Genomic DNA, 57,671 nt, shown 5'->3' on the forward strand with positions numbered 1-57,671 from the left:
CCGGGGGCCGTGGCGGGGGCCGGGGGGCGTGCGCCGGTGCTGGCGGAGGTGCGGGCCCGCGCGGGGGCCGGGGTGCTGGCCGCCGGGCTGTCGGTCGGGGCGGACGAGCTGGCGGTGCTCGTCGCCGACCGTGAGAAGCGGGTGCGGACGCGGCCCCGGGACAGCGGGGCGTGGGCGGTGCTGGGCGCGGCGTACGTGGAGCGGGCGCGGCGCACCGGCCGCGTCTCGGACCTTCCGAGGGCCGAGAAGGCCCTGCGCGCCTCGCTGCGGCTGCGCCCACACGGCAACGCCGACGCGCTCGACGGCATGACCGCGCTCGCGAACACCCGGCGCGACTTCCCGGCGGCGCTGCGCTGGGGCGAACGGGCGGTGGAGGCGTCGCCGGGCCGCTGGACGTCGCACGCGCTGCTCCTCGACGCGTACGACGGGCTCGGCCGCTACAAGGCTGTGCGCGGCACCCTGGAGCGGCTCCTCGACGCCGACTCCGGCCCGGCGGCCCAGGCGTGGGCCGCCCGCGTCTACTGGGACCAGGGCCGCCGCGAGGACGCGGCCGCCGCGCTCACCGACGCGGCGGCGGCCGCGGGGACCCCGGCCGAGGAGGCGGCGCTGTGGGTCCGGGCCGGGGAGCTGGCCTGGGAGCGGGGCGAGCCGGCCGAGGCGTCCCGCTACTTCACGGCGGCGACCCGGGCCGACCCGGGCGCGGCGGACGCGCTCGCGGGACACGGGCGGGTGCTGGCGGCGACGGGCAGGACGGCCGAGGGGGTACGGGCGTACCGGGCCGCGCTCACGCGGCGGCCGTCGGCCCGGGTGGCCCTGGAACTGGGCGAGCTGTACGAGTCGCTGGGGCGGGCCGGGGCGGCGGCGAAGCAGTACGGGGTGGTGCGGGAGCTGGTCCGGCGGTCCGCGGCCGCGGGGGTGAACGAGGCGCTGGTCCTCGGCGCGCTGGAGGCGGACCACGGCGATCCCGCTAAGGCCGTGCGGGTACTGCGCGCGGAGTGGCGCCGACAGCCGGGGCTGAAGGTCGCCGACGCGCTGGGGTGGGCGCTGCACCGGGCCGGGTCGCACGAGGAGGCACTGGAGTACGCGAGACGGGCGACGGATCCGGCGCGGGGCGGTGAGGTGCGGTCGGCGGTGTACGTGCACCACCGGGCGGAGATCGAGCGGGCGCTGGGGCTGACGGCGTCTGCGCGGCGCCACGGGGAGGAGGCGCGGCGGATCAATCCCTATCTCTAGGGGGAGGGATGTGTCCGCACAAGAGCTCGGGGGGCGCGGTTCGTCGGCGGGTGCGGGTTCGTTGTGGTTTCTCGCGCAGTTCCCCGCGCCCCTGGAAAAGCAGGGGCCTACGGCCCCGTGCTTTTCCGATGAAGGGCGGGCCGCAGGCCCGTTCCCTTCAGGGGCGCGGGGAACTGCGCGAACGGCCCCCACTCACCCGCACCCGCCGACGAACCGCGCCCCCCGAGCTATGAGGCGCCCTACAGGTTGCCCCTCTTCTCCTGCTCCCTCTCGATCGCCTCGAACAGCGCCTTGAAGTTGCCCTTCCCGAAGCCCATCGACCCGTGCCGCTCGATGATCTCGAAGAACACCGTCGGCCGGTCCTGCACCGGCTTCGTGAAGATCTGCAGCAGGTACCCGTCCTCGTCCCGGTCCGCGAGGATCTTCAGCTCGCGCAGGGTCTCGATGGGGACCCTCGTGTCGCCGACCCACTCGCCGAGCGTGTCGTAGTACGAGTCCGGCGTGTTGAGGAACTCCACCCCGGCCGCCCGCATCGTCCGTACGGTCCGCACGATGTCGTTCGTGTTGAGGGCGATGTGCTGGACGCCCGCGCCGCCGTAGAACTCCAGGTACTCGTCGATCTGGGACTTCTTCTTGGCGATGGCGGGCTCGTTGATGGGGAACTTGACCTTGAGCGTGCCGTCCGCCACCACCTTCGACATCAACGCGCTGTACTCGGTGGCGATGTCGTCGCCCACGAACTCCTTCATGTTCGTGAAGCCCATGACCCGGTTGTAGAACTCCACCCACTCGTTCATGCGGCCGAGTTCGACGTTGCCGACGCAGTGGTCGATGGCCTGGAACGTGCGCTGGGCGGGCGGCTCGACCATGGGGGCGGCGGCGACGTAGCCGGGGAGGTACGGGCCGTCGTAGCCGGTGCGCTCGACGAGGGTGTGCCGGGTCGTGCCGTACGTGGCGATCGCGGCGAGGACGACCGTGCCGTGCTCGTCCTTCACCTCGTAGGGCTCGGCGACGGAGCGGGCGCCGTGCTCGATGGCGTACTCGTAGGCGCGGCGGGCGTCGGGGACCTCGATGGCGAGGTCGATGACGCCGTCGCCGTGCTCGGCGACGTGCTCGGCGAGGAAGTGGCCCCAGGTGGTGGTCGCCTTGACGACCGAGGTGAGGACGAACCGGGCCGAGCCGTTCTCCAGGACGTAGCTGGCCGTCTCGCGGTTGCCGGTCTCGGGGCCGGAGTAGGCGACGAGCCGCATGCCGAAGGCGGTGGAGTAGTAGTGGGCGGCCTGTTTGGCGTTGCCCACGGCGAAGACGACAGCGTCCATTCCCTTGACCGGGAAGGGGTCGGCCTGCCGAGCGGTGTCAGGGACGGGGTGCGGGTGCGCAGAGGTGGCTGCCATGGCCGCAGGTTCTCCCCGCTCCCGCAAGGTGCGCAATAGTTCGCATCATGGCTGGACAATCTGCACAGTCGTGACCCCATACTCGGGCTTGTTCTGTACAGGATGCTCACCTCGGGAGAGCTCATGGCGATCGATCATCTGGACGGGCGGCTGATCGTGCTGCTGGCGCGCGAGCCGCGTATCGGGGTGCTGGAGATGTCGCGGCGGCTGGGGGTCGCGCGGGGCACGGTGCAGGCGCGGCTGGACCGCCTTCAGTCGAATGGAGTCATTCGCGGCTTCGGCCCCCAGGTGGACCCGGCGGCGCTCGGCTACCCGGTGACGGCGTTCGCGACGCTGCAGATCCGGCAGGGTCAAGGCGCGGACGTCCGGGCGCACTTGGCGACCGTGCCGGAGGTGCTGGAGCTGCACACGACGACCGGCAGCGGCGACATGCTGTGCCGGCTGGTGGCCCGTTCGAACGCGGATCTCCAGCGGGTGATCGACCGGGTCGTCGGTTTTGATGGCATCGTCCGGGCCGCCACGGCGATCGTCATGGAGAACCCCGTTCCGCTGCGGGTCATCCCGCTGGTGGAGCAGGCGGCGGCGGACCGGGAGACGACGACGTAGCCGATCTGGGGGTACGTGCGGTGGGTTTCTGGGACTACGTGGGCAGCTACCGCGAGAGGCTGCTGTTCGACGCGTACCAGCACGCCAGTGCCGTCCTGCAGTGCGTGGTCGTGGCGACGGTCGCCGGGGTGGCGATCGGCGTCCTCACCTACCGGCGGGAGTGGGCGGCCGGTCTCGCCACCGCCACGACCTCGGCCGTGCTCACCGTCCCCTCCCTCGCGATGATCGGCCTGCTGATCCCGGTGGTGGGGCTGGGTGTCGCCCCCACGGTGATCGCGCTGACGCTGTACGGGCTGCTGCCCGTCGTGCGGAACGCGATCGTGGGGCTGCGCGGGGTCGATCCGGCGCTGGTGGACGCGGCGAAGGGCATCGGGATGTCCCGGGCGCGCCGGCTGCTGCGGGTGGAGCTGCCGCTGGCCTGGCCGCCGATCCTCACCGGCGTCCGGGTCGCCACCCAGATGCTGATGGGCATCGCCGCGATCGCCGCGTACGCCTCCGGGCCGGGACTCGGCAACGAGATCTTCCGCGGTATCGCCTCGCTGGGCAGCGCCAACGCGCTCAACCAGGTGCTCGCGGGCACGCTCGGCATCGTCGTCCTCGCGCTGCTGTTCGATGCCGGGTACGTCCTGCTCGGGCGGCTGACGATCCCGAGGGGGATCCGTGGCTGACACCGGCGCCGCCATCGAGCTGGTCGACCTCACAAAGCACTATCCGGGCAACCCCCGACCCTCCGTCGACGGTGTGACCATGCGCATCCGTGCCGGCGAGACGGTCGTGTTCGTGGGGCCCTCGGGATGCGGCAAGTCGACGACACTCAAGATGATCAACAGGTTGATCGAGCCGTCCAGTGGATCCGTCCGGATCAACGGTGAGGACGTCACCGGACTTGATCCGGTCAAGCTGCGCCGCGAGATCGGCTACGCCATCCAGTCGTCCGGCCTCTTCCCGCACATGACGGTCGCCCAGAACATCGCCCTCGTGCCCCGGCTGGCCGGCTGGTCCGGGCGACGGGTCAGGGCGCGGGTGACGGAGATGCTGGAGCTGGTGGGGCTCGACCCGGGCGAGTTCCGCGACCGGTATCCGCGCAGGCTCTCCGGCGGCCAGCAGCAGCGGGTGGGTGTGGCGCGGGCGCTGGCCGCCGATCCGCCGGTGCTGCTGATGGACGAGCCGTTCGGCGCGGTGGACCCGGTCACCCGGGGCCATCTCCAGGACGAGTTGCTCCGGCTCCAGCGCGAGCTGCGCAAGACCATCGTGTTCGTCACGCATGACATCGACGAGGCGATCAAGCTCGGCGACCGGATCGCGGTCCTCGGGGAGCGGTCGAGGATCGCCCAGTTCGACACCCCGGAGGCGATCCTCGCCCACCCCGCCGACGACTTCGTCTCCGCTTTCGTCGGCACGGGCGCCGCCCTGAGGCGGCTCGACCTCACCCGCCTGCGGGACTTGGACGGCACCGGCTGCCCGACGGCACATCAAGGGGAGCCGATCCAGCAGGTCCGGGGCCGGCTGCGGGCGAGCGCCGCCGACGAGATGCTGCTGCTGGACCGGCGCGGCCGGCCCCTCCGATGGCTGCGGCGCGAGGACCTGGCGCACACCGAGGGGCCGCTCACGGAGGCCGGGACCCCGGTCGGCGGGACGGTGACCAGGGACGCCACGCTCCGGGAGGCCCTGGAGGCGGTACTGACCGACAGCGCGGGCCGGGTCGCGATCACCGGCCCGAACGGCGTGTACGCGGGCGCCGTCCACCTGGAGGGCCTCCTCGACACCGTGCGCGGGCTGCTGGCCGCCGACCGCAGACGCGCGCGGGAACACCAGGAGGAACTGGAGGCGACCCGACCCGGTCCCACGCTGCCGGAAGCGGAGGAGGTCACGGCGGGGAGGGTGGAGGGTGACACGGCGGGGAGGCCGGAGGGCCAGGCCGCCGGGCGGCCGGAGGGCGAAGCCGCCGGAAGACCGCAGGGCCAAGCCGCCGGAAGACCGGAGGGCGACGCCGCCGGAAGACCGCAGGGCGAAGCCGCGGGGCGGCCGCAGGGCGGGGCCGCCGGTCGGCCGGCTGGTGAAGCCACCGCGAGTCCGGCAGGGAGTGGGGCCACGGGAATCCCGGAGGCCGACATCGCCGAGGAACCGGAGGGGGACGCCGTGGGGAGCGCGGGGTGAGCGCGCCGCCGGGCACGGCCCCGGGGGCGGACGCCACGTCCGCTGCCCCCGGCACCCCCGTCGCGCCCGCGTCGCCCTACCCGTCCGGGTCCCCGGACGGGTCGCCCGGCGCAGCACCTGCCCCCTACGAGGCCCGCCCCCTCAGGATCACCTGGCGGAAGCTCACCCTGCTGCCGAGCCTCCTCGTCGTCGTCCTCGTCAGCACCTGGCTCTGGTTCCGGCACGCCGAGCTGGACGCGATCTCCGCGAACGCCCTGGCGAACGGGCAGGTGTGGCTGGCCCTGCGGCAGCACATCGCGCTGACCGCCGTCTCCACCTTCTTCGTACTGGTCATCGCCGTCCCGCTGGGCGTCCTGCTGACCCGGCGGAGATTCCGCGCGGCCACGCCCTTCGTCCGGGCCGTCGCCAACGCGGGGCAGGCCACCCCCGCCATCGGTCTGCTGGCGCTGCTGGTGATCTGGCTCGGCATCGGACGGACGGCGGCCCTGACCGGCATGATCGCCTACGCCGTCCTGCCGGTTCTGTCGAACACGATGGCCGGCCTCAGGGCGAACGAGCCGACGCTCCTCGAAGCCGCCCGGGGCATCGGCATGTCACCCGCGGAGGTGCTCACACGCGTCGAACTCCCGCTGGCCGTGCCGCTGATCCTCGCGGGCGTCCGCACGGCCCTCGTCCTGAACGTCGGCACGGCCACCCTCGCCGCGTTCGGCGGGGGCGGCGGCCTCGGCGTACTGATCACCACCGGCATCACCAACCAGCGCGTGCCCGTCCTCGTCCTCGGCTCGATCCTCACGGTGGCGCTGGCCCTGCTGGTGGACTGGCTGGCCTCGCTCGCGGAGGTGCTGCTGCGGCCGCGGGGCCTGGAGGAGGGCCCATGAGCCCGGTCGGGTCGGCGCAGCGTGCGGCCGTCCTGCTCTGCGGACTGCTGGCCGTCACCGGGTGCGGGCTGACCAGCGGCTCCCCCATGACGGACGACGTACGGCCGGGCTCCGTCGGACGGGGCCGGCCCCTGGAGGGCGCCGAGCTGACCGTGACGTCGAAGGACTTCACGGAGAACCTGATCCTCGGCGCGATCATGGGCATCGCCTTCCAGGCGGCCGGCGCGGAGGTGCTCGACCGGACCGGCGTCCAGGGGTCCTTCGGCGCCCGGGAGGCGGTCAGGAGCGGCGAGGCGGACGCCATGTTCGAGTACACGGGCACCGCCTGGATCACGTACCAGGGCAACAGCGCCCCCATCGCCGATGCGCGCCGGCAGTGGGAGGCGGTGCGCGACGCCGACCTGAGGAACGGGGTGACCTGGCTGCCGCCGTCGGCCCTGGACAACACGTACGCCCTCGCCCTGAACCGAGCCAACGCCGACCGGTACCGCACGAGGAACCTCTCCGAGGTGGCCGTTCTCGCGGGGCGGGACCCCGACGCCGTCACCCTGTGCGTGGAGGGCGAGTTCGCCAACCGCGCGGACGGGCTGCCGGGGTTGCAGAAGGCGTACGGCATGAGCCTGCCCGCCGGGAACATCACCCAGATGGACACCGGGATCATCTACACGCAGGCGGCGAAGGGGAGTTGTGTGTACGGGGAGGTCTTCACCACCGACGGCCGCATCGCGTCGATGCGGCTCGCGGTGATGGAGGACGACCGGCGGTTCTTCCCGCACTACAACGCGGCCCCCGAGATCAACTCCGCGACCCTGAGGAAATGGCCGGCCATCGCCGACGTCCTGGCCCCGATCACGGCGAAGCTGAACAACGACGTGGCCCGGAAGCTGAATGCAAGGGTCGATGTGGAGGGGGAGGATCCGCACCAGGTGGCGTTGGAGTGGATGGTGGCGGAGGGGTTCGTCGTCACCCCGGGCGGGGGCGAGTGAGCGGATCCCGGCCCGCCGAGGGGACGGGCCAGGAAGGAGCGGCGGTTTCCGGCCGCTCCACGTCACGCGCGGCGCGGGCAGGGCGGCTCGTGGTCGAGGTGGGGGAAGCCGGTGGTCGGGTCAGCAGCTGGGGACCGAGCCCTTGCCCGTCTCCAGGGCCACCAGGGAGCTGACCGCGTTCTTCAGCGTGGTCACCGGGATGAGCCTGAGCCCCTTCGGCAGCTCGGCCTTCGCGTCGGCGCACTCGGCCTTGGGGACCAGGAAGATCGTGGCGCCGTCACGGCGGGCGGCCTGGGTCTTCAGGGGCACCCCGCCGACGGCGCCAACCTTGCCGGAGCCGTCGATGGTCCCCGTACCGGCGATGACCCGGCCGCCGGTGAGATCGCCGCCGCTGCCGTCACCGTCGAGCTTGTCGACGATGCCGAGGGAGAACAGCAGACCGGCGCTGGGGCCGCCGACGTCGGCGAGCCGCAGGGTGACCTTGACGTCGTCGGCGTCCTCACCGAGGTACGCGAGGGCCGCCTCGGTGGCCGTGTCCTGGGACTCCTTCATCTCTGCCGCGTTGTACTCCTCGATCTCCTTCACGGACTCGCCGCTGGGGTAGACCGCGTCGCGCGGCATGACGGCCCGGTCGGTGCGGAACCAGTTGTCGAGCACGTCACCGAGGTCGACGTCGGCGTCGGGGCCCGTCGCCACGATGGTCGTCATGCGCAGTTCGCCGGTGGTCCGCCGGGTCTGCGCGCCGGAGATGGTGATCACCGGCTCGCCCTTGTTCTCGCCGAGGACGTTCGCCGTCATACCGGGCTGCGCGATGGTGAACGGCAACGGTGCGAACGCGACCGTCGCGAGCAGCCCCACGACGGGCACGGCACAGACGGCTACGGCGGCGGGACGCGATAGACGGGAGAGGCGAGAGAGCACGGAGTCAATCTAACGCGACGCGCGGTTCCGGCCAGGGGGCGGTGGGCGCAGGCCCGGCCCAGGGTGCCGGAACTCACTTCCCGTCGGTGTCCTCGAAGACCGCGAGCATCTGCGTGAGCACATGCACACAGGAGTCGATGTCCGCGCCGGTGATGTCGCCCCCGACCTGCGCCATCAGCCGGCTCTCACGGGCGATGAGGTCCTCGATGGCGGTGCGCCCCGCGTCCGTCAGCCGGATCAGGGACGACCGCTGGTGCGCCGGGTTGGGGACGGCCTCGACGAGGTCGCCGTCCGCCGCCTCGTTGACCATCCGCTGCACGAACTGCCGGCTCACCGCCAGGGCCCGCCCCATCTGCGGCACCGTCATCGGGCCCCTGGCCCGCAGCAGCTCCAGTACGGCCCGTACGCCGATGGAGAGCCCCACGATCGGCGCCTTCAGCTCCACGGCCTTGGTGACCCGGCGGTACAGGGGGCCGAGGACGGCGAACACCTCGTACAGCCGCCCGGCGAGGACCTCGGGCGGGAGTGGTCGGTCCTTGTCGGCGTCGTGGGCGGCTCGACCGGTCTCGTTGTCGCTGTCGTTCTGCGTCACCCGACCAGGATGACACCTGGGTTGCCATTCCGCTCGCAAGATGACACCTTAGTTGTCATGACTGATGCCTCTCAGGTGTTCACATTCACATCCGACGACGGCCCGCTCGCCTACGGCGACACCGGCACGGGCCTCCCGCTGGTCCTGCTGCACGGCGGCTTCACCGATCGCCGTATGTGGCGCGATCTCGTTCCGCCGCTCTCGGCACACCACCGGGTGATCACACCGGACGCGCGCGGCCACGGCGCCTCGGCCAACGCGAGCAAGCCGTTCCGGTTCACCGACGACCTCGCCGCGCTCCTGCGGCACCTCGACACCGGCCCGGCCGTGCTGATCGGCATGTCGATGGGCGGAGGCATCGCGGTCGACACCGCGCTGGAGCACCCGGATCTCGTACGGGGCCTCGTCGTCAGCAACGTCGGCACCAGCGAGCCCGAGTTCACGGACCCGTGGACCAAGGACTCGGTCGCCCGCTACTACGGCGCGCTGATGGCCGGGGACATCGAGACCTGGCTCGACGTCGCCGCCGAGGCGGTCGTCGGCCCGTACCGCGGCGCGGACGACGTGGACGCCGAGCTCGTGCGCCGCGTGCGGGAGATGAACCGCGACACCGTCTCCAAGCACTCCCTCGGCGAGACGGACTGGCACGTCCCGGTGACGGACACCTGGGCGCGCGCCGCCTCCCTCACCGTCCCGGTCCTCGCGGTCAACGGCGCCCTCGACGCCCCCGACCTCATCGCCATGGCCGAACGCCTCACCACCACGGTCGCCGGCCCCGGTCGCGCCACGTCCATCGAGGGCACGGCCCACTACGCCAACATGGAACAGCCGGAGACCTTCGCGAAGCTGGTCCTGGAGTGGCTGGAGACGCTGGACACCCTGGAGACGCCGCAGGGCGCGCACCGGCCGTAGGACGAGCCCCGGCCGTAGAAGGGCGGCGCCAGGACAGGCGGGCGGATTCCAGGTCGCAGGAGACCGGGGTCACAGACGGCCGGGGTCACAGGGAGCCGAGGTCACGGGGGTGCCTCGGCTCGGCCCGCCGCGCGTGTCAGCGGAGCGCGTCCGCCACCTCTCGGGCCGCGTCCATCACGCGCGGCCCCACCCGCTCCGGCACCGCGTCCGCCAGCATGACGACGCCGACGCTGCCCTCGACCCCGTTCACACCGAGCAGCGGCGCCGCGGCACCGCTCGCCCCGGCCTCCAGCTCACCGTGCGTGAGCGCGTACCCGGGCCAGTCCCCCGGCTGCTGACGGGCCGACAGGATCGCGCGTCCGGCGGCCCCCCGGTCCAGCGCATGACGGAATCCGGCCCGGTAGGCGACGTGATAATCCGTCCACGTCGGCTCGACGACAGCCACGGCCAACGCTTCGGTGCCGTCGACGAGGGTGAGGTGCGCGGTGGCACCTATGTCCTCGGCCAACGACCGCAGCGCCGGCAGCGCGGCCTCCCGCACCAGCGGATGCACCTGGCGGCCCAGGCGGAGCACACCGAGCCCGACCCGGGCACGTCCGCCCAGGTCACGTCGTACGAGCGAGTGCTGCTCCAGTGTGGCGAGCAGACGGTACACAACGGTCCGGTTGACCCCGAGCTTGTTGGACAGCTCGGTGACGGTCAGCCCGTGGTCGGTATCGGCGAGAAGTTTGAGGACACGCAGTCCCCTGTCCAGCGTCTGAGAGGTCTCCGCGGTCACGACGCCCACTCCTTCGTGGTGAGGGCGGCGGCCCCCTTCGCGAGGGATGCGTCACCGGTCCCGTCGGCGACGCGCTACAGAGGCCGCCGATCGGCTGGACCCGGTTGGCATCCGGGCGGAGTCGCTTCACGGCTGCGCTCCGCGGCGGCGCTGCCACGGGGCGTTTGCGTAGCGGGACAGTAGACGAGCCGGTTCGCTGAGCGGAAGACTCCGTCCAGAATCCGGTCAAGGTGCGGTACGGACTACTTCGATTTGTCGCGAAATGTAGGGGCGCGGCTCACAGGGCACCCACAGCGCTCCGCACGGCGCGCGGGCCTCCCCGCGCGCCGTGCGAACAGCCGTCATCCGCCCGTGCGACCGACGCCCCGCCAGGCGCCGCTGTCACTTCATGCGGGTGGCCCACTCCTGCACCTTGGCGATGCGCTGCCGCAGTTGGCCCGCGGTGGCCTCGGCGCTCGGCGGTCCGCCGCACACACGCCGTACCTCGGTGTGGATGACGCCGTGCGGCTTGCCGCTCTGGTGGGAGTAGGCGCCGACCATGCTGTTGAGCTGCTTGCGCAGTTCGAGGAGTTCCTTGTGGGTGACGACGGGCCGGCGGTCGGCGGGCAGCTCGACGAGGTCGGCCTCCGCGTCCGGTTTCCGGCGGCTGTGCGCGATCTGCCGGGCCTGCCGCTTCTGGAGCAGCAGCTGCACCTGGTCGGGTTCGAGGAGCCCCGGGATCCCGAGGTAGTCCTGCTCCTCCTCGCTTCCCGGGTGGGCCTGCATACCGAACTCGGCGCCGTTGTACATGACCCGGTCGAAGACCGCGTCGGACTCCAGCGCCTCGAACGGCAGCATGTCCTGCTCGCCGGTGTCCTCGTCCTGCTGCCGCTCCGCCTCGGCGAGGAGCTTCTCCTCCTCGGCGTACGGGTCCTCCTCGCCCCCCTTCTTGGGCTTGTCGAGGACGTGGTCGCGTTCGCGCTCCATCTCGTTGGCGAAGCCGAGGAGGTCGGGCACGGTCGGCAGGAACACGGACGCGGTCTCGCCGCGCCGTCGGGACCGCACGAAACGCCCGACGGCCTGCGCGAAGAAGAGAGGGGTGGAGATGGTGGTGGCGTACACGCCGACCGCGAGCCGCGGCACGTCGACGCCCTCGGACACCATACGGACGGCGACCATCCACCGGTCGGTGTTGTGGCTGAACTCGTCGATGCGGTCCGAGGCGCCGGAGTCGTCGGACAGGACGAGGGTCGCCCCGTGGCCGGTGATCTCCCGGATGAGCTTGGCGTAGGCGCGCGCCGACTCCTGGTCGGAGGCGATGACGAGGGCGCCCGCGTCCGGGATGGCCTTCCTGACCTCGGTGAGCCGCTGGTCGGCGGCGCGCAGCACGCTCGGCATCCACTCGCCGCGCGGATCGAGCGCGGTGCGCCAGGCCTGGCTGATGGCGTCCTTGGTCATGGGCTCGCCGAGCCGCGCGGCGATCTCGTCGCCGGCCTTGGTGCGCCAGCGCATGTTGCCGCTGTAGGAGAGGAAGATGACGGGCCGCACGACGTTGTCGGCGAGCGCGTTGCCGTAGCCGTAGGTGTAGTCGGCGGAGGACCGCCGGATGCCGTCCTGCCCCTCCTCGTACGTCACGAACGGGATGGGGTTGGTGTCGGACCGGAAGGGCGTACCGGTGAGGGCGAGCCGCCGGGTGGCCGGTTCGAACGCCTCCAGGCAGGCCTCGCCCCAGGACTTGCTGTCGCCGGCGTGGTGGATCTCGTCGAGGATGACGAGGGTCTTGCGCTGTTCGCTGCGGTTGCGGTGCAGCATGGGGCGCACGCCGACACCGGCGTAGGTGACGGCGACCCCGTCGTACTCCCGGCCGAGCGGCCCCGCGCTGTACTCGGGGTCCAGCTTGATCCCTATCCGCGCCGCGGCCTCCGCCCACTGCTTCTTCAGGTGCTCGGTCGGCGCCACGACGGTCACCTGCTGCACGACGTGGTGGTGCAGCAGCCAGGACGCGAGCGTCAGCGCGAAGGTGGTCTTCCCGGCGCCGGGCGTCGCGACCGCGAGGAAGTCCCGCGGCTGCTCCTGGATGTACTTCTCCATCGCCCCTTGCTGCCAGGCACGCAGCTTGCTGGCGGTACCCCAGGGGGCGCGGCCGGGGAAGGCGGGTGAGAGGTGGTGGTTCGAGGAAGCGGTCATGGGCGCGGGCCCGGAGGGCCCTCCGTTGAGGGTGGCGGTGGGCGACGGGCGGGAGGTAGTCACGGTCTCCGGTCTGTGATCTGTGGTCGGGCGGCTCGGTGGGGTAGCGGCGAGCGGCCCTGCCACAGCGGCTCGGCCGGCTCGGCTACGTATGACAACCGGGCCACCCTACCGGCGGCGGGACCGGGTCAACGCGCGTACGACACCCGCTCCCCCGGCGATGGGATCCACCTCACAGCGACCTCAGCCGCCCCGCGATCACCCCGACATCACCCTCGTCCCCGGAGGCGACATCGATGACCAGGTCGTACGCCCGGTCCTGGTCCACGTCCGCGAGGTCGACGCCGTTGACGGCGAGGAACGTGGCCGCCGCGAGCCAGGCCGTGCGCTTGTTCCCGTCGACGAGGCGGTGGTTCGTGGCGATGGCGTGCAGCAGCGCGGCCGCCCGGTCGTGGAGGTCGGTGTAGGCGGCGGTGCCGAACATACGGGCGCGCGGCCGGTGCACGGCCGACTCCAGCAGTCCGGGCTCACGCTGCTCGGGCGCCCGCCCGCCGAAGGCGACCTCGGCGAGGGCGGTGACCTCGGCGACGGTCAGATGACGGCTCACTCCCCCAACCTCCGCAACAACTCGGCATGCGCCGAGGCGAGCCGATCGGCATGCCCGCGCACGAGCGCCCCTTGCGCCCGCACGTACGCCTCCACGGCCTCCCCCACGACCTCGTCCGGTCCCCGCCCCTGCGCGTCGGCGAGGTCGGCGAGGGCCCGATGGAGCGCGGGGTCGAGGCGGTGGGTGATCTCGGTCATGGGGCGAGGTTAGAGGGGAGGCGGGCGGAGGCCCCACCGGTTTACGGACAACGGTCCGCCCCTCACCCTCCTCACCCCCTCCTCCCTCACCGCTCCCGCAGCCGTGTCGTCACCCAGGCCCCCAGGAGCGCCACGGCCGCCATCGGCAGGAACACGGCGATGAACGCGGCCGGGTGGGAGCCGCTGCCGGAGGCCGTCGTGGCCGTGTGGCCGGCCGCGCCGCCGCCGAGCGCGGCGAAGGCGGCGCCGCCGGCCGCGAGCAGCAGCGCGTTGGAGAGGCCGTCGGAGATCTGGAGCGCGGCGGAGTTGGTGCCTGCCTCCTCCGGGGCGGAGAGCTTGAGCAGCAGGACACTGGTGGAGGAGATGACAAGGCCCATCCCGAAGCACCCGAAGGCCCACGCGACAGCCACGGTCCACACCGGCACCGTCTCGATCAGCACGCTCGGCACGGTGACGATCGCCGCCGCGACCACCACCATCCCGGTCGTCATCAGCCGCTCCCGGTACGGCTCCACGCGCGCCCGCGCCTGCACCCACGACCCCAGCGCCCACGCCCCGCCGCCCGCCGCGAGCGAGAACCCGGCGAGCGTCGGCGACAGCCCCCGCTGGGTGACCAGCATCAGCGGCACGAACGACTCGGCCGCGATGAACGACCCCGCCGCCACCCCGCGCAGCAGCACCACGGAGGGCAGCCCCCGCACCGCCCGGTACGTCCCCCTCGGCAACAGCCCCAGCACGGCCGGCACCAGCAGCGCCACCCCGACCGCGGCCGGCACGACCGACAGCCACCGCAGATCCTGGGCCGCGTACTGCAGGAGCCCGGCCCCCACCGAGATACCGAGGGCGAGCCGGATACGGCGGCGGTCGAAGGAGGGGGACGGAGAGGGGGAGGCCGAAGCCGAGGAAGGGGCGGAGACCCCGGCAGGCGCAGATGCGGCGCCAGGGGCAGGGGCAGATGCAGGTGATGGGGGCGACGCGGCGGGGTGCGCGCCGGAAGAAGCGCCGTCCGTGGACGGGGACGCCGTGGACGGGGACGACACGGAGGGGGCGCCGGCCTGGATGTCGACCGGGGTACCGGCCGGGATATCCGCCGGGGCGCCGGGGCCGGGCGCCGGGCCGCCGACCGGTCCTGACGCCCGGCGCCGTATCTGGGGCAGTGCCAGCCCCAGCGGCAGCACGACCAGGACCGGGATGCCCACGAAGACCCAGCGCCAGCCCAGCTGTTCGGTGACGGCGCCCGCGGCGAGGGGGCCGACGACGGAGGGGATGATCCAGCTCGCGGCGAACCCCGCCATGATGGACGGCCGCAGCCGCTCCGGGTATGCCCGCCCCACCACCACGTACAGCGCGACGATGACCAGGCCGCCACCAAGTCCCTGGACGGCCCGGCCGACGATGAACAGCCACATCGCGCCCGCGGTGCCGGACAGCAGCAGTCCGGCGGCGAACGCGGCGATGCCCGTGGTCAGCGGCCCGAGCGGCCCCCGCAGGTCCGACCACTGCCCGGACAGCACCATGCCGAACAGGCTGGTGGTGAAGTACGCCGAGAACACGAAGCCGTACGCCGAGACCCCGTCCAACTCCCGTGCGGCGACCGGCATGGCCGTCCCGACCGCCATCGCCTCGAACGCGATCAGCAGCACGACGGAGACGATGCCGACGCTGAGCGCCCGGTAGGAGCGCCCCAACACTCCCTCCGCACGCTCGCCGACAACCACCCGACCAACATCCTGCGCAACGCCCGTGCCACGCGGCCTCAGAGCACCCATGCCCGCCAGCGTAAGGGGCATGCCCGACATTGACCCCTGTCCGGAGTCCCGCACCCCGTGCGACCTTGGTCGTACGCCCCCGTCCCTACTCCCCCACGAACCCCGGGCACCCCACGCCACGCCCTTTCATGAACGGCGTATGGCAGTCCCGTTGCGACCCCCACGCACCCCTTGAGCCCCGCCCACTCCCCCGCCTACGGTCTGTACATCGAGTTCGGAGCAATCACCCGAAGTTCCACGAAGCACCATGATTGCCCCAACCCGGCCGTGTGCCCGAGTGGTTTAGGGACTCGCCTGCAAAGCGAGTTACGTGGGTTCGATTCCCGCCACGGCCTCCAGCGCGCCTCGGTCAGGCGACCAGGCACAACGCGAGGGCGGCACCCCGGAAGGGTGCCGCCCTGTTGTGCGTCCGTCGCAGTTCCCTCGCAACTCGTCGGACGCCCTCCAGCCACGTCGGACGGCCGGCCGCTGTGAAGCGGTCGGCCGTTGTGAAGCGGTCGGCCGTTGTCGTGGTCGCCCGCAGCGGGGCGACCCGTCGGCTCAGCCGCCCGCGCAGGCCTCGTTGCGGAGGGTTTCCACCCAGCAGCCCGTCGCCGTCCTCTCGCGCTTCTCCCGCTGGAGGAGCCAGAGGGTGAACGCGAAGGTGGAGATGTCGGCGTTGAGGGGGCAGAGCGTGGACTCGGGCTCGCTCCAGTTGAGCGCGGCGCCCGTCGTGCCGTCGAGGACAACGCTGTTGCCCTCGACGAAGTGGCCGAGACGGATCAGTCGGGTCGCCTCGGCGGGAAGTCGGTCGGCGGGGAACCCGGGGCGTTCGTACGCGTAGTACTCGGCGAGGGTCGGCAGCGGGATGTCCGTGTCGAGCTGGAAGAGGGCGTGCTCCTCGGGCAGGCCCATGTCGCGCAGGAAGCGGCGGGTCGGCTCGTGCGTGAGCGTCGCCGGGAAGTCGAAGTCCTCGAAGCGCCACACCTTGCTCTGGCCGAACTCCTCGTCCAGCAGCAGGGCGGGCAGGTCCAGCGCCAGTCCCGACAGTGTCGCCGGTCCGGCGGTCACGGTCAGGTCCGTCAAGTCGTTCAGGTCCGTCAGGCCCATGGTCCCCATCGTCATCGTGCTCTCGGCTCCCCCAGCACATGGTGCGCGGCGTGCTACCCCCCGGCAGGGGACAACACCGCACCGCCCAGCGGCCGTTGCCGTCCCACTCCCAGAACCTTACGCCGCCCCACTGACAACGCCCGCCGCACACGCGAACACCAGCCAACGGGCTCACGCCGGGACCGGTCGGGATGGCTCAGGAGCGGCAGGGCACGCGTCAGGAACGCCCAGCAGCCGTCGGTATCTACGGGCCACGCGCCCGTCAGGGACGGTCGGCACCCATCCGGACCGACCGGCCACACACCCCTCTGGAAGAGCCGACACCCAGCAACACCGACCGGCCACGCACCCTCAGGAACGGCCGGCACCCATCAGCACCGACCGGCCACGTACGCGTCAGGCCCGGTCAGGCCCCCGTCACCACCGCCGCCTGCGGCCGGATCGGCAGGCGGTTCACGGGGCGGCCCGTCGCGGCCCGTACCGCGGAGGCGATGGCCGCCGGGGAGGTGACCACCGGCACCGCGCTGGCCGCCTTCGCGCCGAAGGGGGCCACCACGTCCCGTTCCTCCACCAATTTGACGATCTGGATGTCGGGGGCGTCGAGCGCGGTCGGCAGGGAGTAGCCGGTCAGGTCGGGGTGGCGGATCAGACCGCGCGGGGTGCGCAGGTTCTCCGTCAGCGCGATGCCGACGCCCTGGGTGACACCCGCCTCGATCCGGGCGGCGAGCTGCGCGGGGTTGAGGATCCGGCCCACGTCCTGGGCGACCGCCAGCTCCACGACCCGTACGGAGCCGAGTTCGATGTCGACGTCCACGACCGCGCGGATCGCGCAGAAGGCCATGCCCACGAACGCGTCGCCCTGGCCCGCGCCGTCCAGCGGCTCGGTGGGGTGCGGTCGGCACTGTGCGGTGGCCCACAGCTCCTTGCCGTCGAGTGCCTCCGCGACCGTCGTCGACAGGACACCGTCGTACGACGTGATCTTGCCGTCGGTGATCTGGAGCAGCTCCGTGGACATGCCGAACTTGTGGGCCAGGGGCTGGAGCAGCTGCGTGCGGACCATCTTCGCCGCGCGTTCCACCGCGCCGCCCGACACCCAGGTGTGGCGACCCCGGCAGCCGGCGCCCGCGGGGGGCTGGTCGGTGTCGACCTGGGCGATGTGGACCTCGTCGATGCCGAGGGTCTCCTGGACGATCTGCCGGGCGAGGGTGGAGAAGCCCTGGCCGGTGTCGACGGCCGCGCACAGCACGGTCGCGATGCCGTCGTGGACCTTCACGGTGGCCGTGGAGACCTCGTCGGCGCCCTCCGCGCCGAGCATGTGGACCATGCCGAGGCCGTAGCCGACGCCGCGCCGGACCGCGCCCGGCTCGCCCGCGCCCTCGGGGCCGCCCGGCAGCAGCCACTCCTCCTCGGGGGTGTCCTTCGGCAGCGCCGGGAGCGGGAACTCCCGGACCGCTTCGAGGAGTTCGGCGACCGGGGCCGGGCAGGTCACGGACTGCCCGGTCGGCAGCACGTCACCCGTGGACATCACGTTGCGCATGCGCAGCTCGGCCGGGTCGAGGCCCAGCTTCTTGGCGAGCTTGTCCATCTGCGCCTCGTACGCGGCGCACACCTGCATGGCGCCCTCGCCACGGACATGGCCGGAGGGCGGGTTGTTGGTGCGGACCGCCCAGCCCTCGATGAAGGCGTTGGGGACGATGTACGGGCCGCAGGCGAACGACACGGCCGCCGCCAGGGCCTCGGACGAGGTGTCGGCGTACGCGCCGGCGTCGAGCAGGATCTGGGCCTCGACCTTGACGAGCCTGCCTTCGGCGTCCGCGTGGTGGCGGTAGCGCAGGAGGGTCGGGTGCCGGTGCGCGTGGCCCAGGAAGGACTCCTCGCGCGTGGCGGTCAGCTTGACGGGGCAGCCGGTCTTCAGCGCCAGCAGCCCGAGGGGGAGCTGGAAGCCCTGGTCCTCGCGGTCGGCGGTGGCGCCGGGCACCCCGGTGACGACGATCTTCACGCGGTCGGCGGCCAGGCCGAAGACGGCGGCGGCGGTGTCGCGGTCGGTGTGCGGGTCGGTGGAACCGAGGTACAGCTCGACACCGCCGTCGGGGCGGGGCACGGCGAGGCCGGCCTCGGCGCCGATGGGGGCCGGGTCCTGGCGGCCGATGCGGTACTGCCCCTCGACGACGATCTCGCCGGAGGCGTCGGGGTCGCCGTGGCGCAGCGGGATGTGCCGGATCAGATTGCCGTCGGGGTGCAGGGGTTCGGCCTCGAAGGCCTGCTCGGGGTCGATCACCGGGTCGAGCACCTCGTACTCGACGATGACGGCGGCGGCGGCCATCCGCGCGGTGTCCGGGTGGTCGGCGGCGACGGCCGCGATGGGCTCGCCATGGTGGCGGACGACCTCGGACGCGAACACCGGCCGGTCGATCTTGCCGCGGCCGTGCAGCGGGGTGCCCGGCACGTCCTCGTGGGTGACGACGGCCCGGACGCCGGGCATCTCGCGCGCGTGGGACGTGTCGATGGACACGATGCGCGCGTGCGGGTGCGGTGAGCGCAGGACGGCCGCCCAGAGCAGGCCCTCGGCCCACAGGTCGGCCGCGTACGGGAAGGTGCCCTCGGACTTGGCGCGGGCGTCGGCCGACGGCAGGGACACGCCGAGCCCGTGCGGCGGTGCCTCCGGTGCGGGCGCGGCGTCCCCGGCGGTGCCGGCGGTGCCGGTGATCGCGGGCGTCGCGGTGGCTGCGTCGTTGGTCACGCCTGGCCTCCGTCCTGGCCGAACGACTGGTCCTGATCGCCGAAGTTCCGGCCCTGACCGCCGTAGGTGTCGTCATGACCACCGAACGACTGCCCCTGACCGCCATATGTGTCGCTCTGGCCACCGAACGACTGGTCCTGGCCCCCGAAGCTCTGGCCCTGACCGCCGTAGGTGTCGTCATGACCGCCGAACGACTGCCCCTGACCGCCGTAGGAGTCGTCGTGCCCCCCGAACGACCGGTCCTGGCCTCCGTACGACTGGTCCTGGCCTCCGTACGACTGGTCCTGACCTCCGAAGCTCTGGTCCTGACCTCCGAAGCTCTGGCCCTGTCCGCCGTAGGTGTCGCCGTGACCGCCGAACGACTGCCCCTGACCGCCGTACGTGTCGTCCTGGCCGCCGAAGGACAGCCCTTGGCCGCCGTACGACTGGCCGGGGTCGTGCGGGGCCTGGGGCGGGGCCTCCTGGGCCTCGTACGCCGCCGCGTTGACGCCGCCCGCGCCGGGGCCCGCCTGGTGCGGGATGCGTGCCTCGTCGGTGTCGGCCCCGGTGTCGCTGTCGGCGGCCGCGTGCGCCGCACGTTCGGCGACGACGTCGCGGACGGCCGCCAGCACGCCGCGGTAGCCGGAGCAGCGGCAGAGGTTGCCGCACAGCGCCTGGCGGGCCTCCAGTTCGGTGGGCGCCGGGTTGCCCTCCAGGAGGTCGTGCACGGTCATCGCCATGCCCGGCACGCAGAAGCCGCACTGGACGGCGCCGCACCGGGCGAGCGCCCGCTGCACGTCGGACGGCTGTCCGTCGACGGCGAGACCCTCGACGGTGCGCACCTCGCTGCTCGCCGCGGTGACGGCGGGCACCAGGCAGGAGGCCACGAGGCGGCCGTCGACCTGGACGTTGCAGGCGCCGCACTCGCCCTGGGAGCAGCCGTCCTTGGCGCCCGCGAGGCCGAGCCGCTCGCGCAGCACATACAGCAGCGACTCGCCGATCCAGGCGTCGGTGACGGGCCGGTCGGCGCCGTTGACGCTCAGGACGTACGAGGCGAGGGGGTGGTCGTCGTGCGGGGGCGGGGTGGGCTCGGCGGCCGGGTCCGCGGCGTCCGCGTCCTCGGTGCCGGAGGTCTCGGCGTCGGACGCCTCGGCGGGCGTCTTCGCCTCCTGCGGGCCCGTGGGGTCGCTGTCGGCCTCGGCGGACCGGTCGGCGGTCCCGGCGGGCTCCTGGGCGCCCTCGGGGGCCTCCTCGGCGGTGTTGTCGGGGGCCGGTGCCTCGACGGCAGTGCCGGAGGGCACTCCCGTGGCCTCGGCGGGCGCGTCAACCGGGGGTTCCTCGGCGGCGCTCTCCTCGGCACGTGCCGGGGGCGGCGGCGCGGTCCACGCGGTGCCGATCTGCTCGGTCGCCCAGGGCGCGGGGGCGCCGCCGGGCAGGGTGGCGGGCGGGGTGCCGCCCCACTGCTCGACCAGGGCCGACGTACTGAACTCGCCCGATTCGTCCGGAAGGTCACCTCCGGCGACCGGAATCGACCACTCGCCGGTCACGTCGTGACCGGGTGCGGTGCCTTCCTGCGCGGCGGGTTCCTCGAACGTCCACTGCCCGGTCGAGCCGGGGTTGTACGTGAACCCGTCCTGCGCCGGGGGCTGCTGCTGCCCGGCGTTCGGGTCGTGCCACTGGGTGCCCTCGGCCGGCATGGCCCAGGAGCCCGTGCCGGACGGGTCGGTCCCGGCGGCGGGCGGGTTGGCCGCTATGGGCGGCGGCACATAGCCGTGGCCGGGCGCGGCGAGGGGACTGTCGGCGGCGAGCAGCGCGTCGATGCCCCCCTCGGGGAGCTGAACGAAGGTGGTGGCGCCGTCGTCGTAGTCGCCCTGCGGCAGTCGCTCCCAGCCGCTCTGGCCCCCCTGCTGCGGGGTGCCCTCTCCGTGCTGGTCGTCGGTCACGACAGCGCCCTCCCCAGTGCTCGTCGGGCCAGCGCGGCGACGGTGCGCCGCAGGTGCAGTACGGCAGGCGGAAGCGGTGGCACGGAGCCGTCGACCTCGGGGGCCGGGTCCGGGATACAGGCGGCGGCGACGTACTCGCCGAAGGCCTGCAACGCCTCGGGGACCAGGGTGCGCTCGCCGTCCCAGTCGATCAGTCCGGCGACCCACGCCTCGGCGTCCAGCGGGCGCAGCGGCATCGGCGCTATGGCGCCGACGGCGCACCGCACCCCGCGCCGGGCGGGGTCGAGGACGAGGGCGACCGAGGCGGCGGCGCGGCCGGGGCCGGTCCGCCCGGTGGCCTTCAGGAAGACCTGGGGGGCGTGCAGCAGCGGCACGCGCACGAACCCGATCAGTTCGCCGGGGCGCAGCATCTCCATGCCGGCGAGCAGATGGGAGACGGGCATCTCGCGGCGGGCCCCGCCCGGGCCCGCGATGACCAGGGTGGCCTCCAGGGCGGCCAGCACCGGCAGCGCGTCCCCCGTGGGGGCGGCCGTCGCGATGTTGCCGCCGAGGGTGCCCGCGTTGCGGATCTGCGGCGGTCCGGCTGCGCGCGCGGCGGCGGCGAGCGCCGGAATGAGCGCCGCGAAGTCCGGGCGCCCCATCCGGGCGTGCGTCAGTCCGGCGCCGAGCAGGGCGTGCCCGTCCTGGTACTGCCAGCCGCGGATCTCGCTGATCCTGCCCAGCCCGACCAGCGCGGCGGGCCTGAGCTGCCCGGAGTTGACCGCGGTCATGAGGTCCGTGCCGCCCGCCACCGGAACCGCCCAGGGCATGGCGGCGAGGGCCGCCACGGCCTCGTCGAGCGAGCCGGGCAGGGTCACGGCCTGCGCCGCCTGCGGTGCGTGCGTGGTCAAACCGGCTGCCCCTTCCCGCTGCCCCACCGTAGGGCCTGTCTCACGGATCACGCCTGGAGACGGAGCTCGCTGCGCGCCCCGCCCAGCGGCCATCATCCGGCACCGTTGCCCGAAGCCGACATGATCCGAACGACAGACCCTGGTCCGCCTGTGTTGCCGTACGGTACGTGCTGACAGGGCGGACGTGGCAACTCTGGCACATTCTCGCGAGGCCCGAACGCGGGGGTCCGCTAGGAGGCATTCGCCCACCTCACCCCAGGGATGGTCCGTTTTGGTACGTGATCTCCCGCAGGTTCTTTTTGCTGACTTTCGGTGATTCTTGCGCCTCTTCCTCCTGGTGGGGGCCGCGTCACGGGGCATCGCCTTTCGGACGCGCGGGTGCGCCGCCGCCTCACACGTTCGGGGGCACCCCTTCGATCGGGCGTCCGAGCACGCCGGGGCGCCGCTGCCACGGGCGGGGTCCGCCGGGCGGCCGATAACCGACCCCCAGGGCGTCAAGTCGGCGATAGTGGGAGGTCATCCGCCGTTCGAAGTCGGCGAAGTCCCGTTCGGCGGGCGCGGGCAGCCTGCTCCAGGCCACCTCGGCGAAGGCCGCGAGCCGCGGGAACGCCTGGTAGTCGACGCGCGCGGGGTCCTCCATCACCTCGGTCCACACATTGGCCTGGGTGCCCAGCACATGCCGCGCCTCCTCGGGCGTCAACTCCGGTGGAACCGGCTCGAACCGGAAGACGTCCTCCAGGGTGCGCACATAGCCGATCGGGACCGGTTCGTCGGGGCCGTCGTGCTGACGGTGGTCCAGGTACACGTGCTGCTCGGGGCACATGACCACGTCGTGGCCCGCGCGGGCCGCCGTGACGCCGCCCGCGTAGCCCCGCCAGGACGACACGGCCGCACCCGGCGCGAGGCCGCCCTGCAGGATTTCGTCCCATCCGATCAGGCGACGCCCGCGCGCCGTCAGCCAGTTGTCGAAGTGCCGGACGAACCACGACTGCAGGCCCTCCTCGTCCGTGAGTCCGAACTCCCGGATGCGCGCCTGCGCGGTCGCCGACCGCTTCCACTGGTCCTTGACGCACTCGTCGCCGCCGATGTGCACGAACGTCGAGGGAAAGAGTTCCAGGACTTCCTCCAGGACCCCTTCGTAGAAGCGCAGGGTGTGGTCCGTGGGGGCGAGGACGTTTTCGTTGATGCCCCAGGTGTCCCAGACGGTGAGGGAGGCCGTGTCGACGACATCGGTGTTGCCCAGTTCCGGATACGCGGCGATCGCGGCCTGGCTGTGTCCCGGGATGTCGATCTCGGGGACCACGGTGATATGCCGTTCGGCGGCGTAGGCGACGATCTCGCGGAGGTCGTCGCGTGTGTAGTGACCGCCGTGCGGCTTCTCCTCCCACAGCGGTGACGCCCTATGACCGAATTTCGTACGGGCCCGCCAGGAACCGACCTCCGTCAGTCTCGGGTATCGCTCGATCTCGATCCGCCAACCCTGGTCGTCCGTCAAGTGGAAGTGGAGGACGTTCAGTTTGTGCGCGGCCATCAGATCCAGATAACGCAGCACCTGGTCCTTGGGCAGGAAGTGCCGGGCGACGTCGAGCATGAGGCCGCGCCAGGCGAAGCGGGGGGCGTCCTCCACGGTGACCTCCGGGAGGTCCCGGTCCTGGCCGGGCCGCAGGGGTGCCCGCCTGTGGGCGTCGGGCCCGAGCAGTTGCCGGAAGGTCTGCGCGCCCCAGAACACGCCTGCCGCGCTACCGCCCTGGATGAGATGGTCGGCACCGCCGGTGACCACGCGATACCCCTCCGAGGGCAGGCCCGGCTCGATGCTCAGCACGAGCCGGCAGACGGACTCGCCGCCGCCGGCGGTGAGGGCGTATCCGGTCGCCGCGCCGACCGTCGCCCGCAGCCAGCGTGCGACGCCCTCGGTGCCGGGGCCGGCCACCAGCCGGGTCCCCTCGTCCAGCCGCCCGCGGCCGGAGCCGTTCCGTACGAGGCGTCGTGGCGCCGGAATCAGGTCCGTTCCGTCGGGTTCCGTCATGTCACTCCTTTCACTCCTTGACCGCTCCGCCCAGTCCGGAGACCAGCCGTCGCTGGACGAGTACGAAGAAGACCAGCACCGGAATCGTCATCACCGTGGACGCCGCCATCACACCGCCCCAGTCGGGTTCTTCCGGCTTGAAGAAGACGAGCAGCGCCATCGGCAACGTCGACCGGGAGGTGTCGCTGATGATGAAGGACTTGGCGAACAGGAAGTCGTTCCAGGTCGAGATGAAGGAGAAGACGCTGGTGGCGACCAAGCCCGGCAGGACGAGCGGGAAAAGGATCTGCCACAGGAATCGGGAACGGCTCGCCCCGTCGAGCTGGGCGGCCTCCTCCAGGGACTCCGGTACGGCCTTCACGAAGCCCCTCAGCATCCAGATCGCGAAGGGCAGGGAGAAGGCGATGTGGGGCAGGATCAGGGCCCCCAGGGTGTTGAGTTGACCGGCGTCCCGCATCAGGAAGAACAAGGGGATGGTGAGCGCCTCCACGGGCACCATCTGGGCGATCAAGAACATGATCAACAAGGTGGTCCGGAAACGGAAGCGGAATCGGGTCACCGCCGTCGCCGCGAGAAACGCGATCAGCGCGGAGGCGATCACCACGGTGCAGGCGACGACAAGGCTGTTGAGGAAGTAACGGCCGAATTCCTGCTGTCCGAGGACCCGGCGGAAGGAATCGAGTGTCGGCGCGAGGGTCCAGGGCCGGGGCTCGGCCGACTCGATCTCCCCCGCCGGTCTGACCGCGCTCAACACCATCCAGTACAGCGGGAACGCGACCACGGCCGCGATGACCAGCGCGGACGCCTCCGCGGCGAGCCGCCGGGGCCGCCTCGGCCGCCGCCGGAATCCCGTCGCGTTCACAGCTCCTCCCCCTGTCCGCGGAGCAGCCGCAAATACACCAGGGTGATCGCCAGCAGAATCACCAGCATCACCACGCCGATCGCCGAGCCGAGGCTGTACTCGGAGGCGGCGAACGCCTTTTGGTAGGCGTACACGTTCAGTACGAGGTTCTGGCCGGCGATACCGCCGCCGCCCGTCATCACATAGATCTGGGTGAAGACCTTGAAGTCCCAGATGATCGACTGAATGGTGACGACGACGAGGATCGGGCGGAGCATCGGGGCGAGCACCGACCGCCAGATCCGCCACTGCGAGGCCCCGTCGAGGGCCGCCGCCTCCAGGACCTCGGACGGGACGGCCCGGATGCCCGCGTAGACCGTCACCATCACGAACGGGAAGGAGCACCACACCACTTCCAGCAGGACGAGGAAGAAGGCGCTGTACCGCCCGTACGTCCAGGAGTGGTCGCCCAGCCCGAGCACCCGGTTGACGGGGCCGAAGTCGGGGTCGAACAGCAGCAGCCACACCGTCGAGCCGGTGACCGCCGGGGTCGCCCACGCGCCCAGCGCGGCCAGCATCAGCGCCAGCCGCGGCACGGCCCGCACCCGGGTCAGCAGCACGGCCAGGGCGCAGCCGACGGCCAGCGTGGACACCACACAGGCCGCGGCGAAGCCGACGGTGGCCAGCAGCACCTGCCAGAACTGGGCGTCCGAGAAGAGTTCGGCGTAGTTCCCGATCCCCCGGAAGGAGGTCGGCTCGCCGCCGCTGACCTGCGCCTGGGTGTACTCCAGCAGGGAGATCAGACCGAGCTGGCCGACGGGATACACGAGCAGCGCGCCGAGCACGACGAGCGCGGGGGCGAGATAGAGCCAGGGAGTCCAGGCCGCGGCGCGCCGCGGGCGGGCACGGGGGTACGGGACGGTAGGACCGCCTCGCACCCGCGAACGCACCGTGCCACCCGGGCTGGTGGGCACCGGCGTCACCCGACGGAGCTGAACGCGTCGTTCATCCGGTCCGCCGCGTCCTCGGACGCCTCGTCCACGTCCTTCTTGCCGCTGACGACCTCCTGGAACATCGTCGGCAGCACGAGCGACGCGTCGATCCGGGCCCACGCGGGCGAGACCGGCACGAACCTGGTCCCCGAGGACAGCGTCTTCACGAACGGCTCGATGAACGGCTCCTTCTTCGCCGCCTCGGCCCGGACGTCGGTGTACGTCGGCAGGAAGCCCATCGCGTCGAAGAGCGCGCCCTGGGTCCGCTTGGACGCGAGCCGCTTCATGAGGTCGACGGCGAGCGTGCGGTGCGTGGTGCTTTTGAGTACGCCGATGTTGTTGCCGCCCGCGAACGCCGGCGCCACCGAACCGGACTTCACCCCGGGGAGCGGTACGACCGCGTACTTGCCCTTGACCTTCCCGGCCTCCACGGCGGCGTGGCTGAAGTCACCCCCGATGGCCATGCCGGCCTTGCCCGCGGCGAACGCGGTGACCGTGTCGTTGCCGCCCATGCCCGCGCACTTGGCGGCGGGGCAGTTGTCGTCACCGAACAGCGAGGTGTACGCCTCGATGCCCTTGCGGGCGGCGGCGCTGTCGATGGTGGAGGCGTACGAGCCGCCCCGGCCCTCGGCTATCTCGCCACCGTTGGCCCAGACGAAGGGCATCGCGCCGTAGGTGTATGCGCCGCCGACGACGAGGCCGTACAGCTCGGGCCGGGCCGCGCGGATCCGCTGGGCGGCGGTCGTCAGCTCGTCCAGGGTCCTCGGGGGCTCCAGGCCGAGTTCGTCGAAGACGTCCGTGCGGTAGTACAGGGCGCGGACGCCCACGAAGAAGGGGGCGCCGTAGACCTTGCCGTCGACGGTGACGGAGGTCCTGGCGGTGGGGTCGGAGTCCTTGGAGTCGGCCCAGCCGTTGAACTCCGTGGTGACGTCGGCGAGTCCGCCGTCCTTGACGTAGCCGGCGGTGTCCGTGTTGCCGTACTCGATGACGTCGGGGGCGCTCTTCGGGTCGTTGAAGGCGGCCTTCATGCGTTCCGCGCGGGTCTCGACGGGGATGTACTCGACCTTGACCTTCGCGCCCTCGTGCGCCTTCTCGAAGGCGGCGACGACCTTGTCGACGACCTGTTCCTTCGGCTCGTTGCTCACCTCCCGGAAGAGCCAGAGCCGCAGGGTGCCGGTCCTGTCGTCCTTCGCGGCGGACGAGTTGTCGGACGTCCCGGGGGCGCAGGCGGTGAGCCCCGCGAGAGCGAGGGCCGCCATGGGGGCGACGAGTCGGGCGGCGAGCTTCATGGCGCGTGGTCCTCCGGAGGGGGGTGCGGAGTGTTGCATTCTCTGCAACGGGCGTTTTGCTCTACACAACACACCGGAGGCTATGGAGTACATGAACATGACCACAAGAGGTCTCGACCAGTTGTGACCAAGAGAGGGCGCCTGATGGCTCGGGGGTGCATGTTCGTCGGCGACTGCGGGTGGTTCGTGGTTTCTCGCGCAGTTCCCCGCGCCCCTGAAGGCATGGGCCTGGCGGCCCGGCCTTCATCCCACGGCGCCCTTGCGATCGGAGGAGCGCCCGTTGAAAAGCACGGGGCGCAGCCCCGGTCGCTTTTCAGGGGCGCGGGGAACTGCGCGACAAGCCACGACGCACCCGCACCCGCCAACGAACCGCGCACCCCCGAGCCATGAGGCGTCCGGCGCAGCAAAGACCGCGGTACCCGCTTCCGGGGCACCGCGGTCACATGATCCGGCCGCTACTTCTTGCCGCCGCCCTCGTCGTCCCCGCCACCCGCACCGAGCGAGTCGAAGATCTCCTTGCACATGGGGCACACGGGGTACTTCTTCGGGTCGCGCCCCGGTACCCACACCTTCCCGCACAACGCCACGACGGGCGTGCCGTCGAGCGCGCTCGCCATGATCTTGTCCTTCTGGACGTAGTGGGCGAAGCGCTCGTGGTCACCATCGCCGTGCGACACCTGCGGCGTCGGCTCGACGAGGGTCCCCGTACCAGTACCGCGCTCGGGCTCAAGAGTGCTCATGCCGCCAAGGGTACTGGGGCCCGCACGCATCAGTTGAGCGAAGGGTCGTCGGGGTACGTGGCCACCATCGCGAGTTCGCTGCGCTGGCGGCGCAGCACCTCCCGCCAGAGCCGTTCGGGCGAGGGGGACGACACGTCGCCGGGTTCCGACTCGACGACGTACCAGGCGCCCTCGACCAGTTCGTCCTCCAACTGGCCGGGGCCCCAGCCCGCGTAGCCGGCGAAGATCCGCAGCGAGCCGAGCGCCGAGGCGAGGAGCTCCGGCGGGGCCTCCAGGTCGACGAGCCCGATCGCGCCGTGGACGCGCCGCCAGCCGAGCGGGGCCCGGTCGACGGGGCCGCCGCCGGGTATCACGGCGACGCCGAGCGCCGAGTCCAGGGACACCGGGCCGCCCTGGAAGACGACCCCGGGTTCGCCGGCGAGTTCCGCCCAGCCCTCCAGGATGTCTCCGACGTCCACCGGGGTGGGGCGGTTGAGGACCACCCCGAGCGAGCCCTCCTCGTCGTGGTCGAGGAGCAGCACCACAGCGCGGTCGAAGTTCGGGTCCGCCAGGGCGGGCGTGGCCACGAGCAGCCGCCCTGTGAGCGAGGACACCTCGGTCATGCCAGACATGATCCCGCATCCTGCCCGCGCGCGGGGAGCCAATCCCGGGAGCGGAGTGAACGCAGCTCAGGGCGCACCGGTGCGGACCCCGCGCACAGCCGTTTCGGTGACCCCATGTGCCCGGCCGCGGACGGTTCGTGTTGTGGCGAACTCATGACGTGTCTGAGAAGTACGCGGGCTTACGGAAGGGGGGTGGGCGGCGTTTACGCTAGCCCTTCCGGCCCACGCCGAAACGGCTCCCGCACAACGGGAAAACCGGTCGGCCCCCCACGCCGTAACGCCCTCTGCCCTACTCCACGGAACGCGAGATTCATGACCGTCAACGGCTCTGACGACGTACTGCTTGTACACGGCGGCACCCCGCTCAGTGGCGAGATCCGTGTCCGCGGTGCGAAGAACCTCGTACCCAAGGCCATGGTCGCCGCGCTGCTCGGCAGTGGTCCGAGCCGGCTGCGCAACGTCCCCGACATCCGCGACGTGCGGGTGGTGCGCGGGCTGCTCCAGCTGCACGGCGTCACGGTCCGCCCGGGGGACGAACCGGGTGAGCTGGTGATGGACCCGACGAACGTGGAGAGCGCGAACGTCGCCGACATCGACGCCCACGCGGGCTCCTCGCGCATCCCGATCCTGTTCTGTGGTCCGCTGCTGCACCGGATCGGCCACGCCTTCATCCCCGGTCTCGGCGGCTGCGACATCGGTGGTCGGCCCATCGACTTCCACTTCGAGGTGCTGCGGCAGTTCGGCGCGAAGATCGAGAAGCGGGAGGACGGCCAGTACCTGGAGGCCCCGCGGCGGCTGCGCGGTACGAAGATCCGGCTGCCGTACCCGTCGGTCGGCGCGACCGAGCAGGTGCTGCTCACGGCCGTCCTCGCGGAGGGCGTGACGGAGCTGTCGAACGCGGCGATCGAGCCGGAGATCGAGGACCTCATCTGCGTCCTGCAGAAGATGGGCTCCATCATCGCGATGGACACCGACCGCACGATCCGCATCACCGGTGTGGACTCGCTCGGCGGCTACACCCACAAGGCCCTCCCGGACCGTCTGGAGGCCGCCTCCTGGGCGTCCGCCGCGCTGGCGACGGAGGGTGACATCTACGTCCGGGGCGCCCAGCAGCGTTCCATGATGACGTTCCTGAACACCTACCGGAAGGTGGGTGGCGCGTTCGAGATCGACGACGAGGGCATACGCTTCTGGCACCCCGGCGGCCAGCTGAAGTCGATCGCCCTGGAGACGGACGTCCACCCCGGTTTCCAGACCGACTGGCAGCAGCCGCTGGTGGTGGCTCTGACGCAGGCCACGGGCCTGTCGATCATCCACGAGACGGTCTACGAGTCCCGGCTGGGCTTCACGTCCGCGCTGAACCAGATGGGCGCGCACATCCAGCTCTACCGCGAGTGCCTCGGCGGCTCCGACTGCCGCTTCGGCCAGCGGAACTTCCTGCACTCCGCGGTCGTGTCGGGCCCGACGAAGCTCCAGGGCGCCGACCTGGTCATCCCCGACCTCCGCGGCGGCTTCTCGTACCTGATCGCGGCCCTCGCCGCCCAGGGCACGTCCCGCGTCCACGGCATCGACCTCATCAACCGCGGCTACGAGAACTTCATGGAGAAGCTCATGGAGCTCGGCGCGAAGGTGGAACTCCCGGGCAAGGCCCTCGGCTGACGCTGCGACCGAGCGGCCCCACCACCACCGCACGGCAGCACCGCTCCCTGCCGGGGGTCCGGGGGTCGGCCCCCGGACGGACACAGCATGGAGAAGCTCATGGAGCTCGGCGCCAAGGTGGAACTGCCGGGCAAGGCCCTCGGCTGACACTGCTGCCGAGCGGCTCCACCACCGCCGCACAGCAGCGCCGCTCCCTGCCGGGGGTCCGGGGGTCGTCCCCCGGACGGACACCGCATGGAGAAGCTCATGGAGCTCGGCGCGAAGGTGGAACTCCCGGGCAAGGCCCTCGGCTGACGCTGCGGCCGAGCGGCTCCACCACCGCCGCACAGCAGCGCCGCTCCCTGCCGGGGGTCCGGGGGTCGTCCCCCGGACGGACACAGCATGGAAAAGCTCATGGAGCTCGGCGCGAAGGTGGAACTCCCGGGCAAGGCCCTCGGCTGACGCGCCGCCCGTGGGGCTGACGTGCCGCTCGTCGGGCTGAGGCGTCGCCCGAAAAACGCCTGTGGGGCGGTCTCCCGGTGTCGGGAGGCCGCCCCACTGGCGTTACCGGGCCTCGTACGCCGCCGTGCGGCATACGGGCGGCGGGATCACTTGCCCTTGGCGGCTTCCTTGAGCTTGCTGCCCGCGGAGACCTTGACGCTGTAGCCGGCGGGGATCTGGATCGGGTCGCCGGTCTGCGGGTTACGCGCGGTGCGAGCGGCACGGTGGGTGCGCTCGAAGGTCAGGAAACCGGGGATGGTGACCTTCTCGTCGCCCTTGGAGACGATGTCACCGACGACGTCGGCGAACGCGGCCAGCACGGCGTCGGCGTCCTTGCGGGTCACCTCGGCGCGGTCGGCCAGCGCGGCCACCAGCTCACTGCGGTTCATGTTGTTACTCCCGTGTTCTTCTTGCCGTTGAGGCGGACCCGGGTCCGTCGTCAGACCCTCGCGCCCAGGGACGCATCCTGCACTCACCTGCGGCGGGAAAGCCAATCCGGCACCCATGGGAGTCACACGAACACCCATGGGAGTCACACGAAAAGCGCCATGTCCACGCCGGTCCCGCTCGGCCCGCCACGACGGCGGACTGGCCGCCACCCTAGGCGTACGTACGGCCCGGACCCCCGCGACGCGCCGGGATCCGGGCCTATCGTGGTGACTGTCACAGTACGGCCGGAGCCGCTGTCGGGCCACCCGTGACCGGGGTCAGGCGGTGGCGCCGGCGGCCTTCGCGGCCTCGCGGACCGCGCCGGCGACCGCTCCCGCGACCTTGTCGTTGAAGACGCTCGGGATGATGTAGTTCGCGTTCAGCTCGTCCTCGGTGACGACGTCCGCGAGGGCCTTCGCGGCGGCGATCATCATCTCCGTGTTGACGGTGCGGGACTGGGCGTCGAGGAGACCGCGGAAGACACCCGGGAAGACCAGCACGTTGTTGATCTGGTTCGGGAAGTCGGAGCGGCCGGTGGCCACGACGGCCGCCGTCTGACGGGCCACCGCGGGGTCGACCTCGGGGTCCGGGTTCGCGAGCGCGAACACGATCGCGTTGTCGGCCATGGCGGCCACGTCGTCGCCGTCGAGGACGTTCGGGGCGGAGACGCCGATGAAGACGTCCGCGTCGCGCACGGCCTCCTTCAACGTGCCGGTGAGGCCCTCGGGGTTGGTGTTGTCGGCGATCCAGCGCAGCGGGGAGTCGGCGGCGGCGTCGACCAGGTCCGCGCGGTCGCAGTGCACGACACCGTGGATGTCGGCGACGACGGCGTTCTTCACACCGGCGGCGATGAGCAGCTTCAGGATGGCCGTACCGGCCGCGCCGGCGCCCGACATGACGACGCGGATGTCGCCGATTCCCTTGCCCGCCACGCGAAGTGCGTTGGTGAGGGCGGCGAGCACGACGATCGCGGTGCCGTGCTGGTCGTCGTGGAAGACGGGGATGTCGAGGGCCTCGCGCAGCCGGGCCTCGATCTCGAAGCAGCGGGGCGCGGAGATGTCCTCCAGGTTGATGCCCGCGAAGCCGGGGGCGATCGCCTTGACGATCTCGACGATCGCGTCGGTGTCCTGGGTGTCGAGGCAGAGCGGCCAGGCGTCGATGCCGGCGAACCGCTTGAAGAGGGCCGCCTTGCCCTCCATGACGGGCAGCGCGGCCTTGGGGCCGATGTTGCCGAGGCCGAGGACGGCCGAGCCGTCCGTCACGACCGCAACGGAGTTGCGCTTGATGGTGAGGCGGCGGGCGTCCTCGGGGTTCTCGGCGATCGCCATGCAGACGCGGGCCACACCCGGCGTGTAGATCATCGAGAGGTCGTCACGGTTGCGGATGGGGTGCTTCGACGCCATCTCGATCTTGCCGCCGAGGTGCATCAGGAACGTACGGTCGGAGACCTTGCCGAGCGTCACGCCCTCGATGCCGCGGAGCTGCTCGACGATCTCGTCGGCGTGCGCGGTGGAGGTCGCCGCGATGGTGACGTCGATACGGAGCTTCTCGTGGCCGGAGGCGGTCACGTCGAGGCCGGTCACCGAGCCTCCGTGGGACTCGACGGCTCCGGTGAGCTGGGAGACCGCGGTTCCGCTCGCGGGCACCTCCAGGCGGACCGTCATCGAGTAGGAGACGCTGGGCGCCGTTGCCATGGCCGACTTCCTCTGCTTTCGCTACTGCGTTGGTGCGTTTTGCCGTCCGATCGTCGCACCTACCACCGAGTAGGCGTTAGCCCGGTGGGATTGTGAACGTTTTGTTCTCAACGGAAAGAGGCCCACGTCACAGGGACGTGGGCCTCTCGCGTACTACTGGTGTCCAAGTGGCACCGACCCGCCATGCTCGCCTCGCGGCAAGTGGTCGCTCTGAGCGACGAAGGTTGGGCCCGGGGGCTTGGATCGAGCCGGTGCCACCACCCAGGCTAACAGGCGCCCCGACGTTCTGGGAGTTGACGATGCGTCGGCGGGTGCGGGTGGTTCCAGCGTCAGTCGCGCAGCAGATCCGGTACGCCGTTCGCGTCGGGGTCGTCCCTCTCCGCCGAGACGACCGTCAGTTGCTGGGTCGCCCTCGTCAGGGCCACGTACAGGACCCGCAGGCCCGCCGGGGACTCGTCGGCGATCTCCGCCGGGGAGACGACCACCGTCGCGTCGTACTCCAGGCCCTTCGCCTCCAGGCTGCCGAGGGCGACGACGCGGTCGCCGAGGCCGGCCAGCCAGCGCGCGGCCTCCTCGCGGCGGTTCATCGCGACGACCACGCCGACCGTCCCGTCGACGAGGTCCAGCAGCCGCGCGGCCTCCGCGCGGACCGTGCGGGCCAGGGTGTCGCGCTGGGCGGTGACGAAGCGGGGCTCGACGCCGGTGGAGCGGACCGCGGACGGGGACTGGGAGCCCGGCATCGCCAGCGCCAGCACCTTCGCCGCCAGTTCGGCGATCTCGGCCGGGTTGCGGTAGTTGACGGTGAGGGTGAAGCGGCGGCGCGGGCGGGTGCCCAGCGCCTCGTCGCGGGCCTCGGCCGCCTCGTCCGGGTCGGACCAGGAGGACTGGGCGGGGTCGCCCACGACCGTCCAGGTGGCGTGCCGGCCGCGGCGGCCCACCATGCGCCACTGCATCGGGGTCAGGTCCTGCGCCTCGTCGACGATGATGTGCGCGTACTCGGTGCGTTCCTGGGCCAGCCGCTCGGCGCGCTCGCGCTGGGTCTCCTCGCGCACCGGCATCAGCTCCTCCAGGCCCGTGAGCTGGTCGAGCGGGTCGAGTTCGCGCTTCTTGCGGGGGCGGGCGGGCATGCCCAGGATCGCCTGGAGCTCGTCGAGCATGGCGACGTCGTGGACGGAGAGGCCGTCCCGCTTGAGGGACCGGGCGACCCGGCGGACCTCGCCTGGGTTGAGGATGCGCCGGGCCCAGCGGCCGAGGCGGCGCTCGTCGGCCATGGCGGTGAGGACCGCGCGGGGCGTCAGCTCGGGCCACCAGGCGTCGAGGAAGGCGATGAAGTCGTCCTCGCTCGTGATGTCCTCGTCGAAGGAGGAGCGGAGCTCGGCGGCGAGTTCGGGGTCCGTGTGCCGTCCCGCGGCGCCCGACCGGTCCCACAGGGCGTCGAGCAGGAGCTTGCGGGCGCGGGGCCGCAGCAGGTTGACGGGGGCGGTGCCGCCGAGCGCGTTGCGGCGGACGCGGTCCAGTTCCTCGGCCTCCAGCTCCAGCCGCCGGCCGAAGGCGACGACACGCAGCCGGGTGGGCGCGTCGCTCCGCTCCAGCGCGCCCCGGGCGGCCTTCCGCAGCACCTTGAGCATGCGGTACGAGCCCTTGGCGCGGGCCACGGCCGGGGAGTCGTACAGGGTGGCCTCGGCGCCGTCGACGAGGGAGCCGATGGCGCGGATGGCGACCTGGCCCTCCTCGCCGAGCGAGGGCAGGACGCCCTCGGTGTACGCCACAAGCAGCGGGGTCGGGGAGACGATGAGGATGCCGCCCGCGTACCGGCGCCGGTCCTGGTAGAGGAGGTACGCGGCGCGGTGCAGGGCGACGGCCGTCTTGCCGGTGCCGGGCCCGCCCTCCACGTAGGTCACGGAGGCGGCGGGGGCGCGGATCACCAGGTCCTGCTCGGCCTGGATGGAGGCGACGATGTCCCGCATGGTGTGGCTGCGGGCCTGGCCGAGGGCGGCCATGAGGGCTCCGTCACCGATGACGGGCAGCTCGTGGCCGTCGAGGCGCGCCGTCAGCTCGGGGCGCATCAGGTCGTCCTCCACGCCGAGCACCTTGCGGCCCTTGGAACGGATGACCCGGCGGCGGACGACCCGGCCGGGGTCGACCGGGGTCGAGCGGTAGAAGGGGGCGGCTGCGGGGGCCCGCCAGTCGATGACCAGCGGCGCGTACTCGGAGTCGAGGACGCCGATGCGGCCGATGTGCAGGGTCTCGGCGATGTCGGCGGTGTTGTCGGGGCGGACCGCGCCCTCGGCGGGCTCGACGGCGGTGTACGCGCCGTCCGGGCCCTTCTTGCCGTCCTTGCCGAGGAGGAGGTCGATACGGCCGAAGAGGAAGTCCTCGAACTCGTTGTTCAGCCGGTTCAGATGGATACCCGCGCGGAAGACCTGGGCGTCCCGTTCGGCGAGCGCGCCCGGGGTGCCGACCTGGCCGCGCTTTGCCGCGTCGTTCATCAGGAACTCCGCCTCGTGGATCTTCTCCTCGAGACGCCGGTACACCCGGTCCAGATGTTCCTGTTCCACGCCGATCTCCCGCTCACGGACGGAGTCGTGAGCGGAGTCGAGCGTTACCTGCTGAACCTGAGCGGCCACCCGGGCCCCCTTCTGACGTGCTGGGCAGCCGTCCACCGTACGCGACGGTAGCCCCCGGGGGGAACAGCCGGTGCCCCGCGCCCCCGAAAGACGAGGGGACGCGGGGCACCGGTCGGTTACGCCTCGACCTGGACCAGCTTCTTGCCGGAGAAGGTCAGGACCTCGAAGTGGTCGATCTCGTCCGGGGTGAAGGCGGCGCCGCCCTCGACGTAGAGCGGCTTCCTGGCCTGCTCCGTCTTGGCGCCCTCGATGCCGTAACCCCAGGTCGGGACGGACCAGGAAGTGACCGTCTCCCGCTCACCGTTCTTGCCGACGGCGATCAGCGAGCACTTCTCCGGGCCCTTGACGTTCTTCAGCTCCAGGACCGCCTGGGTGCCCCAGGCCTTCTCCTTCATGGCGACCGTGGCACTGACCTTGGTGGAGGCGTCCGTGCGCTGCACCTTGTCGTCGATCGCCGTGAACACGGTCTGGGCCTGGTTCTCGACGCCCGGTTTGGCCGACGGCGTGCCGCTGTCGCCGCCGGTCGTCGCGAACACCGCGGTGGGACCCGCGACGATCGCGGCGATGCCCGCCGCCAGCATGAAGAAGTTGCGCCGGCTCTTCTTGGCCCGGTGCTGGACGACCTCGCCGACCAGCCGGTCCGAGAGCTTGGTGCTCGGTTTCGCCGCCAGGGACTCGCCGATCGCCGGTGTCCCCTGGGCCGCGGGCAGATCGGCGAGGGCGGCCAGCATGGGTTCCATGCCGGCCAGCTCGTCGAGCTGCTGACCGCACCACTCGCACGTGGCGAGATGGGCCTCGAATTGTGTGGCCTCGGCGTCGTCCAGTATCCCGAGGGCGTACGCGCCGACGGTTTCGTGGATGTTGTCGCCGGAACCTTGGGCTCCTTGCACAGACCCGGGCATTCCCGGTCCATACCCCCCGTAGATGTTGCTCATGCCGTCACCCCGCGCTCCTCCAGAGCCAGCTTCATCGACCGCAGGGCGTAGAACACCCGGGAGCGGACGGTTCCACTGGGGATGCCAAGCGTCTCGGCCGCCTCATTGACCGTACGCCCTTTGAAATAGGTCTCGACCAGGACTTCCCTGTGGGCAGGGGTCAGGTCGTCCAGCGCGTCCGACAGTGTCATCAGCCACAACGCCTTGTCGATCTCGTCCTCCGCGGGGATGACCTCCAGCGGCGACGGGTCGACCTCCTGCGGCCGGGCCTGCCGGCTGCGGTGGCCGTCGATGACGATGCGGCGTGCGACCGTCACCAGCCAGGGGCGTACCGATCCGGTCGCTCGATTGAGCTGACCGGCGTTCTTCCAGGCCCTGATGAGAGTTTCCTGCACAACGTCCTCGGCGCGCTGACGGTCGCCCGCGACCAGACGCAGCACGTACGCGAGCAAGGGTCCAGCGTGCTCGCGGTACAGCGCGCGCATCAGCTCCTCGTCTGGCTCTGAGGGCTGCGACGCGCGATGTCGTGCCCTGTGCGGGCGGTCATCAGCCACAGCGGAATCCTTGCGCACGGCTACCTCCGGTGTCCGGGGGTTCCCCCAGTCGGTCGCTCACATCGGGATACGTAGGTAACCAGTTGTGTGTTCAGAGTTGAGCCACAACTTTCTCGATTAAACGTGGGGTTGGTGGGACCCCTGAGGGACAAGCGCGCCCAAACCGGCTTCAAAACGTGCGCCGGAGGGCGGGAATTGTGAAGATGTGGATCTCGCGGTGTGAAAAACAGCACTGCTGCTTCTTTACGTGAGCGGGCCGGTTGCCCAACTGCTAGGCCGCTCAAGGGAGATGCTCAATCCGTCGCCAAGCGGGGGGAAGTGGGGCGGAAGGTACGCGATCTACGCGCGTGACAGAGCCGCGCGGCGGCGATGCCGGGCCACGCGCTCACGGTTGCCGCAGATCTCGCTGGAGCACCAGCGACGCCGCCGGCCCCGGGACGTGTCGACGTACACGAGGGGGCAGTTGTCGCCGGCGCACTGGCGCAGGCTCGCGCAGGCGACGGGGTCGGTGAGCAACTCCACGGTGTCGCGGGCGACGACCGCGAGGAGGGCGGCGCGGTCAGGGGTGTGCGCGAGGGCGCGGGCGAGGACGCCGGTGTCCGTGCGGACGGCTCGGGGGGCGGGGGGCGCGGGTCTCGCCAGCTCGTTGATCCGGGCGAGGGAGGCGTCGTACGCGTCGGGGTCGGGCCGGGTGGTGGGGGACGCCGCGGGGTGGACCAACCCGGCTATGTGGCCGCGCAGTTCCCGGAAGGCTGGCAGCCAGTCGGGGGTGATGTGGTCGAGGGGGGTGTCCGCGGGGACGAGGGCGGCTGTGGTGATCCAACGGCGCAGGTGCGCGGGCGAGGTGAGTTGTTCCTCGGGGTGGGTGGTGGCGAGGAGGTCCAGGCAGAGATGGCCGCAGTCGAAGCGGGGGGTGTAGGACATGGGCCTGTCACCGCCTAGGGGTCACCGCGTCGGGGGGGCTCAGGTGTTCGTACCCGCTACGGTGCCGTGTCGCACTTGGCCGGGCGCCTGATAGCTCGGGGGTGCGCGGTTCGTTGGCGGGTGCGGGTGCGTTGTGGCTTGTCGCGCAGTTCCCCCCGCCCCTGAAAAGCGGCCGGGGCCGCGCCCCGTGCTTTTCAACGGCGCGCCGCGGGGACGAAGGCCGGGCCGCAGGCCCAAGCCTTCAGGGGCGCGGGGCGGTGACACATGCGGCTCCGCCGCGTGGGCGCGAGAAACCACACACCACCCGCACCCGCCAACGAACCGCGCACCCCCGAGCTATCAGGCGCCCGGCGCTCCATACTTCGTGTCGGCGGCCGGGTCCAGCGCCAGCCGGTACCCCCGTTTCACCACGGTCTGGATGAGCTTCGGCGCTCCCAACGCCGTGCGCAGGCGGGCCATCGCCGTCTCCACGGCGTGTTCGTCGCGGCCCGCGCCGGGGAGGGCCTTGAGGAGTTCGGAGCGGGGGACGACCCAGCCGGGGCGGCGGCACAGCGAGCGGAGCAGGGACATGCCGGCGGGCGGGACGGGGCGCAGGGCGCCGTCGACCAGGACCGCGTGGCCGCGGATCTCCACGCGGTGACCGGCGAGGGGCAGGGTGCGGGCGCGGGACGGGAGTTCCTGGCAGAGGAGTTGGACGAGGGGGCCGAGGCGGAACCGTTCGGGCTGGACGGTGTCGATGCCGTGGGCCTGGAGGGGAAGGGCCGTCACCGGGCCGACGCAGGCGGGGAGGACGTCGTGGTGGAGGGCGTTCAGCAGTTCCGGGAGGAGCCCCTTGGTCTCGGCGCGGGACAGCAGTGAGGCCGCGGCGGGCGCGCTGGTGAAGGTGAGGGCGTCGAGGCCGCGTCCGACGGTCGCTTCGAGGAGGCGGTCGACCGGGGTGAGGTCCTCCGGCGGCAGCCAGCGGTAGACGGGGACGCCGACGACCTCCGCTCCGGCGGCCCGCAGCGACTCCACGAAGCCGGGGAGGGGTTCGCCGTGGAGCTGGACGGCGATGCGGCGGCCCTCGACACCGTGCTCCAGCAGCCGGTCCAGTACCTCCGCCATCGATTCGGAGGAGGGGGACCACTCCTCGGTGAGGCCCGCGGCGCGCACCGCGCCCTTCACCTTCGGTCCGCGCGCGAGGACCTCGACGCCCCGGAGACGGTCCAGGAGGGCCTCGCCGAGGCCCCAGCCGTCGGCCGCCTCGATCCAGCCGCGGAAACCGATGGCGGTGGTCGCCACCACGATGTCGGGTGCCTGGGCGAGGAGGTCCTTGGTGGCGGCGAGCAGCTCGCTGTCGTCGGAGAGCGGCACGATGCGGAGGGCCGGCGCGTGGAGGACGGACGCTCCGCGACGCTGGAGCAGGGCCCCCAGTTCGTCGGCGCGGCGCGCGGCTGTCACGCCCACCGTGAACCCCGCCAGGGGGCCGTGGTCTGGTCGCTGCTGTTCGTCGTACATGGTTCTCGTCCCGCCCGAGTCGTAGTACCTGGCTCTGGCACCTACATGCCGAACGAGCCTGTCAACGCTGCGTGACAGGCTCGGTTCGGGTTGATGTCGCTGGTGTTACGTCGCACGTGTCACGCCATGGGTGATGTCACACCTCGGCGTAGCTGAGCTGCGGCTTCTTCTCCGTCTCGGCCGTCGCCGTGACCGTCGTGGTGGCCGGCCGGCGAAGGTATACGGCCCAGGTAACCGCGAAGCACAGCCCGTAGAAGGCGAGGAAGCTGACGAAGGCGCCGGTGCCGGAGCCGACCGTGAGGAAGGACTGACGGAAGGCCAGGTTGATCCCGAGGCCGCCGAGCGCGCCCACCGCGCCGATGATGCCCATGGTGGCGCCGGAGAGACGGCGTCCGTAGGCCGCGGCCTCCTCTCCCCGCAACCCCTTGGCGAGGGCCTTGGCCTGGAAGATGCCCGGGATCATCTTGAAGGTGGAGCCGTTGCCGATTCCGGTGAGGACGAAGAGCGCGATGAACGCCACGGTGAACAGCGGCAGCGACTTCTGCATGGAGGCGACGACGATGACACCGGTGGCGCCGGCCATGGCGACATAGTTCCACAGCGTGATCTTCGCGCCGCCGTACTTGTCGGCGAGGGCGCCGCCCACGGGGCGGATCAGCGAGCCGAGCAGGGGGCCGATGAAGGTGACGTACGCGGACTGCAGGGGCGTACGGCCGAACTGGGTCTGCAGGACGAGGCCGAAGGCGAAGCTGTAGCCGATGAAGGAGCCGAAGGTGCCGATGTAGAGGAAGGACATGATCCAGGTGTGGGCGTCCTTGACGGCTTCCTTGGCGGCGCCGGTGTCGTTCTTCAGCTCGGCGATGTTGTCCATCCTGAGCCAGGCGAGGACCGCGGCGAGGACGATGAACGGGATGTAGATCCCGAGCAGGACGCGCGGGCCGCCGCTGGCGCCGATGACGGCGAGACCGACGAGCTGCACGACCGGGACGCCGATGTTGCCGCCGCCCGCGTTGAGGCCGAGCGCCCAGCCCTTCTTCCTCAGGGGGAAGAAGGCGTTGATGTTGGTCATGGAGGAGGCGAAGTTGCCGCCGCCGATGCCGGCGAGCATCGCGCAGATCAGGAACGTGTTGAACGAGGTTCCCGGCTCCATCACCGCGAAGGCGGCGACGGTCGGGATGAGCAGCAGGCTCGCCGAGACGACCGTCCAGTTGCGTCCGCCGAAGATCGCCACCGCGAAGGTGTACGGGACGCGCACGATGGCGCCGACCAGGGTGGCCATCGACACGATGAAGAACTTGTCGGCCGGGGTGAGCCCGTACTCGGGGCCCATGAAGAGGACCATCACCGACCAGACGGTCCAGATGGAGAAGCCGATGTGCTCGGAGAGGATCGAGAAGATCAGGTTGCGGCGGGCGACCTTCTCGCCGGTCTCGTTCCAGAAGGTCTCGTCCTCCGGATCCCAGTGCTGGATCCAGCGGCCTCCCCTACTGGCAGCGGGGGCTGTGCTCGGGGCTGTCATGACGCCTCCACGGTTCTCCGGGCTCGGACTTGCTGGGGGGATGGCTTATGCGTCCGAAGGTAGGGAGGGCGCGTTTCCGTGCTGTGGCACCGGGTGACCGCAAGGGAACTTTGCTCTCACGCCGCCGTGGGCCCGCCGGTGAGGAAAGCGCTCACCCGGCCGGGCCCCGCGGCGGACCCGCTCAGTCAGCCACAACCCCCAGTGCCCCGTCCAGATAGAGCTTGCGGCAGCCCCTGCGCTGGACCTTCCCGCTGGTGGTGCGGGGCAGGGCGCCCCTGCGTATCACCACGACCTCGTCGACCCGCAGCCGCTGTCCGTCGTGCACGGCTGCCCCGACCCGTTCGCGCAGCTCGCCCGCCCCGACCTCGCGGAGGACCCTTCCGTCGGTCTCGACGACCACCACCAGCCGTTCCCGCTCCCCGTCGTCCACGGAGAACGCCGCGGCGCAGTTCGGCCGCAGCCCCGGTACCGCCGACTCCGCGGACAGCTCGATGTCCTGGGGGTAGAAGTTGCGACCGTTGCGGATGATGACGTCCTTCAGGCGTCCCGCGACGAACAGTTCCCCTTCGTGGAGGAAGCCCAGGTCGCCCGTACGGAGACAGGAGGCCGCGCCGCTCTCGCCGGCGACGCGGCCCCCGAACGCCTCCTGGGTCTCCTGCGGGCGTTCCCGGTAGCCGAGGGCGACGCACGGGCCGTTGATCCAGATCTCGCCCAGGCGGCCGGGTTCGCGGGGGGTGCGGGTGACCGGGTCGACCACGCGGACACGGGTGGTCGCCGAGGGGAAGCCGGAGCCGACCAGCGGCTGGGCGTCGGGCGCCGTCTCCCCCACGATCTCCAGGCGGCCGTCCTTGAGAGCCGTCGAGGACACCCACAGCACGGTCGGCGGCCGGTCCGCGGGGCTCGCCGTCGCCTTGAGGGTGTTCTCGGCCAGACCGTAGCCGGGGGTCATGGCCTCGGGGGCGAACCCGTACGGGGCGAACGTCTCGGTGAAGTCCCGCACCGCCCGCCAGCGCACCGGTTCGGCCCCGTTCGCCGCGACCCGCCACGAGGAGAGGTCCAGGTCGACGTCCCCGGCGTCGCGCAGGGCGCTCACGCACAGCTCGTAGGCGAAGCTCGGTGCGGCGGCGTGGGTGCCCCGGTAGGTGGAGAGGGCCTCCAGCCAACGCAGCGGGCGGCGGATGAAGGCGGCCGGCTCCATGAGGTAGGCGGGGATGCCGGAGCACAGGGGCAGCAGGACGCCGAACAGCATGCCCATGTCGTGGAAGAGGGGCAGCCAGGACACGACGACGCCGTCGCGGCCGGTGGGCCAGATGTCCTCGGTCTCGGAGACGTTGGCGAGGAAGTTGGCGTGGGAGACCATCACGCCCTTGGGGTCTCCGGTGGAGCCGGAGGTGTACTGCAGCAGGGCGATGTCGTCGGGGAGCGGGGCGGGGCCGTTCCAGTCGACGGGGGTGGCGGGCAGGGCCTCGGTGTCGACGAGGGTGAGGCCGGCCAGTTCGGGGAGGTCGGCGAACTGCCGCTCCAGGTCGGCCTTGAGGGCCGCGGTGGTGAGGACGGTGGTGGTGCCCGCGTCGTCGGCGATCCGGCGCAGTCGCTGGACGCCGCGCCGACGGGTGGGGACCTGGACGGGGGCGGCGGCGACCCGGGCGTACATGCAGCCCAGCAGCGACCGGATGAACTCCAGGCCCGAGGGATACAGGAGCAGGGCGCTGTCGCCCGCTTCGAGGCCGGCCGCCGCGAGGGCCGCGGCCCGGGTGTGGGCGTCGGTCTCGAGCTGTCGGTAGGTGAGGGAGCCGTCGGGGGTCTCGCCCTCGCGGAGGTGGATGTACGCGATCTCGTCGGGCTGTCTGACGCTGCGCAGGTGCAGGGCCTCGGTCACCGTGGTGACGAAGGTGGCGCTGGGCGGGATGAGCGTGCCGGCAAGAGCCATGGTGATGGTCCTTTTCTTCGGTCGTGATGAGGTGCGACTTCAGGAAGGGACCGCGACGGTGGGGGTCGGGAGGGGGGCCGAGGCGTTCGCGGGGAGAGGGGCCCCGCCCGGCGGCCTGGGGAGCCGCCGGACGGGGCCGTCGTTGCGGTGGGTCAGTCCACGAGGGACGGTTCGCGCCGGCGCTGGCGCGGGACCGCCCCGCGCCGGCCGGTGGCGAGCTTGGCGCCCTCGACGTCCATGTCGGGCAGGACGGCGTCCAGCCAGCGGGGCAGCCACCAGGCGGAGCGGCCGAGGAGGGCGAGGACGGCGGGCACGATGGCCATCCGGACGACGAAGGCGTCGAAGAGGACGGCGACGGCGAGACCGAAGCCGATCATCTTGACGAAGTCGTTGGCGTCGAGGATGAAGCCGGAGAAGACGCTCGCCATGATGATCGCGGCGGCGGCGACCACCCGGCCGCCGTGCCGGAAGCCGGTGACGACCGCCTCGCCGGGGTGCTCGCCGTGGACGAAGGCCTCGCGCATCCGGGTGACGAGGAAGACCTCGTAGTCCATGGCGAGACCGAAGACGACGCCGATCATGAAGATCGGCATGGTGCTCATGATCGGTCCGGGCTGGTCGATGCCGAAGACGTCCTTGAGCCAGCCCCACTGGAAGACGGCCACGACGGCGCCGAGTGCCGCGGTCACCGACAGCAGGAACCCGAGGGCCGCCTTCAGCGGGACCAGGACCGAGCGGAAGACGAGGACGAGCAGGACGAAGGCGAGTCCGACGACGAGGCCCAGGTAGGGGACCATCGCGTCGTCGAGGGTCTCGGAGAAGTCGATGAACAGGGCGGTCTGGCCGGTGACCAGGACGGTCGCGCCGATCTCCTTCTCGAATCCGCCTGCGGCGGCGCGCAGGGAGTGGACCAGCTTCTCGGTCTTCGCGTCGGTCGGGCCGGTCGTCGGGATGACGTTGACCATCGCCGTGTCGCCCGCCTTGTTGACGGTGGCGGGGCTGACGGAGGCGACACCGGGCCGGTCGGCGAGGTCCTTGCCGACGCGCTCGGCGGCGGCCTTGGCGTCCTTGGCCTCGACGGTCAGGAGCAGCGGGCCGTTGAAGCCGGCGCCGAAGGAGTCCGACAGCATGTCGTACGCCTTGCGCTGGGTGGTGTCCTCGGCCATCGTGCCCTCGCCGGGCAGCCCCAGCTCCAGGCTCGCCGCCGGAACGGCGAGGGTGCCGAGGCCGATGACGCCGAGGAGCAGGACGGCGACCGGGTGGCGCAGCACCCAGCCGGCCCAGCGGGAGCCGAGGTTGGGCCGGGCCTTGGCGGCGCGCTTGGCTGCCTTGCGCTGCTGGCGGGCGCTGAGTGGCTTGCCGGAGATCTTCTTGCGCTCGCGGCGGGGCAGCGACTTGAAGGGGGCGTAGCCGAGGAGCGCCGGGACGAAGGTGATGGCGATGAGCACGGCGACGGCGACCGTGCCGGCCGCGGCGAGACCCATCTTGGTGAGCATCGGGATGTTGACGACGGCGAGGCCGGCGAGGGCGACGATGACGGTCAGGCCCGCGAAGACGACGGCGGATCCCGCGGTACCGATGGCGCGTCCGGCGGCCTCCTCGCGGTCCCGGCCCTCCAGCATCTCGGAGCGGTAGCGGGAGATGATGAACAGGGCGTAGTCGATGCCGACGGCCAGGCCGATCATCAGGGCCAGGGTGGAGGTCGTGCTGGACAGGCCGAGGGTGGAGCCGAGAGCCGTGATGCCGCAGATGCCGACGCCGACACCGATGACGGCGGTCAGCAGGGACATGCCGGCGGCGACCATCGAGCCGAAGGTCAGCAGCAGGACGACGGCGGAGACCAGGATGCCGAGGGACTCGGCGTTGTTCTTGGCGGCCTCCACGGCGACGGCGTCACCGCCCGCCTCGACGGTCAGTCCGCTCTTGCGGGCGTCGGCCGTGGCCTCGGTGAGGGCGTCCTTCGCCTTGTCGGTCAGCTCGGTGGCGGCGACCTCGTAGAGGACGGTCGCGTAGGCGGTGGTGCCGTCCTTGCTGACGGCTCCCGCCTGGTAGGGGTCGGCGACGCCCTTGACCAGGGGCGCCTTGGCGAGGTCGGCGAGGAGCTGCTCGACCTTGGCCTTCTGGGCGGGGTCGGAGACCTTGCCCTCGGGGGCGCGGACGACCACGCGGGCGGTGGCGCCGTCCGCGCTCGCGTCCGGGAAGCGCTCCTTGAGCAGGTCGAAGGCCTTCTGTGACTCGGTGCCCGGCATCGAGAAGGTGTCGGCGGGCGGCGCGGGCGCGGCGGAGGCGGCATAGCCCACGCCGACCAGGATCAGCAGCCACAACAGTGTTGTCCGGCCTCGCCGTCGGAAGGCGAGTCGGCCCAGTTTGTAGAGGAACGTAGCCACGGCGAAGGGGACTCCCGTCGGGTTCGCTGGGTGGGGGGTCGGAAACTCCGAAACTCCGAAAACTCAGCCACCTTAACAAACCGCTTGAGCGGTTTGGTCATTTCAGAGGAGTGCGCGGATCGGACACTTGAACATCCGCCCACCTTCGGGCAGTTGGGTTCTACCGCAGATGGCCAGGCCAGAGCACTCAGGCGAGGTCCATGGCGGGAGCGGAGGGCGAACGACCACTTTTCGCCAATCTGGAAAACCGCGTGAGCGGTTTGTTAGCGTCCCGGCCAACGTCAGCTCCGCCCTACCGAACGAGAGGCCCTTCGCCGTGACCACTTCTCTGGACAGACCTCGGCCGGCACCGCCGGTCAGCGCCGTGCCCGGCGCCAAGGAGTCCCCCGTACGGGCCGAGCGGACCTTCGAGCCCGCGGTGGACGGCCTGCGAGCGATCGCGACGCTGATGGTGCTCGTCGCGCACCTCGCGCAGTGGACCGGGGCGCTCATCGACAAGACCGGCAAGCCGGGGCCCTTCGCCCCGGTGATGACGGGCTTCCTGGTGGCGATCCCGATCTTCCTGATCATCAGCGGCTATCTGCTCTACCGCCCGTGGGCCGACGCCGCGCTCGGCGGCCGCAAGCAGCCGAACACGCTGCACTACTACTGGCACCGCGTCCTGCGCATCTTCCCGGCCTACTGGCTGTTCATGGTCACCGCGCTGCTGGTGTTCAACCGGGAGCAGCTCGGCGACGGATGGCGCACGCTGCGGCTGCTGACCGTGCAGCACGTGCAGAACTGGGCGGACCTGCGCACCGATCCGGGCATGACCAACTGGGCGCAGACCTGGAGCCTCGCCACCGAGGTGCACTACTACATCGCGCTGCCCGTGGCGGCGTTCGTGCTGCACCGGGCGCTGAAGGCGACCAAGAGCCTGAAGCTGGCGGGGGCGCTGCTCACCGCGGTGATCGTCGCCGACTTCACCTGGCTCGTCGCCACCAGCCCGTCGAGCCCGCTGGGTCCGCCGTCACTGTGGTGGCTGCGCGGTTACCTCGGGTTCCTGGCGGCGGGGATGCTGCTCGCGCTGGTCGCCGCGAAGGCCCGTACCGGGCAGCGGCTGGCGTTCGTGGAGTTCGTGCGGAACAACCCGTGGGCCTTCTGGGGTGCGGCGGCCGTGGCGTTCGCCGTGTCCAACACGGAGTGGGCGGGCAGCATCGCGTCGATCGTGCTCACCAAGGAGGAGGCCGCCCTCAAGTACGTCTGCCACATGGTGGTCGCGGTGGGGCTCGCGGCGCCGTTGCTGCTGGCGCAGGGCAGCGGGCCGGAGCGGTTGCTCTCCCGGCCGACGCTCGTGTGGCTCGGGCGGAACTCCTGCGGGATGTTCCTGTGGCACCTGATCATCATGCAGGTCACCGTCTGGTACCTGCTCGACAGTGACTTCGGGCAGCTCGGGACGGGGGCGTTCTTCGCTCTGCTGCCGTTCGTACTGGCGCTGTCGGTGCTGGCCGGCTGGCTGTCGTACACGTTCGTCGAGATGCCGCTGCTGAGGCGGTTCCGCATCCGCTCGCACCGGCCGATCGCGGAGCCGGAGAAGCGAACGGCCCGCGTGTGAGCGTGCGTCACGACGTCGGGCGCCGGTCCCACAGGGGGACCGGCGCTCGCGTGTCACCACCCGGCACCCCCGGGCGGTCACGCCGTCTTGGGGGCCGCCCGCATGCCGATGTACGCGCACTTCGTGCCGTCGTCGAGGGTGGCGAAGACCACCGGCATCCAGTCCTCGGCGAAGGAGGCGCCGCCGCCCGCGCCGGCGAAGACCGTGTCGGAGAGGGGGACCAGCTCCATCTCGAGGTCCGGGGAGTAGCCCGCCATGCCGTCGACGAAGGCGTACACCAGGTGCGGCCTGCCGTCCCGCTCGGAGACGGTGATGAGGACGCCCTCGCGCTTGTAGGTGCCGGCCCAGGGCGTGATGTCGACGGCGGGCGGCTGCTCGGCGGGGGCGAACGGCGCCGGCATCGTCACGTCGGCGAGGTCGGCGAGGAGTTCGCGCAGGAGGTCGGCGTAGAGCAGACGGGAGCCGCCGCCGTTGGTGAGGAGGGCGACCGCGACACCGGCGCCCGGCACCACCCGCAGGTAGGCGTACTGGCCGATGGAGGCGCCGTCGTGGCCGAAGCCGGGCACGCCGTCCCAGTCGTAGAGGGTCCAGCCGAGGCCCCAGCCGTCGGCGCTGACCGTCCACTTGTCGGGCACGTCGGTCTCGCGCTGCTGCATCGCGGCGACCGAGTCGGGGCCGAGGACACGGGTGCCGTCGGCCGCCCTGCCGCCGTCGAGGTGCAGTTTGGCGAAGCGGACGAGGTCACCGGCGGTGGCGCAGACGCGGGCGGCGGGGCCGGCGGCGCGCGGCATCAGGTCCCAGGCCGGGGCGAGCGTCTGCTCACCGTCCGGCCCGGCGAGATGTCCCATCGCCGCGCGGAACGGCAGGACCTCCTCGGGGAGCGTCATGGTGTGGGTGAGGCCGAGCGGGGTGAGCAGCCGGTCCTTGAGCGCCTGGTCCCAGGTCGTGCCGGTCAGCACCTCGACGATGCGGCCGAGCACCACGTACCCGATGCCGCTGTACGACACGGCCGTGCCCGGCGGGCAGTCCATCGCCACGCCCTTGGCGGCCTCGACGTACTTGGCGAGGCTGTCGTCACCGCGCCCGGTGTCGAGGTGGAAGTCGCAGGTCAGGCCGCTGGTGTGGGACAGCAGCATCCGGCTGGTGATGACCTTGGTGGCCTCGGGGTCGATGGTGGCGAACTCCGGGAGCACGGAGACGACGGGCGCGTCCAGGTCGAGGTCGCCGGACTCGACGAGCTGCATGATCAGGGCGGCCGTGTAGACCTTGGCGATCGAGCCGAGCTGGAAGACGGAGTCGGTGGTGGCCTCCACGCCGGTCTGCCGGTTGAGGACGCCGCTGGCCAGCTCCTGCACCTCGTCGTCGACCACGAAGGCGAGGGTCGCGCCGGGCACGTCGTGCTCCTCGCGCAGTTCGTCGAGGCGGCGCTGCCAGTGGCCGAGATCGACGCGGCGGCCGGTGGCCAGCTCGATCACGTCGGCGACGGCGGCCGGGGCCTCGGTGGTGGTCACGGGGGCCGCCGCGGGCTCGGGCGCCGGATGCGGCCTGCCGAAGGTGTCCTGCGTGGCGTCCCAGGAGCCGGAGGCGCCCTCCATCCGCCAGGTGCCGGTCAGCCCCCAGCTGTCGCTGGCCTCCCAGCTGCCGGTCGCCCTCCAGGTGCGGAGGTCGTTCCACTTCGAGCCCTGCTGCGCCTTCTTCGACATGGCGTGTCCTTTGGAGGGTTGGGATACCGATGGCCTTGCCCCGACCACACGTTGTGCGGCGTGATGAACACTGTACGGAGTGCGCACACTGTGCGCAAGCCCGTACAGCGTTCATAACCGGCCAATGAAAAACCGCCCACGGCCGGGGTGAACGCCGTGGACGGTTCGCGGAACGCGCGGGTCGGGGACCGGTCAGCCGACCTCGGCCCCCTTCCGGGAGCCCTGGCCCAGTCGGGACCCGAGGCCGTCCAGCACCCAGTCGAGGCCGTAGCCGAAGTTGTCCACGAGGACCTCGGACGAGCGGCCGCCTTCCTGCGCGGTGTAGCGCCGGCGGAGGTGCGGATAGTCGCGGGTGGCCTGTTCTACGGCCGGCCACACCTTGCGCGTCCAGTCCTCCTGGCTCTGCCCGCTGCGGGCGAGCATCGTGAGCCAGGCGGCCTCGCTCGTGGTCATGCCGATCACGTAGGCGAAGAGGATCCGCACCACATGGTCGGCCTGCTCCAGATCGAAGCCCGCCTCCTCCAGCATGGCGAGCATGCCTTCCGTGAGCCGCATCGAGTTCGGCCCCAGGGAGACACCCACCTCGCCCAGCATCGGGGCGATCCAGGGGTGGCGCAAGATCGTCGAACGAACACTGTGGGCACAGGCCGAGGCCGCCGCCCGCCAGTCCTTCGCCGCGTCCGGGCCGGGCACCTCCATCTCGCCGTAGACATGGTCCACGACCAGCTCGATCAGCTCGTCCTTGCTCGCCATATGCGAGTACATCGAGGTCGCACCCGCGTTCAGCCGGGTGCCGAGGCGGCGCATGCTCAGCGCGGCCGCGCCCTCCTCGTCCAGCAGTCGCACCGCCTCGGCCACGATGACCTCCCGACTCAGCGCGGGCTGCTCGCGCTTCTGGCGGCGCGGGCGGGTCCACACCGACTGGATCACCTGGTTCTCGGACATGCGACCTCCTCGTCTCTCCCGGGCTTCAGGGTAACGGCATCCGGAAACACCGTACGGAGCTTGCGAACACTGTACGCCTCTCGTACGGTGTTCGGCGAGCGCACGTCGTACGGAACTGGCGACTCGGCGACCGGAAGCAGCGACTCATCACGGCGGCTCGAAGGCGTCCGACACGGGCGGCGTGAAACCGACTGGATAACAAACCGCGTTGCTGGTTTTATTGAGGTCCGGAGCAGCCCCACACTCTGTTCGAAAGGTTTCGTCATGGAAGTCGACGTCACGGAGCGTCATCCACGCCGCTGGCTGATCCTGATCGTGTTGTGCCTCAGCACGCTGGTGCTGGTCATCGACAACATGGTGCTGACGGTGGCGGTCCCACCGATCGCCGAGGACCTCAAGGCGAGCGCCCAGGACATCCAGTGGATCCTGGAGTCGTACATGCTGGTCTTCGCCGGTCTGCTGCTGACCGCGGGGAGCCTGTCCGACCGGTACGGCCGCCGCAAGGTCATGATCATCGGCCTGACGGTGTTCGGGGCCGCCTCCGTGCTGGCCACCTGGGCCGGCAGCGCGGAGATGCTGATCTTCGCCCGTGTGCTGATGGGTATCGGCGGCGCTCTGCTGATGCCGAGCACCCTGTCCATCCTCATCACGGTCTTCGACGAGGACGAGCGGCCGAAGGCGATCGGCGCGTGGAGCGCGGTGGCCATGATCGGGCTGGTCGGCGGGCCCGTTTTCGGCGGTGTGCTCATCGCCCACTTCTGGTGGGGCGCCGTCTTCCTCATCAACATCCCGATCGCGGCGCTCGCCATCGTCTCGGCACTGGTGCTGATGCCGGAGTCCAAGGGGCCCTGGCGCAAGCCGGACCCGGTCGGCACGGTGCTGTCCGTCGTCGGTATGACGGCGCTGGTCTGGGCGATCAACGAGTGGCCGAAGGACGGCATCACCCACCCCGCCACGCTGACGGCGGCCGTCGTGGCCGTGGTCGCGCTGGTCTCCTTCGGGATCTGGGAGACCCGGATCCCCGAGCCGATGATGCCCGTGGCGCTGTTCCGGAACCGGGTGTTCACCGGGTCGAGCTTCTCGCTGGTCCTGCTGACGTTCGCCAACGGCGGTCTGATGCTGGTGCTCACGCAATACCTCCAGTTCGTGCTGGGCTACTCCCCCACGAAGACCGGCCTCGCCTTCATGCCCGCGGCCGTCGCCTCGCTCGTCTTCAACGGGGTCGGCGCCGCGCTCGCCAAGAAGATCGGCAACCGGGCGCTCGCCGTCTCCGGTCTGCTGGTCATCGCCGGTGGGTTCGCCACGCTGTCGACGCTGTCCCCCGGGGACGGCTTCGGGACGCTGTCGGTGGCCATGGTGCTGATGGGCGCGGGCGCGGGTCTCGCGATGCCGGCGGCGATCGCGGCGCTCATGGGGGCGGTTCCCCAGGAGCACGCGGGGGTCGGGTCCGCCCTCAACGACACCATCCAGCAGGCGGGTGCGGCGTTCGGTGTGGCCGTGCTGGGTGCGGTGCTGTCCAGCACGTACACCTCCGAGATGCCGGAGTCCGCGCCGGCCGCCGCGCGGGAGACGATCGGCGAGGGGCTCGCCGTGGCCGCGCGGACGAACGACGCGGGGCTCGTCTCGACCGTGCACGAGGCGTTCACCGACGCGGTGTCCAGCAGTTTCACCGTGGGTGCCGCGGGAGTCGTGGGCGCGGCCGTGCTGGCCCTGTTCCTGATGAAGGGGGCGGGCAAGGGGGAGGCGCCCCCGGCGGGTGACGCGGGTGAGACGGAGCCGGAGGTGGTGGGGGTTCACTGAGGCGGTGAGATCGTGACGACGGCGGGCTCCACGGGGGTATTCCCGTGGAGCCCGCCGTCGTCTTTGGGGGGTGTTTGCGCCTTTGAGCTCGGGAGGTTCTGAGCATCGGCGACCGCGCGTAGTTCGTGGCTTGTCGCGCCCGCGCGGCGGAGCCGCACATCGGTACAGCCCCGCGCCCCTAGCTCGGCCCAGACCGCGTTTCGTCCAAGATGGACGGAAGTTGGTCTACGAAGTGGTCCGCGTCCTCCTCCGTCAGGATCAGCGGTGGGGCCAGGCGGATCACGTTCGGGGTTGCCGCGTTGACCAGGAAACCCGCCTGTTGGGCCTCCTGTTGGACTCGCGCGGCCTTCGGTTCCCGCAGGACGATGCCCAGGAGCAGGCCCGTGCCGCGGACTTCGGTCACCGAGGGGTGCGCCAGGGCCTCGACGCCCGTACGCAGCCTCTCCCCCACTCGCTTCACATGGGCCAGCAGGTTCTCGCTCTCGATGGTCTCCAGGACCGCCAGGGCCGCCGCGCAGACGATCGGGTTGCCGCTGAACGTGGAGCCGTGGGTGCCCGGGGCGAGCAGGTCGGCCGCGGGGCCGAAGGCGAGGGTCGCGCCGATCGGGAGGCCGCCGCCGAGCCCCTTGGCCAGGGTGACCACGTCCGCCTCGACGCCCTCGGCCTGGGCGGCGAACCAGTGGCCGGTGCGTCCGATACCCGTCTGCACCTCGTCGAGGACCAGGAGGGTGCCGGTGGCCTCGGTGATCTCACGGGCCGCCGTCAGATACCCGGGCGGCGGGACGATCACACCGTTCTCGCCCTGGATCGGCTCCAGGATCAGCACCGCGGTGTCCCGGGTGACCGTCGCGCGCAGGGCGTCCACATCGCCGTACGGGACATGGTCGACCGGGCCGGGGAGCGGGGCGAACGGAGTGCGTTTGGCCGGCTGGCCGGTGAGGGCGAGGGCACCCATGGTACGGCCGTGGAAGCCTCCGGCGGCGGCGACCATGTGGGGGCGGCCCGTCAGCCGGCCCATCTTGAAGGCGGCCTCGTTGGCCTCGGCTCCGGAGTTGGAGAAGTACACACGGCCCGCGCGGCCGGAGAGTTCGAGGAGGCGCTCGGCGAGGGCGACCGTCGGCTCGGCCACGAAGAAGTTCGAGATGTGGCCGAGACCGGCCGCCTGCTCGGTGAGGGCGCACAGGATCGCCGGGTGGGCGTGGCCGAGGGAGTTGACCGCGATCCCGGCCAGCAGATCCAGGTACTCACGGCCGTCCGCGTCCCAGACACGGGTGCCCTTGCCGCGCACCAGCGGCAGTCGTGGGGTGCCGAAGTTGTCCATCATCGCGCCCTGCCAGCGGCGGGTGAGGTCGCCGGGTGTGCCGGGTGCGGTGTGGGTCGTATCGCCGCTCATGCGGCCGCCTCCATTCGGGCCGTGGCTGCCGAGGACTCGCTCTCGTCGGGCACGACCATCGTGCCGATGCCCTCGTTGGTGAAGATCTCCAGCAGGATCGAGTGCTTGACCCGGCCGTCGATGACGCGGGCGGTGCGCACCCCGTTGCTGACGGCGTGCAGGCAGCCCTCCATCTTGGGGATCATGCCGCTGGCCAGGCCGGGCAGCAGATCGCGCAGTTCGCTCGCGCTGAGCCTCGGGATGACCTCCTCGCTGTGCGGCCAGTCCGCGTACAGGCCCTCGACGTCGGTGAGGATGAGCAGCATCTCGGCGCCGAGCGCGGCGGCGAGGGCGGCGGCCGCGGTGTCCGCGTTGACGTTGTAGACGCCGCCCTCGGCCGCGTCCTTGGTGTCGGAGCTGCGGGCGATGGAGGAGATGACGGGGATGCGGCCGTTGTCGATCAGGGCCTGGACGACCCCGGCGTCCACGGTGGCGACCTCGCCCACGCGGCCGATGTCGACCGGTTTGCCGTCGACGTCGGCGTAGCACTTCACGGCGGTCATCAGCCGGGCGTCCTCGCCAGTCATGCCGACGGCGTGCGGTCCGTGCTCGTTGAGGAGGCCGACGAGTTCGCGCTGTACCTGGCCGGCGAGGACCATGCGGACGACGTCCATGGTCTCGTCGGTCGTGACCCGGAGGCCGCCGGTGAAGTGGGACTTCAGGCCGAGGCGTTCGAGCTGGGCGCTGATCTGCGGGCCCCCGCCGTGCACGACGACGGGGTTCAGGCCGGCGTGCCGCAGGAACAGGATGTCCTGGGCGAAGGCCGCCTTGAGGGACTGGTCGACCATGGCGTTGCCGCCGAACTTGATGACGATGGTCTTGCCCCGGTGGCGGGCCATCCAGGGCAGTGCCTCGACCAGCGCATGGGCCTTGGGCAGCGCCTTCTGTCTGCGGTCGGCGGCCATGCCGGTGGGGGTGAGAGGGCTGTCGGGTCCGGCGTCGGCGCCGGTTCCTATGGGTGAGGTCACGACGAGTACTCGCTGTTCTCGTGGACGTACTGGGCGGTCAGGTCATTGGCCCAGATCACGGCGGACTCGGTGCCGGCGGCGAGGTCGGCGGTGATGCGGACCTCGCGGCCGCTCATGTCGACCAGCGAGCGGTCCTCGCCGACCGAGCCGCCCTTGCAGACCCAGACGTCGTTGATGGCGACGTTCAGCCGGTCCGGGTCGAAGACGGCGGAGGTCGTGCCGATCGCGGACAGCACGCGGCCCCAGTTGGGGTCCTCGCCGTGGATGGCGCACTTGAGGAGGTTGTTGCGGGCGATGGTGCGGCCCACCTCGACGGCGTCGGACTCGCTGTCGGCGCCGGTCACCTCGATGCGGATGTCCTTGCTCGCGCCCTCGGCGTCACCGATGAGCTGCCGGGCGAGGTCGGCGCAGACGGCGCGTACGGCCTCGGCGAACTCCTCCTCGGCGGGGGCGACTTCGGCGGCCCCCGAGGCGAGCAGCAGGACGGTGTCGTTGGTGGACATGCAGCCGTCGGAGTCGACGCGGTCGAAGGTGGTGCGGGTGGCGTCGCGAAGTGCCTTCCCCAGCACGGCACTTGGCAGGTCGGCGTCGGTGGTGATCACGGCCAGCATGGTGGCGAGGCCGGGGGCGAGCATGCCGGCGCCCTTGGCCATGCCGCCGACGGTCCAGCCGTCGCCCTGGTACACGGATGTCTTGTGCACGGTGTCGGTGGTCTTGATGGCGATGGCGGCCTTCTCGCCGCTGTGCTCGGACAGCTGCCCGGCGGCCGTCTCGACGCCCTTGAGCAGCTTGTCCATCGGCAGCCGTACGCCGATGAGGCCGGTCGAGGCGACCGCGATCTCCTCGACGCCGCGGCCGAGCAGCTCCGCTGCCCGCTGGGCGGTGGTGATCGTGTCCTGGTAACCCTCGGGGCCCGTGCAGGCGTTGGCGCCGCCGGAGTTGAGGACGACCGCGGACACATGGCCGTCGGCGAGGGCCTCGCGGGACCACTGGACGGGGGCGGCCTGGACGCGGTTGGAGGTGAAGACGCCGGCGGCGGCCGACCGCGGCCCGTTGTTGACCACGAGGGCGAGGTCCGGATTGCCGTTCTGTTTGATTCCGGCGGCGACGCCCGCCGCCGTGAACCCTTTCGCTGCGGTGACGCTCATGGTGCGACTCCGATCGTGGAAAGCCCCAGGTCCTCGGGGAGCCCGAGGGCGATGTTCATGCTCTGGACGGCACCCCCCGCGGTGCCCTTGGTGAGGTTGTCGATGGCGCTGATCGCGATGATCCGGCCGGCCGAGGTGTCGAGGGCGACCTGGATCTGTGCGGCGTTCGACCCGTACACGGCGGCGGTGGCGGGCCACTGCCCCTCGGGCAGCAGCCGGACGAACGGTTCGTCGTGCAGTGCCTTCTCGTACGCGGCGCGTACGTCGTCGGCGGTGGTCCCGGGCTTCGCCTTCGCGCTGCACGTGGCGAGGATGCCGCGGGGCATGGGCGCCAGGGTCGGGGTGAAGGAGACGGAGACCGGCTCCCCCGCGGCGGCGCTCAGGTTCTGCATCATTTCAGGGGTGTGCCGGTGTTCACCACCCACGCCGTACGGGCTCATCGACCCCATGACCTCGGAGCCGAGGAGGTGCGGCTTGGCCGCCTTGCCCGCGCCGGAGGTCCCGGACGCGGCGACGACGACGGCCTCGGGTTCGGCGAGACCGGCGGCGTACGCCGGGAAGAGGGCGAGGGAGACGGCGGTCGGGTAGCAGCCCGGCACCGCGATCCGGTTCGTGCTCCGCAGCAGCTCGCGCGCGCCGGGCAGTTCGGGCAGGCCGTAGGGCCAGGTGCCGGCGTGCGGGGAGCCGTAGAAGCGTTCCCAGTCGCCGGCGCCGCGCAGCCGGAAGTCGGCGCCGCAGTCCACGACCAGGACGTCGGGGCCCAGTTCGCGGGCGACGGCCGCCGACTGGCCGTGCGGCAGGGCGAGGAACACGACGTCGTGGCCCCTCAGCACCTCGGTCGTCGTCGGTTCCAGCACCCGGTCCGCCAGGGGCGGCAGATGCGGCTGGAGGCCGCCCAGCGGCTGCCCGGCGTTCGCGTTCCCCGTCAGGGCGCCGATCTCCACCTCCGGGTGCCCGATCAGCAGGCGGAGAAGCTCACCTCCCGCATATCCGCTCGCTCCGGCTACGGCTGCTCGCACTGTCATGACCCCTCCCGGATTGGCATGGGTTGCCGTTGTAACCGGGGCCGGAGCGCCCCAACAAGGCGTTCCATCATGTTCATGACAAGAATGCGGGGCTGTTCCTCCCCGGCCGCGCACAGCGAACGGGGCGGCGGCGCCGACACGGCACCACCGCCCCGCTGACCAGGCGTTCAAGGGTTCCACGAAAGACCGTGGGCTCAACTCACCAGCCGCATCGGCCCTCCGTACACCGCCTCGACATGCCCGAACCCCTCCCCCGGCAGACCGGGCGTCGCGTCGACCGTCTCCGCGTACTGGAGGCGTACGACGTCGTCGGGGACGCGGCGTTCCGGCGGGCGCCGGGCGTTGCGCTCCAGACAGGTCTCCAGCGGCGTGGTCATGATCAGCGCGGCCGCCGGGACCCGGTGCCGGCCGGCGATGTCGAGCAGCTTCGCCCGCACCACGCGGTCGGGGCCGTCGGCGTCGACGACCGTCGTCAGCCGGCGCGCCAGCCGCGCCTCCAGCACCTCGCCGAGGACGTGGACCGCCTCGTCCGTGGCGTCCTCGTCGATCGGGTCGTCGCAGATCCGCTCCCGGAACTCGTCCAGCTCCAGCACCGCGCTCGGCGGCCAGGCTCCGGCGAGCGCGCTCTTCCCACTGCCCGCCGCGCCCAGCAGCACGATCAGAACCGGGTCGGGCAGAACGGCGTCGGCCATGGCTCGTCTCCTCTCGGATCTGGTGGACGAGCCGGGTGCGTACCGCCGAGGAGCCCGTACATGACCGAACGGCCCGCTCCGGGCGGGCCGTTGATCAGGGTGTTCGAGAAGTACAGGGATCGTGTACGGGGATCTGTACGGGGATGTCCAAGGGATGTGAACCCGGCCCCCACGTCTGTCCGTCAAGGATCGACCAGGGGTGGGTGTTCAGTCCATGGCTGCCGGAGAAGAGGGCGAGGACTAACCCTTCGGGGTCAGAGGCGCACCGGGAGCGACACCAGGTGGATGCCGTCGCCCGGCATCGCCACGTACTCCAGTGCCTCGCGGTCCACGGCGAGGGTCAGGCCGTCGTTGCGGACGAACAGGGTCTCCAGGACCACCTCGGCCTGGAGGCGGGCGAGGGCGGCGCCGATGCAGAAGTGCGGGCCGTGGCCGAAGGCCATGTGGCCGACGCCGCGGCCGAGTTCACGGCCGATGTCGAGCTTGTCGGCGCCGCCGGGGAACTCGCGCGGGTCGTGGTTCACGCCGAGCAGCGCGGCTGTGACCACCTCGCCCTGCTTGACCGGCATACCGCCCAGCTCCAGGTCCTCGGTGGCGTACATGGGGGCGCCGATCGGGACGGGCGTGGTGAAACGGAGGAGTTCCGGGACCGCGCGGCCGGCGAGCAGCTCGGGCTCCTCGCGCAGCCGGGCGAGCTGGTCGGGGTGGTCGAGCAGGGCGAGGATCGCGTCGGCGATGAAGTGGGCGGGCGGCATGATGCCCGTGTTGATCAGCAGCAGGAAGATCGCGACGATCTCGGTCTCGCCGAAGTCGCCCTCCTCCTGGCTCACCCGGATCAGCTCGGAGATCAGGTCGTCCGAGAGGGCGGCCGTGCGCTCCTCGATGAGCTTCTTGCAGTGCTCGACCATGCCCTTGAGGGCCGGGATGAACCGCTCCGGGTCGCCCGAGATGTAGTCGCGGATCCACGCGCAGATCTGCGGCTGGTCGGCCGCGTCGACGCCGATGAGTTCGCAGACGCCGAAGCCGGCGAGGGGGTGGCTGAGGTCCTCCAGGAGGTCGGCCTCGCCCTTGGCGGCCATCGCCGCGTAGAGGTCGTGGGTGATCTTCTCGATCTTCGGGCGCAGGGCGTTGATACGGCGGGCCGTGAAGGCGCGGGTGATCAGGGTGCGCATCCGGGTGTGGTCCTCACCGTCGGCCAGGACGAGGATGCCGAGGTAGTCGCGGTACTCCGCGGGCAACCCGTACGCCTCGATCATCTGGTCGGCGATGCTCGGGCCGTCCTGGCCGGGGAGTTTGTGGTTGTCCCGCACGAAGCGGGGGTCCGTGAGGGCGGCCTTGGCGTCCTCGTAGCGGGTCAGCAGCCAGACCGGGGTCTCGACATCCGGGAGGGTCACCCGGACGA

General features: G+C 71.5%; 46 protein-coding genes and 1 tRNA gene (1 of these 47 running past the window's edge). 11 read left to right on the forward strand and 36 right to left on the reverse strand.

Going from position 1 to position 57,671, the window contains the following annotated elements:
* Positions 1-1,233 (forward strand): tetratricopeptide repeat protein (locus tag M8J73_RS30170; protein WP_372504042.1); only part of this gene is annotated, 1,233 nt, incomplete at its 5' end.
* 239 nt (positions 1,234-1,472) lie between these two features.
* Here M8J73_RS30170 and hppD read toward each other — a convergent pair.
* On the reverse strand, positions 1,473-2,627 hold the full coding sequence (gene hppD / locus M8J73_RS30175; RefSeq protein WP_055539914.1) for a 4-hydroxyphenylpyruvate dioxygenase: 1,155 nt from the start codon (positions 2,625-2,627) through the stop codon (positions 1,473-1,475).
* A 123-nt stretch (positions 2,628-2,750) separates the two neighbouring features.
* Between hppD and M8J73_RS30180 the strand changes: the two genes are divergently transcribed.
* Genes M8J73_RS30180 through M8J73_RS30200 form a run of 5 tightly spaced genes read left to right on the forward strand, consistent with a single transcriptional unit; the run spans position 2,751 to position 7,254 of the window.
* Positions 2,751-3,233: an Lrp/AsnC family transcriptional regulator gene (locus tag M8J73_RS30180; RefSeq protein ID WP_055539913.1), complete on the forward strand. Its 483-nt coding sequence runs from the start codon at positions 2,751-2,753 to the stop codon at positions 3,231-3,233.
* 20 nt (positions 3,234-3,253) lie between these two features.
* A complete protein-coding gene (locus tag M8J73_RS30185) occupies positions 3,254-3,901 on the forward strand; it encodes an ABC transporter permease (RefSeq protein WP_055539912.1) in 648 nt (215 codons plus the stop codon).
* Positions 3,894-5,390, forward strand: coding sequence for an ABC transporter ATP-binding protein (locus M8J73_RS30190; RefSeq protein WP_372504043.1), 1,497 nt, complete (start codon positions 3,894-3,896; stop codon positions 5,388-5,390). The genes M8J73_RS30185 and M8J73_RS30190 overlap by 8 nt, the downstream gene beginning before the upstream one ends.
* On the forward strand, positions 5,387-6,268 hold the full coding sequence (locus M8J73_RS30195) for an ABC transporter permease (protein WP_055538609.1): 882 nt from the start codon (positions 5,387-5,389) through the stop codon (positions 6,266-6,268). Before M8J73_RS30190 ends, M8J73_RS30195 begins: the two co-directional genes overlap by 4 nt.
* The gene (locus M8J73_RS30200) at positions 6,265-7,254 is read left to right on the forward strand and encodes a glycine betaine ABC transporter substrate-binding protein (RefSeq protein WP_055538608.1); all 990 of its coding nucleotides are present in this window, start codon (positions 6,265-6,267) and stop codon (positions 7,252-7,254) included. Before M8J73_RS30195 ends, M8J73_RS30200 begins: the two co-directional genes overlap by 4 nt.
* A gap of 120 nt (positions 7,255-7,374) precedes the next feature.
* Here M8J73_RS30200 and M8J73_RS30205 read toward each other — a convergent pair whose 3' ends face one another.
* Together M8J73_RS30205 and M8J73_RS30210 are read right to left on the reverse strand one after the other, a co-directional pair.
* Positions 7,375-8,175: a S16 family serine protease gene (locus M8J73_RS30205; protein WP_055538607.1), complete on the reverse strand. Its 801-nt coding sequence runs from the start codon at positions 8,173-8,175 to the stop codon at positions 7,375-7,377.
* Positions 8,176-8,248: 73 nt separating this feature from the next.
* Positions 8,249-8,767, reverse strand: a complete 519-nt coding sequence (locus M8J73_RS30210) for a MarR family winged helix-turn-helix transcriptional regulator (RefSeq protein ID WP_055538606.1) — start codon at positions 8,765-8,767, stop codon at positions 8,249-8,251.
* Between the two features lie 57 nt (positions 8,768-8,824).
* Between M8J73_RS30210 and M8J73_RS30215 the strand changes: the two genes are divergently transcribed.
* Positions 8,825-9,679 (forward strand): alpha/beta fold hydrolase, encoded by an 855-nt coding sequence (locus tag M8J73_RS30215; RefSeq protein ID WP_055538605.1) that lies wholly within the window; start codon positions 8,825-8,827, stop codon positions 9,677-9,679.
* Between the two features lie 136 nt (positions 9,680-9,815).
* Here the strand turns inward: M8J73_RS30215 and M8J73_RS30220 are convergent, their stop codons facing one another.
* From M8J73_RS30220 to M8J73_RS30240, 5 genes are all read right to left on the reverse strand, one after another.
* Positions 9,816-10,457, reverse strand: a complete 642-nt coding sequence (locus M8J73_RS30220) for an IclR family transcriptional regulator (RefSeq protein WP_055538604.1) — start codon at positions 10,455-10,457, stop codon at positions 9,816-9,818.
* Between the two features lie 381 nt (positions 10,458-10,838).
* Positions 10,839-12,623 (reverse strand): DEAD/DEAH box helicase, encoded by a 1,785-nt coding sequence (locus M8J73_RS30225; RefSeq protein ID WP_055538603.1) that lies wholly within the window; start codon positions 12,621-12,623, stop codon positions 10,839-10,841.
* 232 nt (positions 12,624-12,855) lie between these two features.
* Complete coding sequence (locus M8J73_RS30230) at positions 12,856-13,230, reverse strand: type II toxin-antitoxin system death-on-curing family toxin (RefSeq protein ID WP_055538602.1); 375 nt, start codon at positions 13,228-13,230, stop codon at positions 12,856-12,858.
* Positions 13,227-13,427, reverse strand: coding sequence for a hypothetical protein (locus M8J73_RS30235; RefSeq protein WP_055538601.1), 201 nt, complete (start codon positions 13,425-13,427; stop codon positions 13,227-13,229). The genes M8J73_RS30230 and M8J73_RS30235 overlap by 4 nt, the downstream gene beginning before the upstream one ends.
* A gap of 86 nt (positions 13,428-13,513) precedes the next feature.
* Positions 13,514-15,196 (reverse strand): MFS transporter, encoded by a 1,683-nt coding sequence (locus M8J73_RS30240; RefSeq protein WP_249829304.1) that lies wholly within the window; start codon positions 15,194-15,196, stop codon positions 13,514-13,516.
* Positions 15,197-15,459: 263 nt separating this feature from the next.
* Between M8J73_RS30240 and M8J73_RS30245 the strand changes: the two genes are divergently transcribed.
* A tRNA-Cys gene (locus tag M8J73_RS30245) sits at positions 15,460-15,534 on the forward strand.
* Positions 15,535-15,736: 202 nt separating this feature from the next.
* Here M8J73_RS30245 and M8J73_RS30250 read toward each other — a convergent pair.
* The 10 genes from M8J73_RS30250 to M8J73_RS30295 all read right to left on the reverse strand — a co-directional run bounded on the left by M8J73_RS30250 (position 15,737) and on the right by M8J73_RS30295 (position 28,327).
* Positions 15,737-16,300, reverse strand: coding sequence for an SUKH-4 family immunity protein (locus M8J73_RS30250; RefSeq protein ID WP_249829305.1), 564 nt, complete (start codon positions 16,298-16,300; stop codon positions 15,737-15,739).
* A gap of 391 nt (positions 16,301-16,691) precedes the next feature.
* Positions 16,692-19,025 (reverse strand): xanthine dehydrogenase family protein molybdopterin-binding subunit, encoded by a 2,334-nt coding sequence (locus M8J73_RS30255; protein ID WP_055542066.1) that lies wholly within the window; start codon positions 19,023-19,025, stop codon positions 16,692-16,694.
* A complete protein-coding gene (locus M8J73_RS30260; RefSeq protein WP_249829306.1) occupies positions 19,022-20,947 on the reverse strand; it encodes a 2Fe-2S iron-sulfur cluster-binding protein in 1,926 nt (641 codons plus the stop codon). Before M8J73_RS30260 ends, M8J73_RS30255 begins: the two co-directional genes overlap by 4 nt.
* Complete coding sequence (locus M8J73_RS30265; RefSeq protein ID WP_055512741.1) at positions 20,944-21,837, reverse strand: FAD binding domain-containing protein; 894 nt, start codon at positions 21,835-21,837, stop codon at positions 20,944-20,946. The genes M8J73_RS30260 and M8J73_RS30265 overlap by 4 nt, the downstream gene beginning before the upstream one ends.
* Positions 21,838-22,228: 391 nt before the next feature.
* Positions 22,229-23,863: a beta-N-acetylhexosaminidase gene (locus M8J73_RS30270; RefSeq protein WP_055537779.1), complete on the reverse strand. Its 1,635-nt coding sequence runs from the start codon at positions 23,861-23,863 to the stop codon at positions 22,229-22,231.
* A gap of 10 nt (positions 23,864-23,873) precedes the next feature.
* Positions 23,874-24,725: a carbohydrate ABC transporter permease gene (locus tag M8J73_RS30275; protein WP_055537780.1), complete on the reverse strand. Its 852-nt coding sequence runs from the start codon at positions 24,723-24,725 to the stop codon at positions 23,874-23,876.
* Entirely contained in the window at positions 24,722-25,642 is a 921-nt protein-coding gene (locus M8J73_RS30280) for a carbohydrate ABC transporter permease (RefSeq protein WP_240501107.1), read from the reverse strand. Before M8J73_RS30280 ends, M8J73_RS30275 begins: the two co-directional genes overlap by 4 nt.
* Positions 25,643-25,683: 41 nt before the next feature.
* Positions 25,684-26,985 carry an extracellular solute-binding protein gene (locus M8J73_RS30285; protein ID WP_055537781.1) on the reverse strand — a complete coding sequence of 434 codons (1,302 nt, stop codon included), beginning with the start codon at positions 26,983-26,985 and terminating at the stop codon, positions 25,684-25,686.
* A 455-nt stretch (positions 26,986-27,440) separates the two neighbouring features.
* Positions 27,441-27,725, reverse strand: coding sequence for a DUF3039 domain-containing protein (locus tag M8J73_RS30290; RefSeq protein ID WP_079054731.1), 285 nt, complete (start codon positions 27,723-27,725; stop codon positions 27,441-27,443).
* A gap of 29 nt (positions 27,726-27,754) precedes the next feature.
* Positions 27,755-28,327: a YqgE/AlgH family protein gene (locus tag M8J73_RS30295; RefSeq protein ID WP_055512729.1), complete on the reverse strand. Its 573-nt coding sequence runs from the start codon at positions 28,325-28,327 to the stop codon at positions 27,755-27,757.
* Between the two features lie 312 nt (positions 28,328-28,639).
* Here M8J73_RS30295 and murA point away from each other — a divergent pair, with 312 nt between their 5' ends.
* Complete coding sequence (gene murA, locus M8J73_RS30300; RefSeq protein ID WP_055537783.1) at positions 28,640-29,986, forward strand: UDP-N-acetylglucosamine 1-carboxyvinyltransferase; 1,347 nt, start codon at positions 28,640-28,642, stop codon at positions 29,984-29,986.
* A 587-nt stretch (positions 29,987-30,573) separates the two neighbouring features.
* On the opposite strand, the gene M8J73_RS30305 is transcribed toward murA, so the two are convergent.
* The 10 genes from M8J73_RS30305 to M8J73_RS30350 all read right to left on the reverse strand — a co-directional run bounded on the left by M8J73_RS30305 (position 30,574) and on the right by M8J73_RS30350 (position 44,962).
* Complete coding sequence (locus tag M8J73_RS30305) at positions 30,574-30,855, reverse strand: HU family DNA-binding protein (RefSeq protein WP_055512725.1); 282 nt, start codon at positions 30,853-30,855, stop codon at positions 30,574-30,576.
* A gap of 318 nt (positions 30,856-31,173) precedes the next feature.
* Entirely contained in the window at positions 31,174-32,589 is a 1,416-nt protein-coding gene (locus tag M8J73_RS30310) for an NAD-dependent malic enzyme (RefSeq protein ID WP_055537784.1), read from the reverse strand.
* A gap of 329 nt (positions 32,590-32,918) precedes the next feature.
* A complete protein-coding gene (locus M8J73_RS30315) occupies positions 32,919-35,216 on the reverse strand; it encodes a HelD family protein (protein ID WP_055537785.1) in 2,298 nt (765 codons plus the stop codon).
* A gap of 116 nt (positions 35,217-35,332) precedes the next feature.
* Positions 35,333-36,106: a zf-HC2 domain-containing protein gene (locus tag M8J73_RS30320; RefSeq protein WP_055537786.1), complete on the reverse strand. Its 774-nt coding sequence runs from the start codon at positions 36,104-36,106 to the stop codon at positions 35,333-35,335.
* Between the two features lie 41 nt (positions 36,107-36,147).
* Positions 36,148-36,723 carry a sigma-70 family RNA polymerase sigma factor gene (locus M8J73_RS30325; protein ID WP_079049401.1) on the reverse strand — a complete coding sequence of 192 codons (576 nt, stop codon included), beginning with the start codon at positions 36,721-36,723 and terminating at the stop codon, positions 36,148-36,150.
* A gap of 321 nt (positions 36,724-37,044) precedes the next feature.
* Positions 37,045-37,629, reverse strand: coding sequence for a CGNR zinc finger domain-containing protein (locus M8J73_RS30330; RefSeq protein WP_249829307.1), 585 nt, complete (start codon positions 37,627-37,629; stop codon positions 37,045-37,047).
* A gap of 339 nt (positions 37,630-37,968) precedes the next feature.
* Complete coding sequence (locus M8J73_RS30335) at positions 37,969-39,126, reverse strand: uroporphyrinogen-III synthase (protein ID WP_055542442.1); 1,158 nt, start codon at positions 39,124-39,126, stop codon at positions 37,969-37,971.
* A 136-nt stretch (positions 39,127-39,262) separates the two neighbouring features.
* Positions 39,263-40,645, reverse strand: a complete 1,383-nt coding sequence (locus M8J73_RS30340) for a NarK family nitrate/nitrite MFS transporter (RefSeq protein ID WP_055542443.1) — start codon at positions 40,643-40,645, stop codon at positions 39,263-39,265.
* A gap of 181 nt (positions 40,646-40,826) precedes the next feature.
* A complete protein-coding gene (locus tag M8J73_RS30345; RefSeq protein ID WP_249829308.1) occupies positions 40,827-42,575 on the reverse strand; it encodes a fatty acyl-AMP ligase in 1,749 nt (582 codons plus the stop codon).
* 152 nt (positions 42,576-42,727) lie between these two features.
* Positions 42,728-44,962 carry an MMPL family transporter gene (locus M8J73_RS30350; protein ID WP_249829309.1) on the reverse strand — a complete coding sequence of 745 codons (2,235 nt, stop codon included), beginning with the start codon at positions 44,960-44,962 and terminating at the stop codon, positions 42,728-42,730.
* Between the two features lie 316 nt (positions 44,963-45,278).
* On the opposite strand from M8J73_RS30350, the gene M8J73_RS30355 reads away from it, so the two are divergent.
* Positions 45,279-46,556: an acyltransferase family protein gene (locus M8J73_RS30355; RefSeq protein WP_157873366.1), complete on the forward strand. Its 1,278-nt coding sequence runs from the start codon at positions 45,279-45,281 to the stop codon at positions 46,554-46,556.
* 77 nt (positions 46,557-46,633) lie between these two features.
* On the opposite strand, the gene M8J73_RS30360 is transcribed toward M8J73_RS30355, so the two are convergent.
* Together M8J73_RS30360 and M8J73_RS30365 are read right to left on the reverse strand one after the other, a co-directional pair.
* Positions 46,634-48,259 (reverse strand): serine hydrolase domain-containing protein, encoded by a 1,626-nt coding sequence (locus M8J73_RS30360; protein WP_240501737.1) that lies wholly within the window; start codon positions 48,257-48,259, stop codon positions 46,634-46,636.
* A 192-nt stretch (positions 48,260-48,451) separates the two neighbouring features.
* On the reverse strand, positions 48,452-49,204 hold the full coding sequence (locus M8J73_RS30365; RefSeq protein WP_055542659.1) for a TetR/AcrR family transcriptional regulator: 753 nt from the start codon (positions 49,202-49,204) through the stop codon (positions 48,452-48,454).
* 264 nt (positions 49,205-49,468) lie between these two features.
* On the opposite strand from M8J73_RS30365, the gene M8J73_RS30370 reads away from it, so the two are divergent.
* Positions 49,469-51,004: an MFS transporter gene (locus M8J73_RS30370; RefSeq protein WP_055542660.1), complete on the forward strand. Its 1,536-nt coding sequence runs from the start codon at positions 49,469-49,471 to the stop codon at positions 51,002-51,004.
* A 178-nt stretch (positions 51,005-51,182) separates the two neighbouring features.
* Here the strand turns inward: M8J73_RS30370 and M8J73_RS30375 are convergent, their stop codons facing one another.
* The 6 genes from M8J73_RS30375 to M8J73_RS30400 form a co-directional block, all read right to left on the reverse strand.
* The gene (locus M8J73_RS30375; RefSeq protein ID WP_055541634.1) at positions 51,183-52,397 is read right to left on the reverse strand and encodes an acetylornithine transaminase; all 1,215 of its coding nucleotides are present in this window, start codon (positions 52,395-52,397) and stop codon (positions 51,183-51,185) included.
* A complete protein-coding gene (gene argB, locus M8J73_RS30380; RefSeq protein WP_055541639.1) occupies positions 52,394-53,341 on the reverse strand; it encodes an acetylglutamate kinase in 948 nt (315 codons plus the stop codon). Before argB ends, M8J73_RS30375 begins: the two co-directional genes overlap by 4 nt.
* A gap of 59 nt (positions 53,342-53,400) precedes the next feature.
* Complete coding sequence (argJ, locus tag M8J73_RS30385; RefSeq protein WP_055541635.1) at positions 53,401-54,552, reverse strand: bifunctional glutamate N-acetyltransferase/amino-acid acetyltransferase ArgJ; 1,152 nt, start codon at positions 54,550-54,552, stop codon at positions 53,401-53,403.
* A complete protein-coding gene (argC, locus tag M8J73_RS30390; RefSeq protein WP_055541636.1) occupies positions 54,549-55,577 on the reverse strand; it encodes an N-acetyl-gamma-glutamyl-phosphate reductase in 1,029 nt (342 codons plus the stop codon). The genes argJ and argC overlap by 4 nt, the downstream gene beginning before the upstream one ends.
* 194 nt (positions 55,578-55,771) lie before the next feature.
* A complete protein-coding gene (locus M8J73_RS30395) occupies positions 55,772-56,269 on the reverse strand; it encodes an AAA family ATPase (RefSeq protein ID WP_055541637.1) in 498 nt (165 codons plus the stop codon).
* A 254-nt stretch (positions 56,270-56,523) separates the two neighbouring features.
* Positions 56,524-57,671, reverse strand: the 3' portion of a protein-coding gene (locus M8J73_RS30400; RefSeq protein ID WP_249829310.1) for a cytochrome P450. The gene runs 82 nt beyond the window's last position; only the last 1,148 of its 1,230 coding nucleotides appear in the window; its start codon lies beyond the right edge, outside the window; the stop codon is at positions 56,524-56,526.

It is taken from the genome of Streptomyces neyagawaensis (genome assembly GCF_023516595.1).
Classification (GTDB): domain Bacteria; phylum Actinomycetota; class Actinomycetes; order Streptomycetales; family Streptomycetaceae; genus Streptomyces; species Streptomyces neyagawaensis.

What these genes read in the sequence shown, in the direction of transcription:
- argJ (WP_055541635.1), bottom strand. Translation starts at nt 54,552, where the DNA reads ATGAGCGTCACCGCAGCGAAAGGGTTCACGGCGGCGGGCGTCGCCGCC.
- M8J73_RS30240 (WP_249829304.1), bottom strand. Translation starts at nt 15,196, where the DNA reads ATGGGTGCTCTGAGGCCGCGTGGCACGGGCGTTGCGCAGGATGTTGGT.
- M8J73_RS30375 (WP_055541634.1), bottom strand. Translation starts at nt 52,397, where the DNA reads ATGAGCGGCGATACGACCCACACCGCACCCGGCACACCCGGCGACCTC.
- hppD (WP_055539914.1), bottom strand. Translation starts at nt 2,627, where the DNA reads ATGGCAGCCACCTCTGCGCACCCGCACCCCGTCCCTGACACCGCTCGG.
- M8J73_RS30290 (WP_079054731.1), bottom strand. Translation starts at nt 27,725, where the DNA reads ATGAGCACTCTTGAGCCCGAGCGCGGTACTGGTACGGGGACCCTCGTC.
- M8J73_RS30250 (WP_249829305.1), bottom strand. Translation starts at nt 16,300, where the DNA reads ATGACGATGGGGACCATGGGCCTGACGGACCTGAACGACTTGACGGAC.
- M8J73_RS30235 (WP_055538601.1), bottom strand. Translation starts at nt 13,427, where the DNA reads ATGACCGAGATCACCCACCGCCTCGACCCCGCGCTCCATCGGGCCCTC.
- M8J73_RS30310 (WP_055537784.1), bottom strand. Translation starts at nt 32,589, where the DNA reads ATGGCAACGGCGCCCAGCGTCTCCTACTCGATGACGGTCCGCCTGGAG.
- M8J73_RS30360 (WP_240501737.1), bottom strand. Translation starts at nt 48,259, where the DNA reads ATGTCGAAGAAGGCGCAGCAGGGCTCGAAGTGGAACGACCTCCGCACC.
- M8J73_RS30225 (WP_055538603.1), bottom strand. Translation starts at nt 12,623, where the DNA reads ATGACCGCTTCCTCGAACCACCACCTCTCACCCGCCTTCCCCGGCCGC.
- M8J73_RS30285 (WP_055537781.1), bottom strand. Translation starts at nt 26,985, where the DNA reads ATGAAGCTCGCCGCCCGACTCGTCGCCCCCATGGCGGCCCTCGCTCTC.
- argB (WP_055541639.1), bottom strand. Translation starts at nt 53,341, where the DNA reads ATGGCCGCCGACCGCAGACAGAAGGCGCTGCCCAAGGCCCATGCGCTG.
- M8J73_RS30365 (WP_055542659.1), bottom strand. Translation starts at nt 49,204, where the DNA reads ATGTCCGAGAACCAGGTGATCCAGTCGGTGTGGACCCGCCCGCGCCGC.
- M8J73_RS30270 (WP_055537779.1), bottom strand. Translation starts at nt 23,863, where the DNA reads ATGACGGAACCCGACGGAACGGACCTGATTCCGGCGCCACGACGCCTC.
- M8J73_RS30215 (WP_055538605.1), top strand. Translation starts at nt 8,825, where the DNA reads ATGACTGATGCCTCTCAGGTGTTCACATTCACATCCGACGACGGCCCG.
- murA (WP_055537783.1), top strand. Translation starts at nt 28,640, where the DNA reads ATGACCGTCAACGGCTCTGACGACGTACTGCTTGTACACGGCGGCACC.
- M8J73_RS30330 (WP_249829307.1), bottom strand. Translation starts at nt 37,629, where the DNA reads ATGTCCTACACCCCCCGCTTCGACTGCGGCCATCTCTGCCTGGACCTC.
- M8J73_RS30340 (WP_055542443.1), bottom strand. Translation starts at nt 40,645, where the DNA reads ATGACAGCCCCGAGCACAGCCCCCGCTGCCAGTAGGGGAGGCCGCTGG.
- M8J73_RS30345 (WP_249829308.1), bottom strand. Translation starts at nt 42,575, where the DNA reads ATGGCTCTTGCCGGCACGCTCATCCCGCCCAGCGCCACCTTCGTCACC.
- M8J73_RS30180 (WP_055539913.1), top strand. Translation starts at nt 2,751, where the DNA reads ATGGCGATCGATCATCTGGACGGGCGGCTGATCGTGCTGCTGGCGCGC.
- M8J73_RS30395 (WP_055541637.1), bottom strand. Translation starts at nt 56,269, where the DNA reads ATGGCCGACGCCGTTCTGCCCGACCCGGTTCTGATCGTGCTGCTGGGC.
- M8J73_RS30305 (WP_055512725.1), bottom strand. Translation starts at nt 30,855, where the DNA reads ATGAACCGCAGTGAGCTGGTGGCCGCGCTGGCCGACCGCGCCGAGGTG.
- M8J73_RS30370 (WP_055542660.1), top strand. Translation starts at nt 49,469, where the DNA reads ATGGAAGTCGACGTCACGGAGCGTCATCCACGCCGCTGGCTGATCCTG.
- M8J73_RS30200 (WP_055538608.1), top strand. Translation starts at nt 6,265, where the DNA reads ATGAGCCCGGTCGGGTCGGCGCAGCGTGCGGCCGTCCTGCTCTGCGGA.
- M8J73_RS30335 (WP_055542442.1), bottom strand. Translation starts at nt 39,126, where the DNA reads ATGTACGACGAACAGCAGCGACCAGACCACGGCCCCCTGGCGGGGTTC.
- M8J73_RS30295 (WP_055512729.1), bottom strand. Translation starts at nt 28,327, where the DNA reads ATGACCGAGGTGTCCTCGCTCACAGGGCGGCTGCTCGTGGCCACGCCC.
- argC (WP_055541636.1), bottom strand. Translation starts at nt 55,577, where the DNA reads ATGACAGTGCGAGCAGCCGTAGCCGGAGCGAGCGGATATGCGGGAGGT.